The organism is Micromonospora sp. NPDC047074, assembly GCF_040643815.1.
In the GTDB taxonomy this organism is placed as follows: Bacteria; Actinomycetota; Actinomycetes; order Mycobacteriales; family Micromonosporaceae; genus Micromonospora.
The window spans coordinates 1-49,499 of record NZ_JBEYVB010000006.1 but is presented as its reverse complement, the minus strand read 5'-3'; the positions used below and the strand labels follow the sequence as shown (position 1 = coordinate 49,499).

General features: G+C 71.4%; 59 protein-coding genes, 2 pseudogenes and 1 riboswitch. Of the genes and pseudogenes, 54 read left to right on the top strand and 7 right to left on the bottom strand.

Features of this window, described 5'->3' with window-relative positions:
- Positions 1 to 70 precede the first annotated feature (70 nt).
- The 39 genes and pseudogenes from ABZ809_RS11660 to ABZ809_RS11470 all read left to right on the top strand — a co-directional run bounded on the left by ABZ809_RS11660 (position 71) and on the right by ABZ809_RS11470 (position 25,597).
- A complete protein-coding gene (locus tag ABZ809_RS11660) occupies positions 71 to 490 on the top strand; it encodes a hypothetical protein (protein WP_357562595.1) in 420 nt (139 codons plus the stop codon).
- Between the two features lie 493 nt (positions 491 to 983).
- Positions 984 to 1,358 carry a 30S ribosomal protein S12 gene (gene rpsL / locus ABZ809_RS11655; protein ID WP_014440718.1) on the top strand — a complete coding sequence of 125 codons (375 nt, stop codon included), beginning with the start codon at positions 984 to 986 and terminating at the stop codon, positions 1,356 to 1,358.
- 1 nt (position 1,359) lies between these two features.
- Complete coding sequence (rpsG, locus tag ABZ809_RS11650) at positions 1,360 to 1,830, top strand: 30S ribosomal protein S7 (RefSeq protein WP_013735957.1); 471 nt, start codon at positions 1,360 to 1,362, stop codon at positions 1,828 to 1,830.
- 75 nt (positions 1,831 to 1,905) lie between these two features.
- Positions 1,906 to 4,002: an elongation factor G gene (gene fusA, locus ABZ809_RS11645; protein ID WP_357562410.1), complete on the top strand. Its 2,097-nt coding sequence runs from the start codon at positions 1,906 to 1,908 to the stop codon at positions 4,000 to 4,002.
- A gap of 222 nt (positions 4,003 to 4,224) precedes the next feature.
- A complete protein-coding gene (gene tuf, locus ABZ809_RS11640) occupies positions 4,225 to 5,418 on the top strand; it encodes an elongation factor Tu (protein WP_357562409.1) in 1,194 nt (397 codons plus the stop codon).
- A gap of 350 nt (positions 5,419 to 5,768) precedes the next feature.
- Complete coding sequence (gene rpsJ, locus ABZ809_RS11635) at positions 5,769 to 6,077, top strand: 30S ribosomal protein S10 (protein ID WP_007073037.1); 309 nt, start codon at positions 5,769 to 5,771, stop codon at positions 6,075 to 6,077.
- Between the two features lie 11 nt (positions 6,078 to 6,088).
- Entirely contained in the window at positions 6,089 to 6,754 is a 666-nt protein-coding gene (gene rplC / locus ABZ809_RS11630; RefSeq protein ID WP_357562408.1) for a 50S ribosomal protein L3, read from the top strand.
- Positions 6,751 to 7,401 (top strand): 50S ribosomal protein L4, encoded by a 651-nt coding sequence (gene rplD / locus ABZ809_RS11625; protein ID WP_357562407.1) that lies wholly within the window; start codon positions 6,751 to 6,753, stop codon positions 7,399 to 7,401. The genes rplC and rplD overlap by 4 nt, the downstream gene beginning before the upstream one ends.
- The gene (rplW, locus tag ABZ809_RS11620; protein ID WP_357562406.1) at positions 7,398 to 7,700 is read left to right on the top strand and encodes a 50S ribosomal protein L23; all 303 of its coding nucleotides are present in this window, start codon (positions 7,398 to 7,400) and stop codon (positions 7,698 to 7,700) included. Before rplD ends, rplW begins: the two co-directional genes overlap by 4 nt.
- Before the next feature lie 12 nt (positions 7,701 to 7,712).
- Complete coding sequence (gene rplB, locus ABZ809_RS11615) at positions 7,713 to 8,552, top strand: 50S ribosomal protein L2 (RefSeq protein ID WP_357562405.1); 840 nt, start codon at positions 7,713 to 7,715, stop codon at positions 8,550 to 8,552.
- 12 nt (positions 8,553 to 8,564) lie between these two features.
- Positions 8,565 to 8,846: a 30S ribosomal protein S19 gene (rpsS, locus tag ABZ809_RS11610; RefSeq protein ID WP_088647003.1), complete on the top strand. Its 282-nt coding sequence runs from the start codon at positions 8,565 to 8,567 to the stop codon at positions 8,844 to 8,846.
- Between the two features lie 40 nt (positions 8,847 to 8,886).
- Positions 8,887 to 9,345, top strand: a complete 459-nt coding sequence (gene rplV, locus ABZ809_RS11605) for a 50S ribosomal protein L22 (protein ID WP_132230903.1) — start codon at positions 8,887 to 8,889, stop codon at positions 9,343 to 9,345.
- Positions 9,345 to 10,199, top strand: coding sequence for a 30S ribosomal protein S3 (rpsC, locus tag ABZ809_RS11600; RefSeq protein ID WP_357562404.1), 855 nt, complete (start codon positions 9,345 to 9,347; stop codon positions 10,197 to 10,199). Before rplV ends, rpsC begins: the two co-directional genes overlap by 1 nt.
- Positions 10,200 to 10,202: 3 nt before the next feature.
- Positions 10,203 to 10,628, top strand: a complete 426-nt coding sequence (rplP, locus tag ABZ809_RS11595; protein WP_007465292.1) for a 50S ribosomal protein L16 — start codon at positions 10,203 to 10,205, stop codon at positions 10,626 to 10,628.
- Entirely contained in the window at positions 10,628 to 10,864 is a 237-nt protein-coding gene (gene rpmC, locus ABZ809_RS11590) for a 50S ribosomal protein L29 (protein WP_347666557.1), read from the top strand. Before rplP ends, rpmC begins: the two co-directional genes overlap by 1 nt.
- A complete protein-coding gene (gene rpsQ / locus ABZ809_RS11585; RefSeq protein WP_357089646.1) occupies positions 10,861 to 11,136 on the top strand; it encodes a 30S ribosomal protein S17 in 276 nt (91 codons plus the stop codon). The genes rpmC and rpsQ overlap by 4 nt, the downstream gene beginning before the upstream one ends.
- A 97-nt stretch (positions 11,137 to 11,233) precedes the next feature.
- A complete protein-coding gene (gene rplN / locus ABZ809_RS11580; RefSeq protein ID WP_007465279.1) occupies positions 11,234 to 11,602 on the top strand; it encodes a 50S ribosomal protein L14 in 369 nt (122 codons plus the stop codon).
- A complete protein-coding gene (gene rplX, locus ABZ809_RS11575; protein ID WP_176731541.1) occupies positions 11,599 to 11,919 on the top strand; it encodes a 50S ribosomal protein L24 in 321 nt (106 codons plus the stop codon). Before rplN ends, rplX begins: the two co-directional genes overlap by 4 nt.
- Positions 11,919 to 12,488 carry a 50S ribosomal protein L5 gene (gene rplE, locus ABZ809_RS11570; protein WP_007073024.1) on the top strand — a complete coding sequence of 190 codons (570 nt, stop codon included), beginning with the start codon at positions 11,919 to 11,921 and terminating at the stop codon, positions 12,486 to 12,488. Before rplX ends, rplE begins: the two co-directional genes overlap by 1 nt.
- 1 nt (position 12,489) lies before the next feature.
- Positions 12,490 to 12,675 carry a type Z 30S ribosomal protein S14 gene (locus ABZ809_RS11565; RefSeq protein WP_007465272.1) on the top strand — a complete coding sequence of 62 codons (186 nt, stop codon included), beginning with the start codon at positions 12,490 to 12,492 and terminating at the stop codon, positions 12,673 to 12,675.
- A gap of 115 nt (positions 12,676 to 12,790) precedes the next feature.
- Positions 12,791 to 13,198: a 30S ribosomal protein S8 gene (gene rpsH / locus ABZ809_RS11560; RefSeq protein ID WP_007465270.1), complete on the top strand. Its 408-nt coding sequence runs from the start codon at positions 12,791 to 12,793 to the stop codon at positions 13,196 to 13,198.
- Between the two features lie 16 nt (positions 13,199 to 13,214).
- The gene (rplF, locus tag ABZ809_RS11555) at positions 13,215 to 13,757 is read left to right on the top strand and encodes a 50S ribosomal protein L6 (RefSeq protein ID WP_357562403.1); all 543 of its coding nucleotides are present in this window, start codon (positions 13,215 to 13,217) and stop codon (positions 13,755 to 13,757) included.
- An 8-nt stretch (positions 13,758 to 13,765) separates the two neighbouring features.
- Entirely contained in the window at positions 13,766 to 14,143 is a 378-nt protein-coding gene (gene rplR / locus ABZ809_RS11550; RefSeq protein WP_172892592.1) for a 50S ribosomal protein L18, read from the top strand.
- A 33-nt stretch (positions 14,144 to 14,176) separates the two neighbouring features.
- On the top strand, positions 14,177 to 14,791 hold the full coding sequence (gene rpsE, locus ABZ809_RS11545; protein ID WP_007073019.1) for a 30S ribosomal protein S5: 615 nt from the start codon (positions 14,177 to 14,179) through the stop codon (positions 14,789 to 14,791).
- A complete protein-coding gene (gene rpmD / locus ABZ809_RS11540; RefSeq protein ID WP_007073018.1) occupies positions 14,791 to 14,973 on the top strand; it encodes a 50S ribosomal protein L30 in 183 nt (60 codons plus the stop codon). The genes rpsE and rpmD overlap by 1 nt, the downstream gene beginning before the upstream one ends.
- On the top strand, positions 14,973 to 15,416 hold the full coding sequence (gene rplO, locus ABZ809_RS11535) for a 50S ribosomal protein L15 (protein WP_357562402.1): 444 nt from the start codon (positions 14,973 to 14,975) through the stop codon (positions 15,414 to 15,416). Before rpmD ends, rplO begins: the two co-directional genes overlap by 1 nt.
- Before the next feature lie 234 nt (positions 15,417 to 15,650).
- On the top strand, positions 15,651 to 16,979 hold the full coding sequence (gene secY, locus ABZ809_RS11530) for a preprotein translocase subunit SecY (RefSeq protein WP_357562401.1): 1,329 nt from the start codon (positions 15,651 to 15,653) through the stop codon (positions 16,977 to 16,979).
- Positions 16,980 to 17,633 (top strand): adenylate kinase, encoded by a 654-nt coding sequence (locus ABZ809_RS11525; RefSeq protein WP_357562400.1) that lies wholly within the window; start codon positions 16,980 to 16,982, stop codon positions 17,631 to 17,633.
- 96 nt (positions 17,634 to 17,729) lie between these two features.
- Positions 17,730 to 18,581: a type I methionyl aminopeptidase gene (map, locus tag ABZ809_RS11520; protein WP_357562399.1), complete on the top strand. Its 852-nt coding sequence runs from the start codon at positions 17,730 to 17,732 to the stop codon at positions 18,579 to 18,581.
- Positions 18,582 to 18,766: 185 nt separating this feature from the next.
- A pseudogene (locus ABZ809_RS11515) lies at positions 18,767 to 19,264 on the top strand (DUF1707 domain-containing protein); the annotation flags it as partial.
- A gap of 512 nt (positions 19,265 to 19,776) precedes the next feature.
- Positions 19,777 to 19,998 (top strand): translation initiation factor IF-1, encoded by a 222-nt coding sequence (gene infA, locus ABZ809_RS11510; RefSeq protein ID WP_007073013.1) that lies wholly within the window; start codon positions 19,777 to 19,779, stop codon positions 19,996 to 19,998.
- A gap of 93 nt (positions 19,999 to 20,091) precedes the next feature.
- Positions 20,092 to 20,205, top strand: a complete 114-nt coding sequence (gene rpmJ / locus ABZ809_RS11505; protein ID WP_012184307.1) for a 50S ribosomal protein L36 — start codon at positions 20,092 to 20,094, stop codon at positions 20,203 to 20,205.
- Between the two features lie 262 nt (positions 20,206 to 20,467).
- Complete coding sequence (gene rpsM / locus ABZ809_RS11500) at positions 20,468 to 20,848, top strand: 30S ribosomal protein S13 (RefSeq protein WP_111134434.1); 381 nt, start codon at positions 20,468 to 20,470, stop codon at positions 20,846 to 20,848.
- An 18-nt stretch (positions 20,849 to 20,866) separates the two neighbouring features.
- Positions 20,867 to 21,274, top strand: a complete 408-nt coding sequence (gene rpsK, locus ABZ809_RS11495) for a 30S ribosomal protein S11 (RefSeq protein WP_007073011.1) — start codon at positions 20,867 to 20,869, stop codon at positions 21,272 to 21,274.
- A gap of 14 nt (positions 21,275 to 21,288) precedes the next feature.
- Positions 21,289 to 21,915, top strand: coding sequence for a 30S ribosomal protein S4 (gene rpsD / locus ABZ809_RS11490; RefSeq protein ID WP_357562398.1), 627 nt, complete (start codon positions 21,289 to 21,291; stop codon positions 21,913 to 21,915).
- Between the two features lie 98 nt (positions 21,916 to 22,013).
- Positions 22,014 to 23,036, top strand: coding sequence for a DNA-directed RNA polymerase subunit alpha (locus ABZ809_RS11485; protein ID WP_013735931.1), 1,023 nt, complete (start codon positions 22,014 to 22,016; stop codon positions 23,034 to 23,036).
- Between the two features lie 34 nt (positions 23,037 to 23,070).
- On the top strand, positions 23,071 to 23,631 hold the full coding sequence (gene rplQ / locus ABZ809_RS11480; protein ID WP_357562397.1) for a 50S ribosomal protein L17: 561 nt from the start codon (positions 23,071 to 23,073) through the stop codon (positions 23,629 to 23,631).
- A 69-nt stretch (positions 23,632 to 23,700) separates the two neighbouring features.
- Positions 23,701 to 24,531, top strand: coding sequence for a tRNA pseudouridine(38-40) synthase TruA (truA, locus tag ABZ809_RS11475; protein WP_357562396.1), 831 nt, complete (start codon positions 23,701 to 23,703; stop codon positions 24,529 to 24,531).
- Positions 24,532 to 24,544: 13 nt separating this feature from the next.
- On the top strand, positions 24,545 to 25,597 hold the full coding sequence (locus ABZ809_RS11470) for a P1 family peptidase (RefSeq protein ID WP_357562395.1): 1,053 nt from the start codon (positions 24,545 to 24,547) through the stop codon (positions 25,595 to 25,597).
- 65 nt (positions 25,598 to 25,662) lie between these two features.
- On the opposite strand, the gene ABZ809_RS11465 is transcribed toward ABZ809_RS11470, so the two are convergent.
- Positions 25,663 to 26,907, bottom strand: coding sequence for a hypothetical protein (locus tag ABZ809_RS11465; RefSeq protein WP_357562394.1), 1,245 nt, complete (start codon positions 26,905 to 26,907; stop codon positions 25,663 to 25,665).
- A 201-nt stretch (positions 26,908 to 27,108) separates the two neighbouring features.
- Here ABZ809_RS11465 and ABZ809_RS11460 point away from each other — a divergent pair, with 201 nt between their 5' ends.
- The 5 genes from ABZ809_RS11460 (at position 27,109) to ABZ809_RS11440 (ending at position 31,227) form a co-directional block, all read left to right on the top strand.
- Entirely contained in the window at positions 27,109 to 27,714 is a 606-nt protein-coding gene (locus ABZ809_RS11460) for a methyltransferase (protein ID WP_357562393.1), read from the top strand.
- Between the two features lie 41 nt (positions 27,715 to 27,755).
- Entirely contained in the window at positions 27,756 to 29,435 is a 1,680-nt protein-coding gene (locus tag ABZ809_RS11455) for an ATP-binding cassette domain-containing protein (RefSeq protein ID WP_357562392.1), read from the top strand.
- Positions 29,432 to 29,653, top strand: coding sequence for a nucleotidyltransferase domain-containing protein (locus ABZ809_RS11450; RefSeq protein ID WP_357562391.1), 222 nt, complete (start codon positions 29,432 to 29,434; stop codon positions 29,651 to 29,653). The genes ABZ809_RS11455 and ABZ809_RS11450 overlap by 4 nt, the downstream gene beginning before the upstream one ends.
- 69 nt (positions 29,654 to 29,722) lie before the next feature.
- Complete coding sequence (locus ABZ809_RS11445; RefSeq protein ID WP_357562390.1) at positions 29,723 to 30,229, top strand: hypothetical protein; 507 nt, start codon at positions 29,723 to 29,725, stop codon at positions 30,227 to 30,229.
- 35 nt (positions 30,230 to 30,264) lie between these two features.
- Positions 30,265 to 31,227, top strand: coding sequence for an aldo/keto reductase (locus ABZ809_RS11440; protein WP_357562389.1), 963 nt, complete (start codon positions 30,265 to 30,267; stop codon positions 31,225 to 31,227).
- Between the two features lie 652 nt (positions 31,228 to 31,879).
- Here the strand turns inward: ABZ809_RS11440 and ABZ809_RS11435 are convergent.
- On the bottom strand, positions 31,880 to 32,479 hold the full coding sequence (locus tag ABZ809_RS11435; RefSeq protein ID WP_357562388.1) for a DUF559 domain-containing protein: 600 nt from the start codon (positions 32,477 to 32,479) through the stop codon (positions 31,880 to 31,882).
- Positions 32,480 to 32,907: 428 nt separating this feature from the next.
- Positions 32,908 to 33,016, top strand: a riboswitch (TPP riboswitch).
- Here ABZ809_RS11435 and thiE point away from each other — a divergent pair.
- The 7 genes and pseudogenes from thiE (at position 33,011) to thiC (ending at position 39,102) form a co-directional block, all read left to right on the top strand.
- Positions 33,011 to 33,637 (top strand): thiamine phosphate synthase, encoded by a 627-nt coding sequence (thiE, locus tag ABZ809_RS11430; protein WP_357562387.1) that lies wholly within the window; start codon positions 33,011 to 33,013, stop codon positions 33,635 to 33,637. Its footprint overlaps the riboswitch before it by 6 nt.
- Positions 33,631 to 34,821, top strand: coding sequence for a glycine oxidase ThiO (thiO, locus tag ABZ809_RS11425; RefSeq protein WP_357562386.1), 1,191 nt, complete (start codon positions 33,631 to 33,633; stop codon positions 34,819 to 34,821). Before thiE ends, thiO begins: the two co-directional genes overlap by 7 nt.
- Positions 34,812 to 35,012: a sulfur carrier protein ThiS gene (gene thiS, locus ABZ809_RS11420; protein WP_357562385.1), complete on the top strand. Its 201-nt coding sequence runs from the start codon at positions 34,812 to 34,814 to the stop codon at positions 35,010 to 35,012. The genes thiO and thiS overlap by 10 nt, the downstream gene beginning before the upstream one ends.
- 4 nt (positions 35,013 to 35,016) lie before the next feature.
- The gene (locus ABZ809_RS11415; protein WP_357562384.1) at positions 35,017 to 35,787 is read left to right on the top strand and encodes a thiazole synthase; all 771 of its coding nucleotides are present in this window, start codon (positions 35,017 to 35,019) and stop codon (positions 35,785 to 35,787) included.
- A 50-nt stretch (positions 35,788 to 35,837) separates the two neighbouring features.
- Positions 35,838 to 36,467: pseudogene (locus ABZ809_RS11410) on the top strand (thiamine phosphate synthase); the annotation flags it as partial.
- A gap of 236 nt (positions 36,468 to 36,703) precedes the next feature.
- Complete coding sequence (gene thiD / locus ABZ809_RS11405) at positions 36,704 to 37,492, top strand: bifunctional hydroxymethylpyrimidine kinase/phosphomethylpyrimidine kinase (RefSeq protein WP_357562383.1); 789 nt, start codon at positions 36,704 to 36,706, stop codon at positions 37,490 to 37,492.
- Positions 37,493 to 37,509: 17 nt separating this feature from the next.
- Positions 37,510 to 39,102, top strand: a complete 1,593-nt coding sequence (gene thiC / locus ABZ809_RS11400) for a phosphomethylpyrimidine synthase ThiC (RefSeq protein ID WP_357562382.1) — start codon at positions 37,510 to 37,512, stop codon at positions 39,100 to 39,102.
- Between the two features lie 134 nt (positions 39,103 to 39,236).
- On the opposite strand, the gene ABZ809_RS11395 is transcribed toward thiC, so the two are convergent.
- From ABZ809_RS11395 to ABZ809_RS11380, 4 genes are all read right to left on the bottom strand, one after another.
- A complete protein-coding gene (locus tag ABZ809_RS11395) occupies positions 39,237 to 41,549 on the bottom strand; it encodes a hypothetical protein (protein WP_357562381.1) in 2,313 nt (770 codons plus the stop codon).
- 74 nt (positions 41,550 to 41,623) lie between these two features.
- Complete coding sequence (locus ABZ809_RS11390; protein WP_357562380.1) at positions 41,624 to 41,926, bottom strand: cupin; 303 nt, start codon at positions 41,924 to 41,926, stop codon at positions 41,624 to 41,626.
- Entirely contained in the window at positions 41,923 to 42,873 is a 951-nt protein-coding gene (locus ABZ809_RS11385) for an LLM class F420-dependent oxidoreductase (protein ID WP_357562379.1), read from the bottom strand. Before ABZ809_RS11385 ends, ABZ809_RS11390 begins: the two co-directional genes overlap by 4 nt.
- 2 nt (positions 42,874 to 42,875) lie before the next feature.
- Entirely contained in the window at positions 42,876 to 43,661 is a 786-nt protein-coding gene (locus ABZ809_RS11380) for an ABC transporter ATP-binding protein (protein WP_357562378.1), read from the bottom strand.
- A 260-nt stretch (positions 43,662 to 43,921) separates the two neighbouring features.
- Between ABZ809_RS11380 and ABZ809_RS11375 the strand changes: the two genes are divergently transcribed.
- Positions 43,922 to 44,950 carry an ABC transporter substrate-binding protein gene (locus tag ABZ809_RS11375; RefSeq protein WP_357562377.1) on the top strand — a complete coding sequence of 343 codons (1,029 nt, stop codon included), beginning with the start codon at positions 43,922 to 43,924 and terminating at the stop codon, positions 44,948 to 44,950.
- 99 nt (positions 44,951 to 45,049) lie between these two features.
- On the top strand, positions 45,050 to 45,907 hold the full coding sequence (locus tag ABZ809_RS11370; protein WP_357562376.1) for an ABC transporter permease: 858 nt from the start codon (positions 45,050 to 45,052) through the stop codon (positions 45,905 to 45,907).
- A 60-nt stretch (positions 45,908 to 45,967) separates the two neighbouring features.
- Here ABZ809_RS11370 and ABZ809_RS11365 read toward each other — a convergent pair whose 3' ends face one another.
- Positions 45,968 to 47,149, bottom strand: coding sequence for an ABC transporter substrate-binding protein (locus tag ABZ809_RS11365; RefSeq protein WP_357562375.1), 1,182 nt, complete (start codon positions 47,147 to 47,149; stop codon positions 45,968 to 45,970).
- Between the two features lie 446 nt (positions 47,150 to 47,595).
- Between ABZ809_RS11365 and ABZ809_RS11360 the strand changes: the two genes are divergently transcribed.
- Positions 47,596 to 49,499, top strand: a 1,904-nt coding sequence (locus tag ABZ809_RS11360) for a nitrate- and nitrite sensing domain-containing protein (protein ID WP_357562374.1), incomplete at its 3' end; no start/stop codon positions are given.

Here is a 49,499-nt window from a genome sequence, read left to right as displayed (position 1 = left end):
CGCGTCGTCTCCGTGGGGCGCGTCGTCCGGCGGCCCGGCTCCGGGGTGGGGGCCGGCCGCTCCCGCCCCGATGCCTCCGCCGCCGCGGGAGGCCGCCCGGCCGCCGAAGCGGGTCGAGCCGGTCGCGGGCACGCCGTTCGCCGTGGTGCACCTCGACGTGCCGCCCGTCACCTCGGGCCTCGCCGTGGGTTCACTGGTGGCCGGGATCGTCTCGACCCTCGTCTCAGGCCTGGTGATCTGTCTCGGTGCGGCCGGCGGCGTGGGCGGTGCCTGGGCGGCCGGCGCGTTCACGGTGCTGGGTGTCCTGGCGGGTGCGGGCGCCGTCGTCGCGGGCCTGCTCGGGATGCGGCAGATCCGGCGGCCGGCACCGCCGCCCGCGGTCCGGTTCACCGGTCGGGGCCTCGCGGTGGCCGGGGTCGCCTGCGGCGGGGCGGGGCTACTGCTCAGCCTGCTCGGCCTGGGACTGGCGTTGCTGCTGGCGCTGGGGTGACGCCAGGGGCCGGCTGTGAGGCGTGACCCCGGCCGTGACGGGGTCGACGGGCCGGTCTCCAGGGAAGCCGTTACACTTGTGTCCGTAGTGCCCATCACGGACGGACTGGTGTGACGGGTTCGACAGGCGAGCGGTGGGACGCTCCGCCAGTCGCTCCGTTTTGACCTGTGCGGTTGTGGTAGGTACTCTTTCCCCTTGTGCCCGGGCAAGCCCGGGCAACTCGTGCGTGCGCTGGATCCGGTCAGCCGGAAATCGCGCGGGAGCACGACAAAGCCAAAGATCCGGCGCGCGGCCTGCCCGTGTGCCGGTGCGAGACCCGTCGGCACGCGCGAGCGTCGGCGCCGGGACCGTGGGCTGGGCGACACGCCCGACCGCGGGTGCCGGGACCTCCGTGAGGTGGCCCTGGTCGGAATGTAGGAGAGTCGGCCATCAGGGTCGGCTACGGCAGACGGTGCGGCCGCCACCAGGCGGTCGAAGGGAGCGGAGAAACCCGGTGCCCACGATTCAGCAGCTGGTCCGAAAGGGCCGTCAGGCGAAGACGAGTAAGACCAAGACCCCGGCGTTGAAGGGTTCCCCTCAGCGGCGCGGCGTGTGCACCCGCGTGTACACCACCACCCCGAAGAAGCCGAACTCGGCGCTGCGCAAGGTCGCTCGTGTCAAGCTCAGCAGCCAGATCGAGGTGACCGCCTACATCCCGGGCGTCGGCCACAACCTCCAGGAGCACTCGATCGTGCTCGTCCGCGGCGGCCGGGTGAAGGACCTCCCCGGCGTGCGTTACAAGATCGTTCGCGGTTCGCTCGACACCCAGGGTGTCCGCAACCGCAAGCAGGCGCGCAGCCGTTACGGCGCGAAGAAGGAGAAGAGCTGACATGCCGCGTAAGGGACCCGCTCCGCGGAAGCCGCTGGTCGCTGACCCGGTGTACAACTCGCCCCTGGTCACCCAGCTGGTGAACAAGATCCTGCTGCGCGGTAAGCGTCAGCTCGCCGAGCGCATCGTCTACGCCGCCCTGGAGGGCTGCCGGGAGAAGTCCGGCACCGACCCCGTGGTCACCCTCAAGCGGGCGATGGACAACGTCAAGCCGACCCTCGAGGTGCGCAGCCGCCGCGTCGGTGGCGCCACCTACCAGGTGCCGGTCGAGGTCCGCCCCGCCCGGGCGACCACCCTGGGCCTGCGCTGGCTGGTCACCTACTCCCGCGCCCGGCGCGAGAAGACCATGGTCGAGCGGCTGATGAACGAGCTGCTGGACGCGAGCAACGGCCTCGGTGCCGCCGTCAAGCGGCGCGAGGACACGCACAAGATGGCCGAGTCCAACAAGGCCTTCGCGCACTACCGCTGGTAACACCCTGGTTCCGGCGCCCTCGTGGCGCCGGAACCGCCGCCAGTTGTGTCGAGACGACGATAAGTAGGGATTGAAGTGGCCGCCGCAGACGCGCTCGCCAACGTACGCAACATCGGCATCATGGCGCACATCGATGCCGGTAAGACCACCACCACCGAGCGGATCCTGTTCTACACCGGTATCACGTACAAGATCGGTGAGGTCCACGAGGGCGCTGCCGTCATGGACTGGATGGAGCAGGAGCAGGAGCGTGGTATCACCATCACCTCCGCTGCCACCAAGTGTGAGTGGAAGGGCCACACGATCCAGATCATCGACACGCCCGGCCACGTCGACTTCACGGTCGAGGTGGAGCGGTCGTTGCGGGTGCTGGACGGTGCGGTCGCGGTCTACGACGGTGTCGCCGGCGTGGAGCCCCAGACGGAGAACGTCTGGCGCCAGGCCGACAAGTACGACGTCCCCCGGATGTGCTTCGTCAACAAGCTCGACCGGACCGGTGCCGACTTCTTCCGCTGCGTGCAGATGATGATCGACCGGCTCAACGCCACCCCGCTGGTGCTCCAGATCCCGATCGGCGCCGAGTCCGACTTCATCGGCGTGGTCGACCTGGTCGAGATGCGCGCCCTCACCTGGCGCGGGGAGACCCAGAAGGGTGAGGACTACGCGATCGAGGAGATCCCGGCCGACCTCGCCGACTCCGCCGCGGAGTGGCGCGAGAAGCTGATCGAGACCCTGGCCGACGTCGACGACGCGGTGATGGAGAAGTACCTGGAGGGCGAGGAGATCTCCGTCGAGGAGGTCAAGGCCGCCATCCGTCGGGCCACCATCGCCAGCAAGGCCAACCCGGTCCTCACCGGCACCGCCTTCAAGAACAAGGGCATCCAGCCGATGCTGGACGCGGTCGTCGCGTACCTGCCGTCGCCGCTGGACATCCCGGCGATCGAGGGTACGGCCACCGACGGCGAGACCCCGATGCTGCGCAAGCCGTCGGTCTCGGAGCCGTTCGCCGGCCTGGCCTTCAAGATCCAGACGGACAAGCACCTCGGCAAGCTCACCTACGTCCGGATCTACTCCGGGACGCTCGAGTCCGGCTCCCAGGTGGTCAACTCCACCAAGGACCGCAAGGAGCGGATCGGCAAGATCTACCAGATGCACGCCAACAAGCGGGAAGAGCGCAGCTCGGCCCAGGCTGGCGACATCATCGCGGTGCAGGGTCTGAAGCAGACCACCACCGGTGACACCCTGTGTGACCCGGCGAAGCCGGTCATCCTGGAGTCGATGACCTTCCCGGAGCCGGTCATCGAGGTCGCCATCGAGCCGAAGACCAAGGCCGACCAGGAGAAGCTCAGCACCGCCATCCAGCGGCTGGCCGAGGAGGACCCGACCTTCCGCGTCAAGCTGGACGACCAGACCGGCCAGACGGTCATCTCCGGCATGGGCGAGCTGCACCTGGACATCCTGGTCGACCGGATGCGCCGCGAGTTCAACGTCGAGGCCAACATCGGTAAGCCGCAGGTGGCGTACCGCGAGACGATCCGCCGCAAGGTGGAGAAGATCGAGTACACCCACAAGAAGCAGACCGGTGGTTCCGGCCAGTACGCCCGGGTGATCATCAGCCTGGAGCCGCTGCCGCTGGGCAACGACGCCCCGACCTACGAGTTCGCCAACGCGGTGACCGGTGGCCGCATCCCCCGGGAGTTCATCCCGTCGGTGGACGCGGGTGCGCAGGACGCCATGCAGTACGGCATCCTCGCCGGCTTCCCCCTGGTGGGCGTCAAGCTCACCCTGCTGGACGGCCAGTACCACGAGGTCGACTCGTCGGAAATGGCATTCAAGATCGCCGGCTCGATGGTGATGAAGGAGGCGGCCCGCAAGGCCGACCCCGCGCTGCTCGAGCCGATGATGGCTGTTGAGGTCACCACTCCTGAGGAGAACATGGGTGACGTCATCGGCGACCTCAACTCCCGCCGCGGCATCATCCAGGCGATGGAGGAGCGCAGCGGCGCCCGCGTCGTCAAGGCTCTGGTGCCGTTGTCGGAGATGTTCGGCTACGTCGGCGACCTGCGGTCGAAGACCCAGGGCCGGGCTAGCTACAGCATGCAGTTCGACTCCTACGCCGAGGTTCCGGCCTCGGTCGCCAAGGAGATCATCGCCAAGGCGACGGGTGAGTGACGCTCTCCCCGAGCTGATCGGATGATCCGGGGCGGTCGCGGGAGGGTTTCTCCCCGCCCGCGACCACCTCGGTCGGGTCGCGTGAGACCGGGCCTGTAGGCTTCATCGCCGCAGAACCCACCAAAGCTCTCCGGCCGTCAGGCCGGAAAGGCTGTCGACAGAGTCCTAAGCGCCGACCGGCGCGCCGGGCGTACGAACCAAGAAGTCCACAGGAGGACACCAGTGGCGAAGGCGAAGTTCGAGCGGACTAAGCCGCACGTCAACATCGGCACCATTGGTCACATCGACCACGGTAAGACGACGCTGACGGCGGCCATCACCAAGGTCCTGCACGACCAGTTCCCGGACCTGAACCCGTACACGCCGTTCGACGAGATCGACAAGGCGCCGGAGGAGAAGGCCCGCGGCATCACGATCTCCATCGCGCACGTCGAGTACCAGACCGAGGCGCGGCACTACGCGCACGTCGACTGCCCCGGGCACGCCGACTACATCAAGAACATGATCACCGGTGCCGCGCAGATGGACGGCGCGATCCTGGTGGTCGCGGCGACCGACGGCCCGATGCCGCAGACCCGCGAGCACGTGCTGCTGGCCCGCCAGGTCGGTGTGCCGTACATCGTCGTGGCGCTCAACAAGAGCGACATGGTCGACGACGAGGAGCTCCTGGAGCTCGTCGAGCTCGAGGTCCGCGAGCTGCTGTCGAACCAGGAGTACCCGGGTGACGACCTGCCGGTCGTCCGGGTCTCGGCGCTGAAGGCCCTCGAGGGTGACCCCGAGTGGACCGGCAAGCTGCTGGACCTGATGACCGCGGTCGACACCGCGATCCCGCAGCCGGAGCGCGAGACCGAGAAGCCGTTCCTGATGCCGATCGAGGACGTCTTCACGATCACCGGTCGTGGCACCGTCGTCACCGGTCGCGCGGAGCGCGGCGTGCTCAAGCCGAACGAGGAGGTGGAGATCGTCGGCATCCGCGAGAAGTCGATGAAGACCACCTGCACCGGCATCGAGATGTTCCGCAAGCTGCTCGACGAGGCCCGCGCGGGTGAGAACGTCGGTCTGCTGCTGCGTGGCATCAAGCGCGAGGACGTCGAGCGCGGCATGGTCGTCATCAAGCCGGGCACCACGACCCCGCACACGGAGTTCGAGGCGACGGTCTACATCCTCTCCAAGGAGGAGGGCGGCCGGCACACCCCGTTCTTCCAGAACTACCGTCCGCAGTTCTACTTCCGGACCACGGACGTCACCGGTGTCGTCACGCTCCCCGAGGGCACCGAGATGGTCATGCCGGGTGACAACACCACCATGACGGTGAAGCTGATCCAGCCCATCGCCATGGAGGAGAACCTCAAGTTCGCGATCCGCGAGGGTGGCCGCACCGTCGGCGCCGGGTTCGTCACCAAGATCATCAAGTGAGCTGGGTAACCCCGATTAGACCCGCCGCCGGTCGTGCGGCATACTAGTCAGGTTGCGTAACGACAGTTCGCTGCCCGTGTTCGGCTCACGCTGAACCTCCGGGTGGCAGGACAGTCGAGCGTGGGGTGGCTGGCGGCCAGTCCGTCAGCCACCCTCGCACGGCGTTCAGGTCGCGGTAGTGCGATCGGCGCCTTGACCCACCGTGCGGTCAGAATCGCTCCGGAGTCCCGGGGCGGAGCCTGGCCCGAGGGCGCGACACGCCCGACCGCGGGGGTCGGCGAAGTGGGCCTGTGCCAGCCGGTACAGGCGCCCGCAACACAGCGGCATCGAGAGAAGGAACAGAAGCCACCATGGCGGGACAGAAGATCCGCATCCGGCTCAAGGCCTATGACCACGAGGTCGTCGACTCCTCGGCTCGGAAGATCGTCGAGACGGTGACGCGTACCGGGGCGCAGGTCGCGGGCCCGGTGCCGCTGCCCACGGAGATCAACCGTTTCTGCGTTATCCGCTCGCCGCACAAGTACAAGGACTCGCGCGAGCACTTCGAGATGCGCACGCACAAGCGGCTGATCGACATCATCGACCCGACCCCGAAGACGGTCGACTCGCTCATGCGCCTCGACCTGCCGGCTGGCGTCGACATCGAGATCAAGCTGTAGGGACCGGACAAATGGACAGGCAAGTCAAGGGGATCCTGGGCGCAAAGCTCGGCATGACCCAGGTCTGGGACAACAACCGTGTTGTCCCGGTGACCGTGGTCGAGGCCGGCCCGTGCGTCATCAGCCAGGTTCGCAGCGCCGAGAAGGACGGTTACTCCGCGGTCCAGCTGGCGTTCGGCAAGATCGACCCGCGTAAGGTCAAGAAGCCGATCAGCGGGCACTACGCGAAGGCGGACGTCGCGCCGCGCCGGCACATCGTCGAGCTGCGCACCGTCGACGCCGCCGACTACTCGCTCGGTCAGGAGATCACGGTCGAGGAGTTCCCTGCCGGGATCTCGATCGACGTGACCGGCAAGACCAAGGGCAAGGGCTACGCCGGCCCGATGAAGCGGCACGGCTTCCACGGTCTGCGCGCCAGTCACGGTGTCGAGCGCAAGCACCGCTCGCCGGGCTCCATCGGCGCCTGCGCGACCCCGGGTCGCGTCTTCAAGGGCACCCGGATGGCCGGCCGGATGGGTGGCGTGCGCTACACCGTCCAGAACCTGACCGTCCAGGCGGTCGACACCGAGAACAACCTCCTGCTCGTCCGCGGCGCCATTCCCGGCCCGAAGGGCGCGCTGGTCCTGGTCCGCACCGCGGCCAAGACCAAGGTGAAGAAGGGCGGTGTGGCCAAGTGACCACCGTTGACGTCCTCACCGTCGAAGGCACCAAGAGCGGCTCCGTCGAGCTGCCCGGCGACATCTTCGACGTGCAGGCCAACGTCGCGCTGATGCACCAGGTCGTGGTGGCGCAGCTCGCGGCGGCCCGGCAGGGCACGCACAAGGTCAAGACCCGGGGCGAGGTCGCCGGCGGCGGCAAGAAGCCCTACAAGCAGAAGGGCACCGGTCGTGCCCGGCAGGGCTCGATCCGCGCGCCGCAGTTCGCCGGCGGTGGCGTCGTGCACGGCCCCGTGCCGCGCGACTACAGCCAGCGGACCCCGAAGAAGATGAAGGCCGCCGCCCTGCGTGGCGCCCTCTCCGACCGGGCCCGCGCCGGGCAGGTGCACGTCGTCGAGGCGTTCCTCTCGGCCGAGAAGCCGTCGACCAAGGCCGCCCTGGCCACGCTGGCGAAGGTGACCGGGGCCCGGCGGGTCCTGGTCGTGCTGAGCAGCACCGACGAGTTGAACTGGGTGTCGCTGCGCAACGAGCCGCGGGTGCACCTGATCGAGGCCGGCCAGCTCAACACGTACGACGTGCTGGTGGCCGACGACGTGGTCTTCACCAAGGAGGCCCTGGACGAGTTCCTGGGCGTTCCCGCCGAGACCACCGAGGAGGGTGGCAAGTGAGCACGATCGCCGACCCGCGCGACATCATCGTGGCGCCGGTCGTCTCGGAGAAGAGCTACAGCGAGCTGAACCGCAACTGGTACACCTTCCTGGTGCACCCGGACGCGAACAAGACCGAGATCAAGATCGCTATCCAGCAGATCTTCGGTGTCCGCGTCCTGACGGTCAACACGCTCAACCGCCAGGGCAAGCGCAAGCGGACCAAGACCGGTTTCGGTCAGCGCAAGGCCACCAAGCGGGCGATCGTGAAGCTGGCTGACGGTGACCGCATCGAGGCCTTCGGCGGCCCGGTCAGCTGAGGGGTGTAGACAATGGCTATCCGTAAGTACAAGCCGACGACGCCGGGCCGGCGTGGCTCCAGCGTCGCCGACTTCGCTGAGATCACCCGGTCGACGCCCGAGAAGTCGCTGCTGGTTCCGCTGCCGAAGAAGGGCGGGCGTAACGCCCACGGCCGGATCACCGCGCGGCACCAGGGTGGCGGTCACAAGCGCCAGTACCGTCTGATCGACTTCAAGCGGGTCGACAAGGACGGCGTGCCGGCGAAGGTCGCCCACATCGAGTACGACCCGAACCGCACCGCGCGTATCGCGCTGCTGCACTACGCCGACGGCGAGAAGCGCTACATCCTCGCGCCGAAGGACCTGAAGCAGGGCGACGCCGTCGAGTCGGGTCCGGGCGCGGACATCAAGCCGGGCAACAACCTGCCGCTGCGCAACATCCCGGTCGGTACCACGATCCACAACGTGGAGCTGCGTCCGGGCGGCGGCGCCAAGCTGGCCCGCTCGGCCGGCGTCGGCATCCAGCTGCTCGGCCGTGAGGGCGTCTACGCGACCCTGCGCATGCCGTCCGGCGAGATCCGGCGGGTCGACGTCCGCTGCCGCGCCAGCGTCGGCGAGATCGGCAACGCCGACCAGTCGAACATCAACTGGGGTAAGGCCGGTCGCATGCGGTGGAAGGGCAAGCGCCCGACCGTCCGTGGTGTCGCGATGAACCCGGTCGACCACCCGCACGGTGGTGGTGAGGGTAAGACCTCCGGTGGTCGCCACCCGGTGAACCCGCAGGGTAAGCCCGAGGGCCGCACCCGTCGTAAGGGCCAGCCGAGTGACCGGCTGATCGTCCGCCGCCGCTACGCCACGCGTAAGCGCGGCTGAGGGAGATAAGACATGCCTCGCAGCCTGAAGAAGGGCCCGTTCATCGACGACCACCTGCTCAAGAAGGTGGAGACGCAGAACGACAAGGGCTCGAAGAACGTCATCAAGACCTGGTCGCGGCGCTCGACGATCATCCCGGAGATGCTGGGTCACACGATCGCCGTGCACGACGGACGCAAGCACGTCCCGGTGTTCGTGACCGAGGCGATGGTCGGGCACAAGCTCGGCGAGTTCGCGCTGACCCGCACGTTCAAGGGTCACGAGAAGGACGACCGGAAGAGCCGTCGGCGCTGACGCCGCGGGCATACGGATAGAGGAACAAGGGGTTACAGCGATGCCAGGAAAGGGCGACGCTCCGGTGCTTCCGGGCGCGCGGGCGGTTGCGCGGCACGTGCGCATCTCGCCGATGAAGGCGCGCCGGGTGGTAAACCTCGTCCGCGGCCTGCCCGCGAAGGAGGCGCTCACGGTGCTGCAGTTCGCGCCGCAGGCTGCGAGCGAGCAGGTGTACAAGGTGCTCGCGAGCGCGATCGCCAACGCGGAGAACAACGAGCGGCTGGACCCCGACGCGCTGCTCGTCAGCGAGGCGTTTGTCGACGAGGGCCCGACCATGAAGCGGTTCCAGCCGCGGGCGCAGGGCCGGGCCTACCGGATCCGCAAGCGCACCTGCCACATCACCGTCGCGGTCGAGGCGGTGGCGCCGGCCGCTCCGAAGAAGGCCGCCGCGAAGAAGGCGGCCCCGGCGAAGCAGGCGGAGCCGGCCGAGACGCAGAGCAAGACGGAGGGCGCCGAGTAATGGGTCAGAAGGTTCACCCGCACGGGTTCCGGCTCGGCATCTCGACCGACTGGAAGTCCCGCTGGTTCGCGGACAAGCTCTACAAGGACTACATCGGCGAGGACGTCAAGATCCGCCGGATGATGTCCAAGGGCCTCGAGCGTGCCGGCATCTCCAAGGTCGACATCGAGCGCACCCGGGACCGGGTCCGCGTTGACATCCACACCGCCCGGCCGGGCATCGTCATCGGCCGTAAGGGCGCGGAGGCCGACCGGATCCGCGGCGAGCTCGAGAAGCTGACCGGCAAGCAGGTCCAGCTGAACATCATCGAGGTGAAGAACCCCGAGTCGGACGCGCAGCTCGTCGCCCAAGGTGTGGCCGAGCAGCTCTCCAGCCGGGTCAGCTTCCGTCGGGCGATGCGCAAGGCCATGCAGTCCGCGATGAAGAACCCGGTCTGCAAGGGCATCCGGGTCCAGGTCTCGGGCCGTCTCGGCGGCGCCGAGATGAGCCGGACCGAGTTCTACCGCGAGGGCCGGGTTCCGCTGCACACGCTGCGGGCCAACATCGAGTACGGCTTCTTCGAGGCCCGTACGAGCTTCGGCCGGATCGGCGTGAAGGTCTGGATCTACAAGGGCGACGCGGTGCCGGGTCGGGAGACCCCGGCCGAGGCTCCGTCGCGCCCGCGCCGCGAGCGCGGCGACCGTCCCGAGCGGCCGCGCCGTGGTCGGTCCGGCTCGTCCGGCACGACCGCCGGCGGCACCGAGGCCGGCAGGGCCGCCGCGACGACGATCGCGCAGCAGGCCGAGACGCCGAGCGGTGACGCGGTGGACCCCGCCGCCGTCACCGCCGCGGCAGAAACGCAGCAGGAGGGCTGACAGATGCTGATGCCGCGCAAGCCCCCGAAGGGCTTCCGCAAGCCGCACCACCCGGACCGCAGTGGCGCGTCCAAGGGTGGTAACCGGGTGGTGTTCGGCGAGTTCGGGATCCAGGCTCTCGAGCCGGCGTACGTGACCAACCGCCAGATCGAGTCGGCGCGTATCGCGATGACCCGCCACATCAAGCGTGGTGGCAAGGTCTGGATCACGATCTTCCCGGACCAGGCCCTCACCAAGAAGCCGGCCGAGACCCGGATGGGTTCCGGTAAGGGTTCACCCGAGTGGTGGGTCGCCAACGTCAAGCCGGGGCGGGTTCTCTTCGAGATGTCCTTCCCCAACGAGCAGATCGCGCGAGAGGCGATGCGTCGCGCGATCCACAAGCTCCCGATGAAGTGCCGCATTGTTACGCGCGAAGTGGGTGAATCCTGATGGCAGCGGGCGTTAAGGCCTCCGAGCTGCGTGAGCACTCCGACGAGGAGCTGGTCACCAAGCTGCGCGAGGCCAAGGCGGAGCTGTTCAACCTCCGCGTGCAGGCCGCGACCGGCCAGCTGGACAACAACCGGCGGCTGCAGGTCATCCGTCGGGAGATCGCCCGGATCTACACGATCATGCGTGAGCGCGAGCTGGGTCTCTCGGCCGCGCCGACTGAGGTGACTGCATCATGAGCGAGAACACCACCGCCACCGCGCGGGCCCGCCGTAAGGTGCGTGAGGGCCTCGTGGTCAGCGACAAGATGGAAAAGACCGTCGTCGTCGAGGTCGAGGACCGGGTCAAGCACGCGCTGTACGGCAAGATCATGCGTCGTACCAGCAAGCTGAAGGTGCACGACGAGCAGAACACCGCCGGTATCGGCGACCGGGTTCTGATCATGGAGACCCGGCCGCTGTCCGCCACCAAGCGGTGGCGGCTCGTGGAAATCCTGGAAAAGGCCAAGTAGCGAAGGCTCAAGCTCGCCCGGCGTCAGTCGGGCGCGGGTTCCGCCAGGCTCCGGCCGCCACGCGCGGCCGGAGAACCGGCAGACATAGGAGATAGACGTGATTCAGCAGGAGTCGCGACTGCGCGTCGCCGACAACACGGGTGCCCGGGAGATCCTGTGCATCCGCGTTCTCGGTGGCTCCGGTCGGCGCTACGCGAGCATCGGCGACGTCATCGTGGCCACCGTCAAGGACGCGATCCCGGGTGCCGGTGTGAAGAAGGGCGACGTCGTCAAGGCGGTCGTCGTTCGCACCGCCAAGGAGCGGCGGCGGCCGGACGGCTCGTACATCCGCTTCGACGAGAACGCCGCCGTCATCATCAAGGACGGTGGGGACCCGCGCGGTACCCGTATCTTCGGCCCGGTGGGCCGGGAGCTGCGGGACAAGCGGTTCATGAAGATCATCTCTCTCGCGCCGGAGGTGTTGTGACCGTGAAGGTCAAGAAGGGCGACACGGTCGTCGTCATCGCCGGCAAGGACAAGGGTGCCAAGGGTAAGGTCATCGCGGCCTACCCGCGGCAGGACAAGGTCCTGGTCGAGGGCGTGAACCGGGTCAAGAAGCACACCCGCATCAGCACCACCCAGCGTGGCGCCAAGACCGGTGGCATCGTCACCCAGGAGGCCCCGATCCACGTCTCGAACGTGCAGGTCTTGGACTCCGACGGCAAGCCGACCCGCGTCGGCTACCGGGTCGACGAGAATGGCCAGAAGGTCCGCATCGCGCGTAGCACCGGTAAGGACCTGTGATGACCACGGCTACCGAAACCAAGACCATGCCGCGCCTCAAGGAGCGGTACCGCAACGAGATCGTGGCCAAGCTGCAGGAGCAGCACAGCTACGGCAACCCCATGCAGGTGCCGCGGCTGGTCAAGATCGTCGTCAACATGGGTGTCGGCGAGGCCGCCCGGGACGCCAAGCTGATCGACGGCGCCGTCCGGGACCTGGCCACCATCACCGGCCAGAAGCCGCAGGTGCGGCGGGCGACCAAGTCCATCGCGCAGTTCAAGCTCCGTGAGGGCATGCCGATCGGCGCGAAGGTGACCCTCCGCGGCGACCGGATGTGGGAGTTCCTGGACCGGCTGCTGTCGATCGCGCTGCCGCGTATCCGCGACTTCCGCGGTCTCGACGGGCGCAAGCTCGACGGGCACGGCAACTACACGTTCGGTCTGACCGAGCAGTCGGTGTTCCACGAGATCGACCAGGACAAGATCGATCGGCAGCGGGGCATGGACATCACGGTGGTCACGACCGCCACGACCGACGACGAGGGCCGGGCGCTGCTCAAGCTCCTGGGCTTCCCGTTCAAGGAGAACTGAGATGGCCAAGAAGGCGCTGATCATCAAGGCGGCCGCGAAGCCGAAGTTCTCGGTTCGCGCGTACACCCGCTGCCAGCGGTGCGGGCGTCCCAAGGCGGTCTACCGCAAGTTCGGTCTCTGCCGGGTCTGCATCCGGGAGATGGCCCACCGCGGTGAGCTGCCGGGCGTGTCCAAGGCTTCCTGGTAAGGGCGACCGCGTCCCGGCTCCGGCCGGGACCCTTGCACCGATCATGTATTGCTCTTCGCCGTAGGCCCGGGGCGTGTCGCCCCGGGAACCCCGGCGAGAAAGGCTGACGAAATCCATGACGATGACCGACCCGATCGCAGACATGCTCACGCGTCTGCGTAACGCCAACCAGGCGTACCACGACCAGGTGAAGATGCCCTACTCGAAGATCAAGGCGAACATCGCCGAGGTCCTCAAGGCCGAGGGCTACATCGCCACCTGGTCGGTCGAGGAGCCCGAGGAGGGCGCCGTCGGCAAGCGACTGGTCGTCGAGCTGAAGTACGGCCAGAACCGGGAGCGGAGCCTGGCCGGCATCAAGCGCGTGTCCAAGCCCGGTCTGCGGGTTTACGCCAAGTCGGACGGGCTCCCGCGGGTGCTCGGCGGGCTCGGCGTGGCGATCATTTCGACGTCCCAGGGGCTGCTCACCGACCGGCAGGCCCGCAAGCGGAGCGTTGGCGGGGAAGTCCTCGCCTTCGTCTGGTAACGGGAGACAGGTAGAAATGTCGCGTATTGGACGTAAGTCGATCCCGGTGCCAGCCGGCGTCGACATCACCATCGACGGGCAGACCGTCAAGGTCAAGGGCCCGAAGGGCGAGCTCTCGCACACCCTGGCCGAGCCGATCACGATCGACCGGGCCGAGGACGGGCAGCTGAACGTCGTCCGCCCGAACGACGAGCGCAAGGCCAAGGAACTGCACGGCCTGAGCCGTACCCTGGTCGCCAACATGATCGTCGGCGTCACCGAGGGCTACCGCAAGAGCCTGGAGATCGCCGGCACCGGTTACCGCGTGACCGCCAAGGGCAAGGACCTGGAGTTCGCGCTCGGGTTCTCGCACCCGGTGCTGGTTCCGGCGCCGGACGGCATCACCTTCACGGTGGAGAAGCCCACGGTCTTCCACGTGGCCGGCATCGACAAGCAGCTCGTCGGCGAGGTTGCCGCCAACATCCGGAAGATCCGCCCGCCGGAGCCCTACAAGGGCAAGGGCGTCAAGTACCAGGGCGAGGTCATCCGCCGCAAGGCTGGAAAGGCAGGTAAGAAGTGAGCGCCACGCTGCTCAAGCGCCGCCGCGGCGTCGCCGCCAAGCGTGCCGTCGGGCGTGCGCGCCGGCACTTCCGGGTCCGCAAGAACATCAGCGGCACCGCCGAGCGTCCCCGCCTCGTGGTCACCCGCTCCCTGCGGCACATCGTCGCCCAGATCGTGGACGACACCAAGGGTCACACCCTGGCGTCGGCCTCGACCCTGGACGCCTCGCTGCGCGGCACGGAGGGCGACAAGAGCGCCCTGGCCGGCAAGGTCGGCGCCCTGCTCGCCGAGCGGGCCAAGGCCGCCGGTGTGTCCAAGGTCGTCTTCGACCGCGGTGGCAACCGGTACGCGGGGCGGGTCGCCGCGCTTGCCGACGCCGCCCGCGAAGCCGGGCTCGAGTTCTAGAAACCCCGTCACGAGAGAGAAGGAAGGCTGCTGATGCCAGGTCAACAGCGCCGTGGCGGCGGGTCCGGTGGCAACGAGGGTGGTCGCCGCGACAACCGCCGTGAGGGCGGCCGCGGAAACGCGCCCGTCGAGAAGACCCCGCACCTCGAGCGGGTCGTCGCGATCAACCGCGTCGCCAAGGTCGTGAAGGGTGGTCGTCGCTTCAGCTTCACCGCCCTGGTGATCGTGGGCGACGGCGACGGCACCGTCGGTGTGGGCTACGGAAAGGCCAAGGAGGTGCCCGCGGCGATCGCCAAGGGCGTCGAGGAGGCCAAGAAGCACTTCTTCAAGGTGCCGCGGATCGCCTCTTCGATCCCGCACCCGGTGACGGGTGAGGCCGCCGCCGGTGTGGTGCTGCTCAAGCCGGCCTCGGCCGGTACGGGCGTCATCGCCGGTGGCCCGGTGCGCGCCGTGCTGGAGTGCGCGGGTATCCACGACGTGCTCTCCAAGAGCCTCGGTTCGTCGAACCCGATCAACATCGTGCACGCCACCGTGGCGGCGCTGAAGGGGCTGGAGTCCCCCGAGGCCGTCGCTGCCCGTCGTGGCCTGCCGGTCGAGGACGTCGCGCCGGCCGCCATGCTGGCGTCGCGGGCGGGGGTGGCTTCCTGATGGCTCGCCTGAAGGTCACCCAGGTCCGGTCCGAGATCGGGACCAAGCAGAACCAGCGTGACTCGCTGCGTTCGCTCGGTCTCAAGCGGATCAACGACGTGGTGGTCAAGGAGGACCGTCCGGAGATCCGCGGCATGATCTTCGCGGTCAACCACCTCGTGAAGGTCGAGGAGGTCGAGTAATGACGATCAAGGTCCACCACCTGCGCCCGGCGCCCGGTGCCAAGACCGCGAAGACCCGAGTGGGTCGCGGTGAGGGTTCCAAGGGCAAGACCGCCGGTCGCGGTACCAAGGGTTCCAAGGCCCGTAAGAACATCTCGGCGGCGTTCGAGGGTGGGCAGATGCCCATCCACATGCGCCTGCCGAAGATGAAGGGCTTCAAGAACAAGTTCAAGGTGGTCTTCCAGGTGGTCAACCTGGACCGGCTCGCCGAGCTGTTCCCGAACGGCGGCGAGGTCGGCCCGCTGGAGCTGGTCGAGGCCGGCGCGGTCCGCAAGGGCCACCCGGTCAAGGTGCTCGGCACCGGGGACCTCGGCGGGATCGCCCTCCAGGTGTCGGCGCACGCGTTCAGCGCGTCGGCCAAGGAGAAGATCGCCGCCGCCGGTGGCTCCGTCACCGAGCTGTAAGGGCTGTACGACCCGTGGCGCCCGCTCAGTTGTCGTAACTGGGCGGGCGCCACGGTCTACCTGGCACGTTCGCGCCAGGTAATATCGGATTCGGTTTATGTAGCCGGGCACATCTGCCCGGACAGGGATCGGGCTGTTAGAGTCCCTTCCCAGCCATGGATATCGGGCACTCGCCCGGCACCCACCCCGACCGCCAGGGATCACCGGCGGCCCGCCTCGCGCAGGAGGAAGAAGTTGCTGTCCGCCTTTCTCAGTGCGTTCCGTACGCCTGACCTGCGCAAGAAGCTGCTGTTCACAGTAGGCATCATTGCGGTCTACCGGCTCGGGGCGACGCTGCCCAGCCCGGGCGTCTCGTACGGCAACGTCAAGAAGTGCCTCGACACCCTGCAGGACGGCTCCACCGGGGTGTTGAACCTGCTCAACCTCTTCTCCGGCGGCGCGCTGCTGCAGCTCTCGGTCTTCGCGCTGGGCATCATGCCCTACATCACAGCGTCGATCATCCTGCAGCTGCTGACGGTGGTCATCCCCCGGCTCGAGCAACTCCGCAAGGAGGGCCAGGCCGGGCAGGCGAAGATCACCCAGTACACCCGCTACCTGACGCTGGGCCTCGGTGTCCTCCAGGCGTCGGCGTTCGTGGCGCTGGCCCGCTCCGGGCAGCTGTTCAACAACCAGTGCGACCAGTTCCCGATCATCCCCGAGGGGACCGGGATCCCGGACTGGCTGACCCTGAGCCTGCTGGTCATGACGATGACCGCCGGCACCGGCGTGGTGATGTGGCTCGGCGAGCTGATCACCGACCGGGGCGTCGGCAACGGCATGTCCGTCCTGATCTTCACCTCGATCGCCGCCCGGCTCCCCAGTGAGGGCTGGCAGATCAAGCAGACCGGCGGTTGGGGCAAGTTCCTGCTCGTCATCGCCCTGGTCCTGGTGGTCATCACCGCGGTCACCTTCATCGAGCAGGCGCAGCGCCGCATCCCGGTGCAGTACGCCAAGCGGATGATCGGCCGGCGGATGTACGGCGGCACCTCGACCTACATCCCCCTGAAGGTCAACCAGGCGGGTGTCATCCCGGTCATCTTCGGCTCGTCGCTGCTCTACCTGCCCCAGCTGGCGCTGCAGTTCTTCGACCAGAACAACCCGGGCAAGACCCAGGCGTGGATCCAGAACAACCTGGTCGACCCGACCAGCCCGATCTACATCGCGGTCTACTTCCTGCTGATCATCTTCTTCACGTACTTCTACGTCTCGATCACGTTCAACCCGACCGAGGTCGCGGACAACATGAAGAAGTACGGCGGCTTCGTGCCGGGCATCCGCCCCGGCAAGCCGACCGCCGACTACCTCGACTTCATCCTCAGCCGGATCACCCTGCCGGGCGCCCTCTACCTGGGCATCATCTCGATCCTGCCGAACTTCTTCTTCATCTGGCTGGACAAGCAGCAGTACCTGAACTTCCCGTTCGGCGGCACCGCTGTGCTGATCATGGTTGGCGTGGGTCTGGAGACCACCAAGCAGATCGAGAGCCAACTGATGCAGCGGAACTACGAAGGGTTCCTGCGGTAGATGAGACTCGTTCTGGTTGGTCCGCCTGGCGCGGGCAAGGGCACGCAGGCCGAGTTCATCGCCGCGCACCTCTCGGTCCCGAAGATCTCGACCGGCGACATCTTCCGGTCGAACGTCTCCCAGGGCACCCCGCTCGGGGTCGAGGCCAAGCGCTACATGGACGCCGGCGAGCTGGTGCCCGACGAGGTCACGATCAACATGGTCCGGGACCGGCTCGCCGAGCCGGACGCCGCCGAGGGCTTTCTGCTCGACGGCTTCCCGCGCACCACGCCGCAGGCCGCCGCGCTGGACAAGCTCCTCGCTGACCTGGGCACCGCACTCGACCTGGTGCTGGAGCTCGTGGTCGACGACGACGAGGTGATCCGGCGGCTCTCCGGCCGGCGCACCTGCCGGGGCTGCGGCAAGATCTGGCACGTCGAGTTCGACGCCACCAGCCGTGAGGGCATCTGCGACCGGTGCGGCGCCGAGCTGTTCCAGCGCGACGACGACAAGCCGGAGACCATCGCCACCCGCCTGCGGGAGTACGCGGACAAGACCGCGCCCCTGGTCGACTACTACGGCGCCCAGGGCAAGCTGGTGGGCATCGATGCCACCGGCCCGGTGGAGGACGTCACTGTCCGCGCCATCGACGCCCTGCGGTCCTACGGCGGCTGACGTCCCGCCGGGCTCCGGCGGATAGAGTGCGAGGAGCGGGGTACGTCCGTCCGACGTGCCCCGCTCTTCGGCTTCGGCAAGAAAGGTAACGGCTCCATGCGTCGTCCCCAGCTGGACATCCAGCTGAAGACCCCTGACCAGATCGAGAAGATGCGTGCCGCCGGGCTGGTGGTCGCCGAGGCGCTGCGTCGGATGCGGGAGGCGGTCGCCCCCGGGGTCAGCACCGCCGACCTGGACGCCATCGCCGAGTCGACCATCCGCGAGGCCGGCGCCACTCCCTCGTTCAAGGGCTACCACGGCTTTCCCGCGTCGATCTGCTCCTCCGTGAACGAGCAGGTCGTGCACGCGATCCCGACGCCTAAGCAGGTGCTCCGCGACGGTGATCTGATCTCCATCGACTGCGGCGCGGTGCTCGACGGCTGGCACGGCGACGCCGCGATCACCGTCGGCGTGGGCGAGGTCGACCCGGCGCTGCTGAAGATGGCCGCCGTCGCCGAGGACGCCATGTGGGCGGGCATCGCCGCCGCCGCCCGTGGCTCCGCCAGCGGCAAGGGCCGGCTGACCGACATCTCGCACGCCGTGGAGGACGCGGTCCGCAAGGGTGGCCGCTACGGCATCGTCGACGGTTACGGCGGGCACGGCATCGGCACGGAGATGCACCAGGACCCGCACGTGCTCAACCACGGGCGGCCGGGCAAGGGGCCGCGCCTGGTGCCCGGCATGGCGCTGGCGATCGAGCCGATGATCACGATGGGCTCGCCCCGTACGGTCGAACTCTCCGACGGGTGGACGGTGGTCACCCGGGACCGGTCGATGGCGGTGCACGTCGAGCACACGATGGCACTGCTCCCGGACGGCGTCTGGGTGCTGACCGCGCCGGACGGCGGACGCGCCCGCCTGGGCGAGCTGGTCACCTCCCGCCAGCCCGCCGACTCGCCCACGCACTGAGCCGCCGGGAGCGCGTGCCGCTGCTCCGGCGGCACAGGCGGGTCCCGTCGGTGTGTTCGGCGGTGCCGACGAGGTAGGGGCGCTCGCGTCCGGGCCACCGGTCCGCCGAGTTCCGTGCCGCGTCGGGCCCGCTGGACCGCTCCGCGGCGGGCTCGCGGTGGTGGGACGGTGGCATGCTTGCGGGCATGGACGGGCGTGACGGGATGCGGGCCGCCGACGCGGATCGCCAGGCGGTGGCGGATCGGCTGCGGGTGGCCCTCGACGAGGGCCGGCTGGATCTGCACGAGTACGACGAGCGGTTGCAGCGGGCGTACGCCGCGCGGACGTACGGCGACCTGGGCGCGCTGCTGACCGACCTGCCGGCGCCGGCCGCCCCGGGTGCGTCGGAGGTCGCCACGACGTCGGAGGCCGTCGCGCCGCGGGCGGAACGTGCCCCGTCGTCGGCAACCGTCCGCTGGCTGGCCGATGTCTGGTCTCCGTACCTCCGGGTGGTCGCGATCGTGGTGACCATCTGGGCGGCGACCTCGCTCTTCGCCACGGACCTGCGCTACTTCTGGCCCGTCTGGGTGGCCGGGCCGTGGGGAGCGGTTCTCCTGGTGCGGACGGTGGGCGGTCTCGCCGGTGGCGAGCCGCGACGGTGGGCGGCCGAACAGGAGCGCCGGCGCGAGCGCCGGCGGGCGAAGCGGGCCCGGAAACGGGAGCGGAAGCGGGCGCTGGCCGACGCCGAGCAGGGGACCTCCCCACGGGAACTGCCGGCCGCCAGGGCGGAACACCGGGAACCGGAAAACGACCTGCCGGCGGCCCGGGACGACCACCGGGAACCGGAGGAGGGCCTGCCGGGGCTCCGGGACGACCAGGAAGCGGAGGAGGGCCTGTCGGGGCTCCGGGACGACCGCCGGGAAGCGGCCGGCGAGCGGGAACGGCGGCACGGCGCGGCCGACGCCGGGGTCTGACTGGGGGATTCTGTCCGGTTCGGCGCACCGATTCCCGGCCGGTTTGGCGACGGCCCGCAGGCGGGCGTACACTTTCTGATCGGCGCACAGCGTCCACTCCGGCATGCCCACCCTGCGCTTCGGTGGGAGTCGGAGCCGCGGCTGGCGCGGGCAATCTGATCTTGATCGGCATGATCCTGGTCGGTGCCCGTGTAAGACGTTGTGGGCCGTCCGGAGTAACCGACGTCAGGACAGCGGAGGACATGCCGAAAAAAGACGGAGCCATCGAGATCGAGGGTCGGGTCATCGAGCCCCTGCCGAACGCCATGTTCCGGGTGGAGCTCGCGAACGGCCACAAGGTGCTGGCTCACATCAGCGGCAAGATGCGGCAGCACTACATCCGTATCCTGCCGGAGGACCGGGTCGTCGTCGAACTCTCGCCGTACGACCTGACCCGCGGGCGCATCGTCTACCGCTACAAGTAAGCCTGACGGCGGCCGGGACGTCCCGTGTCCGTCTTCGACGTCCGGTGTCGCGCCTCGGCGCGTCGTCGGGCCCAGATGGGAAGTAAGGCAACCGTGAAGGTCAAGCCGAGCGTCAAGAGGATCTGCAACAAGTGCCGGGTCATCCGCCGGCACGGCCGGGTCATGGTCATCTGCACCGACCCGCGCCACAAGCAGCGCCAGGGCTGAACCAGTTCCGACCGGCCGTGTGACCACGGTCGGTCGTAATCGGTCCGGGCCGCGGATCCAGACAACGAATCACATGCTCGTTCCAGCCGCGAGCGGTGCGCGTCGCGTACCTCTGCGTGGTTGACCCCCGGTCGGAGGCCGGGGCCCGCTCGGGCAGCGACCGTTTCCGGTCGCCGGCGCACGTCGCCGGAGACGGAACGGTCGGTAGCGGGGTGGGACGGGTCCACACCTCCGCCAGAAACCACGAGGAGCACGCCCGCACATGGCACGTCTAGCCGGCGTCGACCTCCCCCGCGAAAAGCGGATGGAGATCGCGCTCACCTACATCTTCGGCGTGGGTCGGACCCGCGCCCTGGAGACGCTCGCCGCCACCGGCATCTCGCCGGACAAGCGCGCCCGGGACCTCACGGACGAGGAGCTGGTCCAGCTCCGCGACCACATCGAGGCCAACTACAAGGTTGAAGGTGACCTGCGCCGCGAGGTCGCCGCTGACATCCGCCGCAAGGTCGAGATCGGCTGCTACGCCGGCATCCGGCACCGCCGGGGCCTGCCCGTGCGTGGCCAGCGGACCCGGACCAACGCGCGGACCCGCAAGGGCCCGAAGCGGACCGTGGCCGGCAAGAAGAAGCCCGGCAAGAAGTAAATAGGAGCGCACAGACTTATGCCACCGAAGGCTCGTGCCGGAGCCGCCGTCAAGAAGGTCCGGCGCAAGGAACGCAAGAACGTCGCCCACGGGCAGGCGCACATCAAGAGCACCTTCAACAACACCATCGTGTCCATCACGGACCCGACCGGTGCGGTCATCTCCTGGGCCTCCGCGGGCCAGGTGGGCTTCAAGGGCTCCCGCAAGTCGACCCCGTTCGCCGCGCAGCTGGCCGCCGAGGCCGCCGCGCGCCGGGCGATGGAGCACGGCATGCGCAAGGTCGACGTGTTCGTCAAGGGTCCCGGCTCCGGCCGGGAGACCGCCATCCGTTCGTTGCAGGCCGTGGGCCTGGAGGTCGGTCAGATCTCCGACGTGACCCCGCAGCCGCACAACGGATGCCGTCCGCCGAAGCGTCGCCGGGTCTGAGAGGTTAGAGAGAGATGGCTCGTTACACCGGTGCTGACTGCCGCCGTTGCCGGCGGGAGAAGATGAAGCTGTTCCTCAAGGGCAGCAAGTGCGATGGCCCGAAGTGCCCGTTCGAGTCCCGGCCGTTCCCGCCCGGGCAGCACGGCCGCGGCCGCACGAAGGAGACGGAGTACCTGCTCCAGCTCCGTGAGAAGCAGAAGGCCCGCCGCGTGTACGGCGTGCTGGAGAAGCAGTTCCGCGGTTACTACGAGGAGGCCGTGGCCAAGCAGGCCAAGACCGGTGAGGTCCTCCTGCAGATCCTCGAGTCGCGGCTGGACAACGTGGTCTACCGGGCTGGCTACGCCAAGTCCCGGGACATGGCCCGTCAGCTGGTCAAGCACGGTCACTTCACGGTGAACGGCAAGAAGGTCGACATCCCGTCGTACCGCGTCAAGGAGCACGACATCATCGAGGTCCGGGGCAAGAGCAAGGAGCTCACCCCGTTCATCGTGGCGCAGGCCGAGGCCGGCTCGAAGTCGGTTCCGGCGTGGCTGGAGGCGATCCCCAGCCAGATGAAGGTGCTCGTGCACTCGCTCCCGGCCCGCCAGGTCATCGACACGCAGGTCCAGGAGCAGCTGATCGTCGAGCTCTACTCCAAGTAGTCGGAGCTCGTTGCGGTGGCCCGCCCTTCCTGGGCGGGCCACCGGAACACTTTGTCGTGGGCGTCATATGGCGGGCGCCCCGGAAGAGAAGAGAAGACATGCTCATCAGCCAGCGACCGACCCTCTCCGAGGAGTCGATCAACGAGACCCGGTCCCGGTTCACGATCGAGCCGCTGGAGCCGGGCTTCGGCTACACCCTGGGCAACTCGCTGCGGCGCACGCTGCTGTCGTCGATCCCGGGTGCTGCGGTCACCTCGATCAAGATCGACGGCGTGCTGCACGAGTTCACCACGATCCCCGGTGTCAAGGAGGACGTGGTCGAGCTCGTCATGAACATCAAGGAGCTCTGCGTCAGCTCCGAGCACGACGAGCCGGTCAGCATGTACCTGCGTAAGCAGGGCCCGGGCGACGTGACGGCGGGCGACATCCAGCCGCCGGCCGGCGTCTCGGTGCACAACCCGGACCTGAAGCTCGCCACCCTCAACGGCAAGGGCCGGCTCGACATGGAGCTGACCGTCGAGCGGGGTCGTGGCTACGTCACGGCGGCGCAGAACAAGCAGGCCGGCGCCGAGATCGGCCGGATCCCGGTCGACTCGATCTACTCGCCGGTGCTGAAGGTGACCTACCGCGTCGAGGCGACCCGTGTCGAGCAGCGGACCGACTTCGACCGGCTGATCATCGACGTCGAGACCAAGCCGTCGATGGGCCCGCGCACCGCGCTGGCCTCCGCCGGCTCGACCCTGGTGGAGCTGTTCGGCCTGGCTCGGGAGCTGGACGAGACCGCCGAGGGCATCGACATCGGGCCGTCCCCGCAGGACGCCCAGCTCGCGGCGGACCTGGCGCTGCCGATCGAGGAGCTGGACCTGACCGTCCGCTCCTACAACTGCCTCAAGCGCGAGGGCATCAACTCCGTTGGTGAGCTCATCGGACGTACCGAGGCCGACCTCCTCGACATCCGCAACTTCGGGCAGAAGTCGATCGACGAGGTCAAGATGAAGCTCGCCGGGATGGGTCTGGGGCTGAAGGACTCGGCCCCGAACTTCGACCCGGCGCACGTCGTGGACGCCTTCGGCGAGGCCGACTACGACACCGACGACTACCGCGAGACCGAGCAGCTCTAGTCCGCGCTGCCGCCACACCTGAGGAGCACCAAGCATGCCCACGCCCACCAAGGGCCCCCGCCTCGGCGGCAGCCCCGCGCACGAGCGGCTGATGCTGGCCAACCTGGCCACCGCGCTGTTCCAGCACGGCAAGATCAAGACCACCGAGACGAAGGCCCGGCGGCTGCGTCCGCTGGCCGAGCAGCTCATCACCAAGGCCAAGCGCGGCGACCTGGCGTCCCGCCGGCGGGTGCTGGGCGTCGTCAAGGACAAGGACGTGGTCTACTCCCTGTTCGACCAGATCGCGCCCCGGTACGCCAACCGCAACGGTGGCTACACCCGGATCGTGAAGACCGGTCCGCGCAAGGGTGACGCCGCTCCGATGGCGATCATCGAGCTGGTCGAGGAGCTTCAGGTCGCCGAGCCGAAGGCGAACAAGAAGACCGCCGCCCGCAAGGCCGCCCAGCAGGACAAGGTCGAGGCGCTCGCCCCGGCCGACGAGGCCCCGAAGGCGACCTCGGGCGACCAGGACGCCGAGGCGCCCGTGTCGGCGTCCGGCGACACCGCCGCCGCCCGCGAGGACAGCGACGAGGCCGGCGAGAACGACAAGGCCTGATCCAGGCCACCGTCGGGCCCGGCACCCCTCGTGGGGTGCCGGGCCCGACCCGTGAGACGGGAGGTACGAGTGGACGAGCGCACCCGGCTGCGGCTGGACGTCGCGTACGACGGGTCGGGCTTCTCCGGCTGGGCCGCCCAGCCGACCCGGCGCACGGTCGCCGGCGTCCTCTCCGAGACCCTCGACCTGGTGCTCGGCGCGGGGACGGCGTCCGGGCTGACCGTGGCGGGCCGCACCGACGCCGGCGTGCACGCCACCGGCCAGGTCTGCCACGTCGACCTGCCGGCCGCCGTGTGGGGGGAACACGAGGGGCGGCTGCTGCGCCGGCTGGCCCGGCTGCTCCCGACCGACGTCCGGGTACGCGCGATGGCCGAGGTGCCGGCGGACTTCGACGCCCGTTTCTCGGCCACCTTCCGCCGCTACGAGTACCGGGTGACCGACGAACCGTGGGGCGCCGAGCCGCTGCGCCGGCACGAGATCCTGGCCTGGCCGAAGCCGCTGGACCTGGCCGCGTTGAACGCCGCCGCGGCGGGGCTGGTGGGGGAGCACGACTTCGCCGCGTACTGCCGGCGCAAGGAGCACGCCACCACGCTGCGCGAGGTGACCCGGCTGGACTGGCGGCGGGACCCGGACGGCGTCCTCGTCGCCACCGTGCAGGCCGACGCGTTCTGCCAGGCCATGGTGCGCAGCCTGGTCGGCGCGATGCTGGTCGCCGGGGACGGGCGCCGGCCGGTCGAGTGGCCGGGCAGCCTGCTGACCCGCCGGGAACGGTCCAGCGAGGTGACGGTGGCGCCGGCGCACGGGCTCACCCTGGTCGCGGTCGGCTACCCCGAGGACCCGGCCGAGTACGCCAGCCGTGCCGAGGCGACCCGGCAACTGCGTGTACCGGTGGAGGGCTGAGGGAGTGGAAGCCGTGCAGGAACCCCGCCGTTGCCGGGAACTCGGCATCGTCGTCGGAACGATGCCGACGGGACCGCTGAACGCCGTGACCGACGTGCCCGGCGTCCGGGTCGGCCACACCACGCTGGTCGAGGGCGACAGCATCCGGACCGGGGTGACGGCGATCGTGCCGGATCAGCTGACGGACCGTCGGTCGCTGCCGGCGGGCCTCTTCGTGGGCAACGGGCACGGGAAGATGGTCGGCTCGACCCAGGTGGCCGAGCTGGGGGAGATCGAGACCCCCGTCGTGCTGACCGCGACACTGTCGACGTTCCGGGCCGCAGACGGGCTGCTCACGTACATGCTCGGGCAGCCGGGGCGGGAGGCGGCCGAGTCGCTGAACCCGGTGGTGGCGGAGACCAACGACGGGTTCCTGTCCGACATCCGGGCGCGGCCGGTGCGGGAGGAACACGTGCTCGGTGCGCTGGCGGAGGCCAGTGGTGGCCTGCCCGCGGAGGGTGCCGTGGGCGCCGGTACGGGCACGACGGCGCTCGGCTTCAAGGCCGGCATCGGGACGTCCTCGCGGCTCGCCACGACGTCCCGCGGCACGGTCACCGTCGGTGTGCTGGTGCAGGCCAACTTTTCCGGTGTGCTCCAGGTGTCGGGGGTGCCGGTCCGGCCCGAGCAGGTGGGAGTGCCCGTCCCGCCGCCACCCAGCCGGCCCGAGCCACCGGGGAACTCCTGCGTGATCGTGGTCGCCACGGACGGCCGGCTCGACGCGCGGCAACTGGGCCGCGTCGCCCGCCGGGCCGTCTTCGCGATGGGGCGGGTCGGCTCGGACTTCGCGGGCGGCAGCGGCGACTACGGCCTGGCCTTCTCCACGGCCGGGGTGGAAACGCCGAACGTGCCCGAGTCCGACCTGGAGCCGATCTTCGCGGTGGTGCTGGAGGCCGTGGAGGAGGCTCTGCTCAACTCGCTGTTCATGGCGCGCACCACGGCCGGTTTCAAAGGGCGGGTCAAGTACGCCGTCCCGCACGACCGGATGCTCGACCTGCTGCGGACGCACCGGGTGGACCTCCAGGCGTGACCCGGCCACCCACGCGGAACGGGTGCGCGGCGTGGCCGGCGCACCCGTTCCCCGTCGCGGTTCGGTCACTCGCCGGGTAGGTCGCCGCCGTCCTGGGTGCTGGTCCTGTCCGCGCTCTCGTCGGTCGGCTGCGACGCCGTCCCACCGGCCGCCCGGCGGTCCAGCACACCCTGGTTGAGGTGCAGCTCGATCATGTCGAAGAGGATCTCCCGGGCCGTGGTGTCGCCGGACCTGATCGTCTCGCCGTCGCTGCGGGCGACCACCGCGTACGCGAGGTAGTGCCCCCGGACCTGCCAGCCCACGCGCGCCGGCGCGGTGGCGATCGTCTCGCTGTCCTCGCCGGCCGCCATGCCCCGGAACCGGCCCTCCCGCTCGTCGAGCAACTGCCGGACCTGGTCCCGGGCGCGTTCGGCGTTGGCGCGGTCGGTCAGGTTGAACAATCCGGCGGTGACCAGATGGTCGCCGTCGGAGGTCCGCAGCGTGGCCCGGACCACCTGGTTGCAGCCGAGGCGGACCAGCAGGTCGGCGACCTCCCCGGTGGCGGCCACCGCACAGCTGGCGCTGGAGTGCGTCCTCAGCACCCGGTAGGCGGGCTCTCCGTCGGCGACAGCGAGCTGCTTGCCGGGGAAGAGTTCCTTGGCGGTCAGCGGCGCCTGGTCGGTGTCCCGGGAGTCGAGGTCGTGGGCGTCGGCCCCGGCCGAGTCACTTACCCCGGGCTGCGCGGTGGACGCGGTCTGCGGGTTCTGGCCGCGCTCGTCGAGCAGGGCGGCGGCACCGAGGCCGCAGAGCGCGAGCAGCACGAGCACGGCCGCGCCGCCCACCACCACCTGCCACAGCCGACCGCCGCCCTGCCGGGGGGCGGGAGGCCCGGCCGACGGGGGCGGCTCGGCTGGCGCCGGGGGCTCGACCGGCGACTCCACCCGCGCGAGCGGCGGCTGCGCCTGCTCGTACGGCTGGTTCTGCGTGGGCGGCTGCCGCGCCTGCTCGTGCGGGTGCACCTGCGCGGCCGGCTGTGGCTGCGGGTGCGGTGGCGCCTGCCCGTGCGACTCCGCCTGCCCGTGCGACTCCGCCCGCGCGTGCGGCGGCGCCTGCTCGTGCGGTTGGGCCTGCGGCTGCGGCAGCGTCTGGTGGGGTGATGGCGGCGGCACCTGGGCCCTGGCGCGGCTCGGCTCGACGTGGACCGGGGGCTGCGCGGGCCGGCTGCGCCGGGGCAACGACGGCGTCGGGAAGCGGGAGGGGGAGGGCCCGGCCGGGGGCGGCGGACCGGCAGCGAGCCCCGGCCGGTCGGACCCGGGCGCCGGGTGCTCCATGAATGCGTCCTCATCGGACTCGTACCGATACACCATACTGCCCAGAGTAGGATGCATTATCCCTTTAGGTGTGAATAATGGGAAACTGTGTGCGCGGATGTCGCGGGTCGTGCTGCGCCTCCACGCTCGCCACCCCACCGGCCGGGTCCACCGTGCCGGGCCCACGCCGCCGTGCCGGGTGGCGGTGCGAGAATTGCCGGCGTGACCGGCGACCACTACTTCACCGCTGAGCCCACGACCGCCGCCCAGCCACGCGAGGTCGAGTTCTCCGTCGCCGGCCGCGACTACACCCTGGCCTCCTCCGCCGGCGTCTTCTCCGCCACCCGCCTCGACCCGGGCACGGCGGTGCTGCTGCGCAAGGCCGACCTGCCGGCCGCCGGGACAACCGGCGCCCTGCTCGACCTCGGCTGCGGCTTCGGGCCGATCACCTGCGTACTCGCCAGCTCGGCGCCCTCGGCGACCGTGTGGGCCGTCGACGTCAACGAACGGGCCCGGGCGCTCACCGCCGCCAACGCGGCGCGGATCGGCGCGGCTGACCGGGTGCGCGTCGCCGCGCCGGACGACGTACCGGCCGACCTGACCCTCGCCGAGATCTGGTCCAACCCGCCGATCCACGTCGGCAAGGACGAACTGCACAGGCTCCTGCTGCGCTGGCTGCCCCGGCTCGCCCCGGACGGTGTCGCCTGGCTGGTGGTGGCCCGCTACCTGGGCGGGGACTCGTTGCAGCGCTGGCTCGTCGAGCAGGGCTGGCAGGTAAAGCGGCACGCCAGCCAGAAGGGCTACCGGGTGCTGCGGGTCACCCGGTAATTGGTTGGGCCGCCCGGCCGGTGCTCGGGCAGGATGCCGACGTGGGATACGTGGACGTGGCGGCGGTCGGGCACATTCTCCCCGACGGCCGGGAGCTCTTCTCCGACGTGTCGTTCCGGGTCGGTGAGGGCGCCAAGGTGGCCCTGGTCGGGCCGAACGGCGCCGGCAAGACGACGCTGCTGCGGATGGTCGCCGGTGACCTGCCGGTGAAGACCGGCGCGATCGCCCGGGCCGGCGGGCTGGGCGTGATGCGCCAGTTCATCGGGATGATCGGTGACGAGTCCACGCTCGCCGACCTGGCGCTGTCGCTGGCCCCGCCGGCCCTGCGCGACGCCGGCCGCCGGCTGGTCGAGACCGAGGAGGCCATGCGCGCGGCCGAGGTCCGCGGCAAGTACAGCACCGCCGCCGGCAAGGCCCAGCTCGCGTACGCGGACGCGCTCGCGGCCTGGGGCGAGGTCGGCGGGTACGACGCCGAGGTGCTCTTCGACACGGTCGCCACCATCGTGCTCGACCTGCCCTGGGACCGTGCCCGGGAACGAGGAGTCCGGACCCTCTCCGGCGGCCAGCAGAAGCGTTTCGCCCTCGAACTGCTGCTGCGTGGCCCCGACGAGGTGCTGCTCCTCGACGAGCCGGACAACTTCCTCGACGTGCCGGGCAAACGGTGGCTGGAGGGGCGGCTGCGGGAGTCCGGCAAGTCGGTGCTCTACGTCTCGCACGACCGGGAGTTGCTGGCCCACACGGCCGACCGGGTGGTCGCCGTGGAGGGCGGCAGCGCCTGGGTGCACCCGGGCGGCTTCGCGAGCTGGCACGACGCGCGGGTGGCCCGGCACGAACGCCTCGACGAGCTGCGCCGACGCTGGGACGAGGAACACCAGAAGCTGCGCGAGCTGATGCTGATGTACAAGCAGAAGGCCGCGTACAACGACGGGCTGGCGTCGCGCTACCAGGCCGCGCAGACCCGGCTGCGCAAGTTCGAGGAGGCCGGGCCGCCGCCCGTACCGCCGAAGGACCAGGACATCCGGATGCGGCTGACCGGCGGGCGGACCGGCAAACGTGCGGTGGTCTGCGAGCAGCTCGAACTCGACGGCCTGACCTACCCGTTCGACCTGGAGATCTGGTACGGCGACCGGGTCGCGGTGCTCGGTGCCAACGGCACCGGCAAGTCGCACTTCCTGCGGCTGCTGGCCCGGGGCGGCACCGATCCCGACCCGGCCAACGGCCCGGTGGACGGGGCCGCCGCGCTCGCGCCGGTGGTGCACGACGGGACGGCCCGGCTCGGCGCGCGGGTACGCCCCGGGCACTTCTCGCAGACCCACGACCGGCCGGAGCTGACGGCGAAGACCCTCGTCGAGATCCTCTGGCGGGGCGACGAGCACCGGGCCGGCATGGACCGGCACGCCGCGATGGCGGCGCTCAGCCGGTACGAGCTGGCGGGGCAGGGCGACCAGCGGTTCGGCACCCTCTCCGGCGGGCAGCAGGCGCGCTTCCTGGTGCTGCTGCTGGAGCTGTCCGGCGCGACGCTGCTGCTGCTCGACGAGCCCACCGACAACCTCGACCTGGCCTCGGCGGAGGCGCTGGAGGCCGGGCTGACCGCGTTCGAGGGGACCGTGGTGGCAGTGACCCACGACCGCTGGTTCACCCGCTCCTTCGACCGGTTCGTGCTGTTCGGGGGCGACAACGAGGTGGTGGAGACCCCCGAGCCGGTCTGGGACGTGGCGTGATCCCCGCCGACCTGGCCGACCGACTCTGCGCGGTCGGCGGAGTCGTCGCCGTCGCACTCGGTGGCAGCCGGGCCCGGGGCGAGCACCGGCCCGACTCCGACTGGGACGTCGGCCTCTACTACCGGGGCGAACTGGACGTGCCGGGGCTGCTGGCCGTCGCCGCCTCGGTGGCCGACGAGCAGGTCGAGCTGACCCGGCCCGGCGGTTGGGGGCCCTGAGTCGACGGCGGCGGATGGCTGCGGATCGGCGGGGCGGCGGTCGACTGGATCTACCGCGACCTCGACCGGGTGCACCGGATCTGGGCCGACTGCCGGGCCGGCCGCTACGAGGTCGGTGTGCAGGCCGGGCACCCGCTCGGGTTCTACTCGCCCGGCTACGTCGGCGAGGTGGCGCTCTGCCGTGTGCTCGGTGACCCGACCGGCGAGCTGACCGCGCTGCGGGAGGAGACCCTCGCGTACCCGCCCGCCCTGGCCGACGCCCTGACCGCCAGCGGCTGGGAGGCCCGGTTCCTGGTGGCCGGAGCCGCCAAGGCGGCCGTGGCCGGCGACAGCGGGTACGTTGCCGGCTGCCTGTTCCGGGGGGTCGGCGTACTGGCCCAGGTGCTGCACGCCCGCGCCGGGCGGTGGCTGGTCAACGAGAAGGGCATGATCGCGTCCGCCGGGCGCTTGCCGGGCGCGCCGCCCGACTTCACCAGACGGGCGCAGGCGCTGCTGGGCGGGGTCGGGCACACTCCGGACGAGCTGGCCGCCACGCTCACCCTCGCCCGTCGCCTCGTCGACGACGTGCTCGACTGACAGTCCGCCGCGTACGCCGGACCGGGCGGCCTAGGGTGGGTCCCGTGGATGAGATGACGTACCGCCGGTTGGGCGACTCCGGGCTCGTGGTGTCCGTGGTCGGCATCGGCTGCAACAACTTCGGCCGCAAGCTCGACTTCGAGGGCACCCGGGCGGTGGTCGACGCCGCGCTGGACGCCGGGATCAACTTCTTCGACACCGCCGACATCTACGGCGAGCCGCAGGGCGGCTCCGAGGAACTGCTGGGCCGGGCGCTCAAGGGCCGGCGCGACGACGTGGTGGTGGCCACCAAGTTCGGCATGGACATGCACGGCCTGAACGGCCCCGACCACGGCGCCCGGGGCGCGCGGCGCTACGTGGCCCGGGCGGTCGAGGCGTCGCTGCGCCGGCTCGGCACCGACCACATCGACCTCTACCAGCTGCACGAGCCCGACCCGGGCACCCCGATCGACGAGACGCTCGCCGCGCTCGACGACCTTGTCCGGGCCGGCAAGGTCCGCTACCTGGGCAACTCCAACTTCGCCGGCTGGCAGATCGCCGACGCGGACTGGGTCGCCTCCTCCGCCGGCCGGACCCGCTTCGTCAGCGCGCAGAACCACTACAGCCTGCTGGAACGCGGCGTCGAGGCCGAGGTGGTGCCGGCCTGCGAGCGGTTCGGCCTGGGGCTGCTGCCGTTCTTCCCGCTGGCCAACGGGCTGCTCACCGGCAAGTACAAGCGGGACCAGGCACCGCCGGCCGGCAGCCGCCTCGCCGGTGGCGGCCGGTACGCCGAGCGTCTCGCCGCCGCCGACTGGGACACCATCGAGGCGATCGAGGCGTACGCCGCCGAGCGAGGGCTGTCGATGCTCCAGGTGGCCATCGGTGGGCTGGCCGCCCAGCCGGCGGTGACCTCGGTGATCGCCGGTGCCACCACGCCCGAGCAGGTGCGGTCCAACGCGCAGGCCGGCACGTGGCAGCCGACCGAAGCGGACTTCGACGCCCTGCGCGCCATCCTCTGACCCACGCCGACACCGGGTGCGCATGTTGTCTGCGCGCCACGTGGTGTGCGCGCCAGCTTCGGTGTGCGTGCCGGCTTCGGTGTGCGTGCCGGCTTCGGTGTGCGTGCCGGCTTCGGTGTGCGTGCCGCGTGGGTGTGCGCGCCACGTGGGGTGTGCGGTGGTGTCGAGCGTGACGACGAGGGCCCGCGTCGCGGCGGGGCGTCTCCGCGCATGGGGCGCTGCCGCCGTGCACGGGTCCGGATCGCCGGGTGTGTGCGATCTTCGGTGGAACGCCATGGGTGTCACCCGGCACCGGAGACACCCATGGCGTTCCACCCAGGTCGAGTCGCGTCGGCACTGCGCTGCCTCAGTCGACGGCCGGCCGGGCTGCGGTCGGCCGGGCTGCGGTCGGCGGACCGCTACGTGCGCGGACGGCAGCGAGGCCGGTGCGCTCGCTCAGTGGAACGTCATGGGTGTCACGGGAGGGCGGAGACACCCCTGAGGTTCCACTGAGCCGGCAACGCCGCTGGTTCCTCGGTCATGTGGCAGGGCGGTGACGGGTTAGACGTCTGTCAGGGCTGAGGGGCAGGCGCGCGTGTAGGCAGGGCGGTGACGGGGAGTGGCGTGGGTGGGTGGCGTCGGGAAGCCCCGGGCCGGGACGGGAGTGAGAGGGTCAGTGGGCGGGGCGGCGCTCGCGGAGCGCCTGGGTGACCAGGGCGACGGTGCGGCCGGGGTGGCGGAGAACGTCGTCGGCCGTGAAGCGGAGCACGACCCAGCCCGCCGCGCGCAGGGCGTTGAGCCGGGCGACACCCTGGCGGAAGTGGGCGCGCTCGCGGTGGTGGTCTCCGTCGTACTCGACGGCGACGCGCAGCGCGGGCCAGGCCAGGTCGACCCGGCCGACGAACATGCCCCGGGCGTTCCGCACATCGTGCTGGGCGGTCGGTGGGGGCAGCCCCGCGTCGAGCAGGAGCAGCCGGAGGCGGGTCTCCATCGGCGACTCGGTCAGGGGCTCCGTCAGCGCCAGGACCTCCCGTAGCAGGGGCATCCCGGGCCAGCCGGTCCTCGCGTCAGCGTATGCGCGAAGCGCGGGGAGTTTTACCACCCTGCGGTACAGCAACGCGTCGACGGCGACGAGAGCATCGGTGCGCGGCCCCTGCCGGCCCAGGTCGAAGGCGGTGCGCAGCGGGGTGGTGACCGGCAGCCCGGCGAACCTGGTGCGGTCGCCGTCCGGCAGGGTGGACCGGGCGACGGCCACCCGGGGGTGCGGCCGCATCTGGGCAGCCGGGGCAGCAGCACGGTCACCGGCGCGGCCCGGTCGAGCAGGTCGACGCCCCACAGGTACGCGGCGCTGCGACCCGCGATCGCCGCGCCGACCGGCAGCGAAAGCGCGACCGCGTCGCACCACATCCGGTGGTCGTCCACCTGGTAGCCGTCGCGGTGCACGTGGATGTCGGGCAGCAGCCGGCGCCAGGACCGTCCACGCAACATCGTCCAGGTGACCAGCCCTTCGGCGACGGCGGTGCTGGCCCGGAACGACTGGAACGCCAGGCGTGGCGGAACCCGGGCGGCGGAGGGCATCCGGCCAGCATCACGTGATCGGCCGGTCACCCGCAGCCCCGGTCGTCGGCTTCGGGCGGCCAATGTGAAATCCGCTGCTCACCCTTGGCGGAGTCGGGGAATCCGTCGTACGGTGACACCCGCAAGTGACCCACGGGAGCCCGGTACACCGGGCTGAGAGGGGGGCTGTGAGCCCCCGACCGTCGAACCTGATCCGGGTAATGCCGGCGCAGGGAGGAGTGTTGCCGTGCCGTCCCTCGGGCGACTGCATCTGATCACCGACACCCGACCCGGGCGGGATCCGCTGACCGTGCTGCGGGCCGCCCTTCCGGTGGCCCGCGCCGAGCTGGTCGTGCAGGTCCGGGTGGCGGACGACGCCACCGACCGGGAGGCGTACGACCTGGCTCGCCGGGCGGTCGCGCTCTGCGCCCGGTACGGCGCCACCTGCCTCGTGAACGACCGGCTGCACGTGGCGCTGGCGGTGGGTGCCGCCGGTGGGCACGTCGGCGCGGCGGACCTGCCGGTCGGGGCGGCCCGCCGGGTGCTCGGTGCCGCCGCCGTGCTCGGTGCCACCGCCCGTGATCCGGGGACGGCCGCCGAGGCGGTCGCCGGTGGGGCCAGCTACCTGGGCGTGGGCCCGTGCCACGTCACCAGCACCAAGACGGGACTGCCGGCGCCGATCGGCCCGGCCGGCGTACGTGCCGTCGCCGACGCCGTGGACGTGCCGGTCGTCGCGATCGGCGGGGTGACCGCCGCGAGGGTGCCCGCGCTGGTGGCCGCCGGGGCGTACGGGGTGGCGGTGGTGGGGGCGATCTCCGGGGCGGCCGATCCGGCCCGGGCGACGGCGGAGCTGCTGGGGGCGCTGGGGTGCTGAGCCGACCGGACGTCGCCGTGGTGGGGGCGGGGCCGGTCGGGCTGGCGATCGCCTGGCGCCTGGCGGCGCGCGGGTTCCGGGTCGCCGTGCACGATCCCGCCCCGGGCAGCGGCGCGTCACACGTCGCCGCCGGGATGCTCGCGCCGGTCGCCGAGGCGTACTTCGGCGAGCACGAGCTGACCGGGCTGCTGACCGCCTCCGCCGCCCGCTGGCCGGCCTTCGCCGCCGAGCTGACCACCGTCACCGGCGTGGACATCGGCTACCGGACCGAGGGCACGCTGATGGTCGGGCTCACCGCCGACGACCTGGCCGAGGCGCGCCGGCTGTGGGCGTACCAGCAGGGGATCGGGTTGCCCGTGACGCCGCTGCGACCCTCGGCGCTGCGGGACCGCGAGCCGGCGTTGGCGCCCCGGGTGCGCGGTGGTGCGTTCGCCGCCACCGACCACCAGGTCGACCCGCGCCGGCTGGTGCCGGCGCTGCGTGAGGCGGCCGAACGGGCCGGCGCCACGCTGGTGCCCACCGCCGTGCGTTCGCTTTCCGACGTGGACGCCGGGGTCACCGTGGTGGCGGCCGGCTGCGGCGCGGCGGCCCTGACCGGGCTGCCCGTGCGGCCGGTGAAGGGGCAACTGCTCCGGCTCCGCGCGCCCGACGGCGTCGCGCCGGGCTTCCGGCACGTCATCCGGGGGTACGCCGACGGCGAGCACGTCTACCTCGTCCCCCGGCCCGACGGGGAGGTGGTGGTGGGCGCGACCGTCGAGGAGCGCGCCGACACCCGCGTCGGCGCCGGGGCGGTGCTGCGCCTGCTCCGCGCCGCCGTCGACCTGCTGCCGGAGCTGGCCGAGTACGACCTGGTGGAGACCCTCGCCGGCCTGCGCCCCGGCACTCCCGACAACGCCCCGATCCTCGGCCCACTGCCCGGCCGGCCCGGCGTGCTCGCCGCGACCGGGCACCACCGGCACGGCATCGTGCTCACCCCGGTCACCGCCGACCTGATCGCCGACCTGGTCAGCACGGGTACGGCGGACCCGATGCTCGCCCCCTTCGCCCCGGCCCGGTTCCCGGCGGCCGGCACGACGGAACCGGCCAGCAGGACGAAGCCGGCCGGCACGACGGAACCGGCCGGTACGGCCGTCGACGGACGGCGCGGTCGCTCGGCATCCGAGGAGGAGCACACGTGGAACTGACGGTGAACGGCGCCGGGCGCAGCCTGCCCGGCGGCTCGACCGTGGCGGACCTGGTCCGCGCGGTCACCGACCAGCGGCGCGGCCTCGCGGTCGCGGTCAACGGGGAGGTCGTGCCGCGTACGGGCTGGCCGTCGACCGTGCTGGTCGACGGCGACCGGGTCGAGGTCCTCAGCGCCGCCCAGGGCGGGTGACGCGGTGAGCCTGGAACTCGGCGGCGTGCGCCTGGCGTCCCGGCTGATCCTGGGGACCGGCGGCGCGGCCAACCTGCGCGTGCTGGAGGAGGCGATCCGCGCGTCCGGCACGGGACTGGTGACCCTGGCCCTGCGCCGGGTCGACACCGCCCCCGGCACGGCCGGCGGGCTGCTGGACCTGCTCGACAGGTGCGGCGTGCGGCTGCTGCCGAACACCGCCGGCTGCTACACGGCGGGCGAGGCGGTCAAGGTGGCCCACCTGGCGCGGGAGGCGTTCGGCACCGACTGGGTGAAGCTGGAGGTGATCGGCGACGAGCGCACGCTGCTGCCCGACGGGGTGGAGTTGCTGCGGGCCGCCGAGGAACTCGTGGCGGACGGCTTCGTCGTACTGCCGTACACGTCGGACGACCCGATCCTGGCGCGGCGGCTGGCCGACGTCGGCTGCGCCGCGGTGATGCCGGCGGGCGCGCCGATCGGCTCCGGCCTGGGCGTGTCGAACCCGCACCACATCCGGCTGATCAGGCAGAGCGTCGACGTGCCGGTGATCCTGGACGCCGGCATCGGCACCGCGTCGGACGCCGCGCTGGCCATGGAGCTGGGCTGCGACGGGGTGCTGCTCGCCAGCGCGGTCACCCGCGCCGCCGACCCGGTGGCGATGGCCACGGCCATGCGGTACGCGGTCGAGGCGGGTCGGCTCGCGTACCGGGCGGGACGGATCGCGCGGCGCTTCCACGCCCTCGCCTCCACACCCGACGACGGACGGCCCGACCTGTGACCGCCGGCCCCGGGCCCGCCGCCGCCACCCCGCCTCCGGCCGATCTTGGTATGAAAGGGCCCCTGGAGGGGCCGTTTCCTACCAAGATCTCGGGCGGGCCGGCTGGCGTCGTGCTGTTGACCGACCGGTGGCAGGCGCGGCGGCCGTTGGCCGAGGTCGTCGCCGGGGCGGTGGCCGGGGGAGTGCGGTGGGTGGTGCTGCGGGAGAAGGACCTGCCCCCGGCCGAGCGCGCCGCCCTCGCCGCCGCCCTGCGCGCGATCCTCGCCGAGGCGGGCGGCACGCTGATCGTCGCCGGCCCCGACCCGCTCAGTGGGGACGCCGTGCACCTGCCGTCGGCGGGGCCGTACCCGCCGCCGCGCCTCGGCCTGGTGGGCCGCTCCTGCCACGACCGGGCGGAGTTGGCGCGACTGACCACGGAGCACTACGCCACCCTCTCGCCCGTCTACCCGACCAGCACCAAGCCCGGCTACGGCCCACCCCTGCGACCGGAAGGGCTCGGCGCGCTGATCGCGACCAGCACCGTGCCGGTCCTGGCGCTTGGCGGAGTGCAGAGCCCTGACCAGGTGGCCGCCTGCGTCGAGGTGGGAGCCGTGGGGGTGGCGGTGCTGGGTGCCGTCATGCGTGCCGACGACCCCGAGGCGGCAGCAGCCGCCCTCACGGCAGCCGCCGACGCGGCGAGCCGGACCCGGCAGGGCTGCGCCGACACCCGCGCCGAAAACGGGTTACCCCGGCATCCTGCGGTGACGACGCGCAGCCGGCGGGACCGCACGGAGGTCTCCGGGACGGGGCCGCGGCCGACCGTGCCCGCGGAGGGATCGAGCCTGACCGCCCGGATCGGGCACGGTCGGCCGCAGCCCTCAAGCGCGACGACGCGCGGCCTGCCCAAGCTCCCGTCCGCCACCACGGAAGAGGAACGATGACCCCGACGACAGTGCTCACCGTCGCCGGCTCGGACTCCGGCGCGGGCGCCGGCATCCAGGCCGACCTCAAGGTCTTCGCGGCCCTCGGCGCGTACGGCACCAGCGTGCTCACCGCCGTCACCGCGCAGAACACGAGGGGTGTCGACGCCGTCCTGCCCCTGCCGCCCCGCACGGTCACCGAGCAGCTCGACAGCGTGCTCGGCGACTTCACCGTGCGCGCCGTCAAGACCGGCATGCTCGGCACCCCGGCGGTCGCCGACGCGGTGGCCGCCGCCGCCCGGGACGGCCGCCTGCCGCACCTCGTGGTCGATCCGGTGCTCGCCGCCACCAGCGGGCACCGGCTGGGCGTGGTCGCCGCCGTCGAGCGGCTGCTGCCGTACGCCCGGGTGGCGACGCCGAACTGCGCGGAGGCCGCGGCCATCACCGGCCGCCCGGTGACCACTGTCGAGGAGATGGTGGCCGCCGCCGAGGCCCTGGCGGCCGGCGGGCCGGAGCACGTGGTGGTGACCGGCGGCGACGTGGACGCCGACGGCGAGGCGGTCGACGTGCTGCGCGGTGGCGGCGTCACCACCCTGCTCCGCGCGCCCCGGGTCGACACCCGGCACAACCACGGCACCGGGTGCTCGTTCTCGGCGGCGATCGCGGTCCGGCTGGCGTTCGGCGACGAGGTGCCGACGGCGGTCGCCACCGCCAAGGAGTACGTCCTCCGCGGGCTGACCGGCGCGCGGGACTGGGAGCTGGGCGCGGGACGCGGCCCGCTGGACCACTTCGGATGGTCCGCTTGATCACCAGGGAGGCTGGCATGCAGGCACGTCGCAAGGTCTACGTGGAGGGATCGCGGCCGGACGTCCGGGTGCCGTTCGCCGAGGTGGAACTGACCGGCGACAACCCGCCGGTCCGGCTCTACGACACCTCCGGGCCGGGCTCCGACCCCGAGGTCGGGCTGCCGCCGCTGCGCGGGCCGTGGATCGCCGAGCGCGGCGACGTCGCCCCGGCGCGGGGCGCGGGCACCCCGCTCGCGGGCGCCGACGGCCGACGCCCCACCCAACTCGCGTACGCGCGGGCGGGGGTCGTCACGCCGGAGATGGAGTTCGTGGCGGTCCGGGAGGGGATGGCGGCGGAGTTCGTCCGGGACGAGATCGCGGCCGGGCGGGCGGTGCTGCCGCTCAACGTCAACCATCCCGAGTGCGAGCCGGCGATCATCGGCAAGGCGTTCCTGGTGAAGGTGAACGCCAACATCGGCACCTCGGCGGTCACCTCCTCGGTGGCGGAGGAGGTGGAGAAACTGACCTGGGCCACCCGGTGGGGCGCGGACACCGTGATGGACCTGTCGACGGGCAAGCGGATCCACGAGACCCGCGAGGCGATCGTGCGGAACTCGCCGGTGCCGATCGGGACCGTGCCGATCTACCAGGCGTTGGAGAAGGTCGGCGGCGATCCGGTGAAGCTGAGCTGGGAGGTGTTCCGGGAGACCGTCGTCGAGCAGGCCGAGCAGGGCGTCGACTACATGACGGTGCACGCGGGGGTGCTGCTGCCGTACGTGCCGCTGGCGGTGGACCGGGTGACCGGCATCGTGTCCCGGGGCGGCTCGATCATGGCGGCCTGGTGCCTGGCGCACCACGAGGAGAACTTCCTCTACACGAACTTCGCGGAGCTGTGCGAGATCCTGGCCCGGTACGACGTGACGTTCTCGCTCGGCGACGGGCTGCGCCCCGGCTCGATCGCGGACGCCAACGACGAGGCGCAGTTCGCGGAGCTGCGTACCCTCGGCGAGCTGACGAGCCTCGCCTGGGAGCACGACGTGCAGGTCATGATCGAGGGCCCGGGCCACGTGCCCATGCACAAGATCAAGGAGAACGTGGACCTCCAGCAGGAGTGGTGCCACGAGGCGCCCTTCTACACCCTCGGCCCGCTGACCACGGACATCGCCCCCGCGTACGACCACATCACGTCGGCGATCGGCGCCGCGATGATCGGCATGTTCGGCACCGCGATGCTCTGCTACGTGACGCCGAAGGAGCACCTGGGGCTGCCGGACCGCGACGACGTGAAGGCCGGCGTGATCGCGTACAAGATCGCGGCGCACGCGGCCGACCTGGCCAAGGGACACCCGGGCGCGCAGGCGTGGGACGACGCGCTGTCCAGGGCACGGTTCGAGTTCCGCTGGGAGGATCAGTTCAACCTCTCGCTGGACCCGGAGACCGCCCGGTCGTACCACGACGCGACGCTGCCGGCCGAGCCGGCGAAGACCGCGCACTTCTGCTCGATGTGCGGGCCGAAGTTCTGCTCCATGAAGATCACCCAGGAGCTGAAGGAGTACGCGGCGCGCGGCATGAGGGACAAGTCGGAGGAGTTCGTCACCTCGGGCGGCCGGGTCTACCTGCCGCTGGCCTGACCGGGGCGGTGGGCGCCGGTGCCGGGGCTTCCGGTCGCGGACGTCCGGTCCCGTGTCTCCGGTCGCGGACGTCCGGTCCCGTGTCTCCGGTCGCGGGCGGGGACCAGTGCGCCCCGACCGGAGACGGTGCCGGCTCAGTCGCGGTGGTGGCGGCCGGTGGACCGCAACGATCGCCGGCCGTTCTCCTGCTCGGGCTCGTTGTCCGGCACGGGCCGGCTCAGGCCGGTGACCCAGTCCACGTACTCCTCGTCCTGTTCCGGCAGCGACTCGGCTTCCCGCTCGGCCGGGCCGTCCCCGGCCTGGGGCCGGTTGCGGCGGAACAGGCCCAGCCGGCCCCGGACCCGTCCGGCGTGCTGCTCGGCCCCGGCGGGAGTCGCCGTGCCGTCCGGGGGCGTCGCGGCCGTTTCGGGGGCCGCCGTGCCGGGGCGCTGCGGGGTGTCGGTCGGTGCCGGGACGGGACCGGCGCGCCGCGCGGTGGCGAGGGCTTCCCAGCTCGCGGCCCGGGCCAGGTCGGGCATCGGGGCCCGGTGCCGGGGCCGGGGGGCCGGCGCGGGAGCGGGATCCGTGGCCGACGACGCCGCCTCGGCGGCGTCGTCGGGCTGCACCTGGGGCGTGCCGGGCTCGGTGCGGGCCGGAGTGGCGTCGTCCGCCGCAGCCGGACCGGTGGGGGAGGGTGCCGCGGCCGGACCGGTGGGGGAGGGTGCCGCCGGGGCGCCGGCCGGGGCGTCCTCGACCGCCGACGTCATCCCAGCCGAACCCGGCGCGGTCGGCTCGGCCGAGGTCACCTGAGCCGAGCCCGACGTGGTCGGCAGAGCCGAGGTCACCTGAGCCGCACTCGGCGCGGTCGGCTCAGCCGAGGACGAGTCGGCGGGGGCGGGCACCGGGGCTGCTTCCTCCGGCGGCACCGTGGAGGTGGGCTGGCGCGTCGACCGGGGCTTGCGGGTACGGCGGGGTTTGGGCGTGGTCGGTGCCGCCTGCTGCCCGGGTGCCGTCGTGCCTTCGACGGTCGTGTCCTCGGCCGTCGGGCCTCCGACGGTTGTGGCCTCCTCGGTCGTCGTGCCTTCGGCGGTCGCGTCCTTGGTCGTGGTCTCCCTGGTCCGTACCTTTCCGGCGGTCGCGTCGCCGGCCGTGGCCTCCTTGGTCGTGGCCTTCTTGGCCCGCACCCCGCGGGTCGCCGTGCCCTTGGTGGCTGCGTCCTCGACCGTCGCGTCCTCGACCGAAGCGTCCTCGACCGTGGCCTCCCTGGCCTTGGCCGTGCTCTTCTCGGCGGGGGTGCCGGGCTCGACCGTCTTTTGCGTGTCCGCCACCGGCCGGGTGTCGGCGGCCGGCGCGGGACCGGTGCCGCCGGTGCCCGGCCAGTCCCAGTGCGGCGGGACGGCCCGGGGCGGCGGGACGTCGGCGGTGCTGGCGGTGGTCGTCCCACCCACGCCCGTGCTTCCGGACCGGTCGGCGGCGGCCAGCGCGGTGCCGGCGGGCGGCTGCGGCGGCGACTCGTCGCCGTTGCCGGCGGGCGCCGGGGCCGGTGGCAGGGCGGGACCGGTGGGCAGCGGACGCAGGATGTCGGTCGGCTCGATGGCCTCGGTGGGGGCGGTGCGTGCAAGGAGTGGCCAACGCAGCAGCGTGGCGGCGGCCGACCCGAGCGTGCCGGCGGCCACCGCGAGCAGCGCCGCGTAGTACGGCATGAGCTGGTAGCGGTCGGTTGCGTCGCCCGGGCCGGCGGCCAGGTAGGCGAACGCGACCAGCACCGGGCCCGCCACTCCTGTCGCGCCACTGACCAGCGGCGGGTGGCCACGCCACCGGGCCAGCCCGCCGGTCGCCGCGCCGGCCAGCAGTGCCAGCAGCGGCAGGACCGGGAGGGCCAGCCGCTGTGCCGCGACGTCGTCGAGCCACGCCGGCTCCAGCACCCCGAGTCGTACGCTGGACAGCGGCCCGGTCGAGGCCAGCGACGGCGCCACCGACACCACGGCGAGCAACCAGATCGCACCGGCGAACGCCGCCATGTTCCAGCCCACCGGCGGCTGGAACAGGATCGCGAGCGCGGCGCCCGCGCCGGCAAGCGCGCCGAGCACCGCGCAGATGCCCACGGCCCAGACGGGGTCCGCCGAGACGAGGTCGGCGGCCCGGGCGGGCTGCATGCAGAGCGGCGCGACGACGGTGGCGCCCAGCGCGGCGGCAGCGGCGACGGCGAGCAGGCGGCCGGTGCCGGCCAATCCGCCGTCCCGCCGGGCCAGGCGCTCGGTGAGCACCGCGCCGACCACGGCGGCGTTCGCCGCGAACCAGCCCACCCAGACGAGCTGGGCCGGCCACTGGTTGATGGTGGCGCCGGTGAAGGCGCCGGTGAGCCGGACGATGCCGAAGCCGAAGGCGACGCCGAGCTGACCGGCACCGGCCAGCAGGCTCACCCCGAGCGCCGTGAGCACCAGTCTGCCCCAGGTCCGAAAGGCCATGTCCGGCACGTTACGCACCTGTTGACCAGGTCGCCACCGGCGCGCCGCGAGCGGGGTCGCCCCGCCGGGGGCGGCTACTTCAGCTCGACCAGCCGCGCCAGGTACGTCGTGTCGCCCACGTTGGTGAGCATGTGCACCGCGCCCGGGTCCCGGTAGACCACCCCGCCGGTCGGCTCGTCGGCGTCGATCAGGGTGCCGTCGATCGTCTGCACGACGTTCTTCGCCCCCTGGATCGCCACCACCAGGTACGGGTGGTCGTGCCGGTGCAGCGGCTGCCGCTCGCCCGGCTCCAGGCGGATGTGCCAGGCCCGTACCCGGTCGTTCTCGAACACGATCTCCTGGCCCACCGGGCCGAGTTCCAGCTCTGTGCCGGTCATCGGATTCCGTCCAGTTGGGGGAGCACCTCGGCGGCGACGAGCTCCACGTGGTCGAGGTCGGCGAGGTCGATCAACCGCAGGTGCACCCGGGTGGCACCGATCGCGGCGAACTCGCCGATCCGGTCGACGAGCTGCGCGGGCGAGCCGACCACCGGGTCCTCCGGCGGCAGGGCGCTCTTGACGTGCAGCGGGGCGGCCCGGTGCTGTGCCTCGGCGTCGGTGCGGCCGATCGCCACCAGGATCCCGGCGGAGAGCGTCAGCGGGGCGCGTCCCGACTCCGCCCGGCCGGCCCGGTCGCAGGCCTCCCGCACCCGCTCGTACGCGGCGGCGGTCTGGGCGACGGTCTTGAACGGCATGTTGAACTCGTCGGCGTACCGGGCGGCGAGTTCCGGGGTGCGCTTCGGGCCGCGTCCGCCGACGATGATCGGCGGGCCGGGCACCTGCACCGGCTTCGGCAGCGCGGGGGCGTCCACCAGCCGGTAGTGGTCACCGGTGAAGCTGTAGGACCCGCCCGGCGGGGTCTGCCACAACCCGGTGATGATCTCCAGTTGCTCCGCCAGTCGGTCGAAGCGCTCGCCGACCGCCGGGAACGGGATGCCGTAGGAGGTGTGCTCGCGCTCGTACCAGCCGGCGCCGATGCCCAGCTCGACCCGGCCGCCGCTCATCTGGTCGACCTGGGCCACCATCATCGCCAGCGGGCCGGGCAGCCGGAAGGTGGCCGAGGTGACCAGGGTGCCGAGCCGGATCCGGTTGGTCTCCCGGGCCAGCGCGGCGAGCGTCAGCCAGGCGTCGGTCGGGCCGGGCAGCGCCGGCTCGTCGCCCATCGCCTGGTAGTGGTCGGCGCGGAGGAAGCCCTCGAAGCCGCCGGCCTCGACCAGCCGGGCGAAGCGGAGCTGGTCGTCGTAGCTGGCGCCCCGGTGCGGCTCCGTGAAGACCGATACCCGCATGCTCATCGTCCCTCTGCGCCGGCAGCCGCCGGCAGGTCGCGCTCCATGAGGAGTTCGTGCAGGTCGGCGCTGACCCGGGCGACGTCCGCCAGGTGCGCGTTGCGGCCGAGGGTGCGTGGCCGGGGAATGTTCACGTCGACGATCTTGCGGATCCGGCCGGGCCGGGGGCTGAGCACGACCACCCGGTCGGCCAGCAGCACCGCCTCGTCGATCGAGTGGGTGACGAAGACGACCGTGGCCCCGGACGTCATGTGGACGCGTTGCAGCTCGCCGGAGAGCTCCTCGCGGGTGAGCGCGTCGAGCGCGGAGAACGGCTCGTCCATCAGCATCACCCGGGGGTTGCCGATCAGCGACCGGCACAGCGAGACCCGCTGCTGCATCCCGCCGGAGAGCTCGTGCGGCAGCCGCTTCTCGAAGCCGCCCAGCCCGGCGAGTTCCAGCAGCTGCCGGGCCCGCTCGCGGTGCTTCGCCCGCTTCCAGCCGAACATCTCCACGGGGAGCAGGACGTTGTCCAGCACCGTACGCCAGGGCAGCAGGGCCGGCCGCTGGAAGAGCATCGCGATGTCGGGGCGGGGCCGGGTGATCGGCGTACCGGCCACGGTGATCTGACCCGCGGTCACCGGGAGGAGGCCGGCGATCAGCCGTAGCAGAGTGGACTTGCCGCATCCCGACCGACCGAGTATGGCGACGAACTCTCCCGCCGCGACGTCGAGATCGATTCCGCGCAGCGCCTCGACCCGACCGCTGCGGCCGTCGAAGGTGCGGGACACCCCGGAAAGCTGGATCATCTCCGGCGACCTCCCTGAATCGGTGATCAGTCGCGGCCCAGGGTAACCCCCCTGTGGAGCGATCGGTGTCCGGGGTGGACGCGAGGATTTTTCCGTAACGAAACCCATACACCGGGCATTGCGAAGGTCACTTTCTCGTACGCTGTGCCGGCGAAAGGTCCCCTCAAGACGGCGGTGCCGGCTCAACCCCTCCGGCCGGCCCGCCAGACAACCCCTCCGGTGCGGCGTGCCGCGCTGGTCGGAAAGGACATGGTGCACTGATGAGAAGGCTGACCCGTACGGTCGCTGCCGCTGCGCTGGCCACCGCCCTCGCCCTCGTCTCCGCCTGCAGCGGCGACGCGGACTCCGGTGACGGCAGCAGCGGCGGTGGCGGCGCGTTGGAGAAGGTGACCTACCTCACCTCGTTCGGCAACTTTGGCCGTGACTCCTACGCCTGGGTCGCAAAGGAGAAGGGCTTCTTCAAGGAAGCCGGGTTCGACGTCGAGATCAAGGCGGGCCAGGGCACGAACGCCGTGATCGGGACAATCGTCGGCGGCCAGGCCCAGTTCGGCCCGATCGACCTCACCGGCGGTCTGCTCCAGGTCGGCAACGGCCAGGCCAAGGACTTCGTCGCGGTCGCCGCGATCCAGCAGCGCACCATGGCCGGCATCGCGACCGTCGAGGGCAAGGGCATCGCGTCGCCGAAGGACCTGGAGGGCAAGAAGCTCGCCGACACCCAGGGCTCCGTCGTCCGCAACCTCTTCCCGACGTACGCCCGGATGGCCGGTGTGGACGCGAGCAAGGTGACCTGGGTGAACGGCCAGGCGCAGGACCTGATGGGCATGCTCGGCACCGGCACGGTGGACGGCATCGGCCAGTTCGTCGTCGGCCAGCCCACCATCGAGACGGTGACCAGGCAGAAGGCCGTCATGCTGCCGTACAGCGAAGTGATGCAGGACCTCTACGGCAACGTGCTGATCACCTCGGCCAAGATCGCCAAGGAGAAGCCGGAGATGGTCAAGCGGTTCACCGCGGCCCTGATGAAGGGCTTGGACTACGCGCTGACCAACCCGCAGGAGGCGGGCAACCTGCTGAAGAAGAACGTCGACGCCGCGATCCCCGCCGCGGCCGCCGCCGAGCTCCAGCTGATGACCGGCTACGTGCGGTCCAGCAACTCCGGCACCCAGCTCGGCACGCTGGACAGCGGCCGGGTCGCCAAGAGCATCGCCATCCTGCAGGGCGCCGGCGCGCTCAAGCAGAACATCACCCCCGACCAGATCATCGACTTCAGCCTCGTGCCGAAGGCCTGACCGACGTCGACCGTGCCACGGGGGTGCGGTCCACCGGGTGCGAACCCGGGGGCCGCACCCTCGTCGTGTGCCGGCCCGGCCGGCAGGAGAGGAGGAGCTGTGACGGAGACGACCGGTACCCGGTCCGGCCATACCGGAACTCAGCGGGCGGCCACCGGCGCGCCCCGGCCGGCGCCCGCGCGCCGGTCCGCCGTACGCCCGGGGGCCGTCGGCCTGCCGCTGCTCGGCGCGGCGATCACGCTGGCCGCCTGGTGGCTGGTCACGTCGGGCCTGGAACTGGTGCACCCGGTGTCCCTGCCGCCGCCGCAGGTGGTGTGGAAGGCGCTGACCGCCGGGAGCGACGTGCTGGTGCCGGCGCTGGGGGTGACCGCCATGCTGACGGTGGTCGGCTTCCTGCTGTCGACGGCTGCCGGGGTGCTGATCGGCATGGCGCTCGCCGCGTCCCGCCGCGTCGAGCGGATGTTCGCGCCGCTGCTGGTGGCGGTCAACGCGGTGCCGAAGATCGCCCTCGGCCCGCTGCTGGTGGTCTCGGTCGGCTGGGGTTCGAAGCCGGTCCTGACGATGGTGTTCCTGCTGTGTTTCTTCCCGATCGTGCTCTCCACGGCGACCGGTCTCACCACCACCCCGGCCGACCTGGCCGACCTGGCCCGGTCGCTGAACGCCTCGTGGTGGCAGGCGTTCCGCAAGGTACGCCTCCCGGCCGCGCTGCCGCAGATCTTCGTGGGGCTGAAGGTGGCGATGCCGCTGGCCGCGATCGGTGCGGTGATCGGTGAGTTCTACTCCGACCAGGAGGGGCTGGGCTACCAGATCCTCCAGTACAACGGCATCGGGGACACCGCGACGGCCTGGGCGGCGATCGTGCTGATCGCGGCGATGAGCATCCTGCTCTACAGCGCGCTCTCCGCGGTCGAGCGGTTCGCCCTGCCGTGGGTCCGCGCCACCACGTCGGCCCGCTGACGGCAAGCTGGACCAGCCCGGGGTGTGGCCCGCCGGACGGCGGGCCACACCCCTTCGCGGTCAGCCTGCGAGCCGCCAGCGCCCGTTGCGCGCGACGAGCGTGGTGAGGGCCTGCGGCATCAGGCCGGAGTGGTTGTCCGGGGTCATCCGGATCGGCCCGGAGAGACCGTCCATCTGGATCGTCTCCAGCCCGTCCCGGATGCCGTCGCGGTCGACCCGGCCGGGCTCGCCGCCGGCCCGCAACTCGGCGTCGGCGATGAGCTGCACCGCGTCGGCCGCGAACGAGGACGAACCGTTGTAGCCGCCGAAGCGGGCGGTGTAGTCCTGGAACCACTGGCGACGGGCCGCCTTCGCCGGGGTGGTGGCGATGACGTCGTCGATCACCATCGTCTGGGTGAAGACCAGCGTGGCGCGCTCGGTCGCCCCCGTCGCGGCGCCCAGGAAGAGGTCGCCGGCCGCCGCCGCGTCGAAGAAGAGCTGCCCGCCGAACTTGGCCTGCTGGGCCGCCCTCGCGGTGAGCGTGGCCTGCTCCGCCGAGGTCCAGACGACCAGCGCCTTCGGCTTCCGCTCGAGCAGATCCCGGACCTTCTGGTCGACCTCGGTGTCGGTGGTGCGTACGGACTCGTCGCTGACCAGGTCGATGCCGGCCTTCGTGAGCTCACCGGTCAGCGCAACCAGTCCCTCGCGGCCGTAGGTGTCGGCGGTGTGCAGCAGGGCCGCCTTGCGGATGCCCTGGCGCTTCATCTCCAGGGCGAGGGCGGCGGCGCTGTCGGCCGCGTTCGGGGCGAGCTTGAACATGTACCGCCGCTCGGCGACGGGGGTGGACACGGCGCTGGACGGCGCGAGCGCGACGGTGGGGATCCGCTTGTCGGCGACGACGGGCGCGGCACCGACGGCGCACTCGTTGCAGCCGCCCATGATGATCGCGCTGACCTGGGAGTCGCCGCTGAAGTCGCCGATGTTGCGCAGCGACTCGGCCGGGTCGGACCGGTTGTCCTTCACCCTCAGGTCGATCCGCCGGCCGTTCAGCGCGCCCGAGGCGTTCAACTGCTCGACCTTCAGCTCCAGCGCCCGCTGGTACGCCTTGCCGGCGGACGCCGCCGCGCCGGAGAGTTCGAGGTCCGCGGCGATGACGATGGGACTGGTGTCCTGCTCGTCCGCGCCGAACTGGCAGCCGGTGAGCGTGGTGGCCAGCACGGCCGATGCGAGCGCCGCGGCGGTCGCGGAGCGGATGGTGCTCAACTCAGTCCTCCAGATATGGCCCGGGTGACGCCCGGTCACCGCCGGGTTGTCCGTCCTCAGTAGAGGAACGGGATCGGTCTGCCGTACGGTGTGCGCGAAGCCTGCAAAACCTTGCCAACGCCGGGCCCTGTGGTCAAGCCGGGGCGTTGGAAGCGTTTCGGGACGTGCATCCCACATGGTGGGGCAACCATGAGTTTGTAAACGCTTACTAATCCGACACGGATGACCACTCTGGAGTCACATGCCCTGGTCACGGGCGTGAAGAATTGAAGGTATTAGTTGACCGGAACACGGGATGAGTGCCGTCCAACCGTTTTCTGCGCCACTGTGGCTTCCCAAACAGGATCACTTCTGATGAAATCGCGGCCGTGCCGCGTGTGGCGCAGTCCGCTGCACCGGGCGCTAGTCGGCGGGGCAGGCATGGAAGAAACGACGGAGGCGATGTCGTGAGCACCGGACCGACGACCCTGCCCGCGAGTGGCGACACGGAACAGGTGAAGCGCCGCCGGTTGTTCCGGCTCCGCGACGCCCGGATCCGCTCCAAGCTCGCGCTGATCCTGGTCGTACCCGTCGCCGCGGTGCTCGCGTTGGCCACGGTTCGGCTCGTCTCCGTCGGCGAGGGCGCCTACGAGGCCAACCAGGCCCGGGCGCTGACCGCGCTCTCCATCGACATCTCCGCCCTGACACAGGACCTGCACGCCGAGCGGATGGCGGCTGCGACCTTCCTGTCCACGCCGCAGGAGCAGGCCGACCCGTACAACCAGCGGGCGCGCAGCACCGACCAGCGGATCGAGGCGTACCGGGCGGAGCGCGCGCGGGTCGGCGAGCCGCCGGCGGCCGTGCGGGACCGGCTGGCGACCATCGACGAGCACCTGGAGACGCTCGCCACCACCCGGCAGGAGGTGCTGGACCGCCGGCAGATGGCGGTGGCCGAGGCGGTGCTGCGCTACGGGGTCGTCATCACCGACCTGGTCGCGTACGGCGACGGCCTGGCCCAGTTGCCCGGCGACGAGGGGCTCGCGGACGCCCGGCGCGCGGTCGCCGCGTTCGCCCGGGCCAAGGAAGCCGTCGCCGAGGAACAGTCGGTCGTCTTCACCGCGCTCGTCGCCGGCCGGCTCGACGAGGAGCAGTTCTCCTCCTTCGTCGCCACGCTGACCAGCCAGCAGGAGGCGCTGATCGCCTTCTCCCTGGCCGCCGACCCGACCCAGCGCGCCCTGGTCGACAGCACCGTCTCCGGTGACGCGGTCACCCTCGCCGACCGGGTGGCCACCGACATCACCCGCTCGGTCGGGCAGACGCCGCTGGTGACCGCCAAGGACGCCACCGCCGCCATCGGCGCGGTCAACGACCTGATGCGCTGGGCCGAGATCCGGCTCCAGGACCGGCTGCTCAGCCAGGCCGACGAGGCCCGTTCGGACGTCATCCAGCAGGCCGTCGTCGAATCGCTGCTGGTGCTGCTCACCCTCGTCGTCGCGGTGACGCTCGCCGTGGTGCTGGCCCGCTCGCTCAACCACTCGCTGCGCCGGCTGCGTGAGGGTGCCCTCTCGGTGGCCAACCACGACCTGCCGGACGCGGTGCAGCGGCTGCAGAACGTCGGCAACGTCGGCGACGGCGGCGTCGAGGAGATCGTGCGGCAGGTCCGCGATCCGATCAAGCTCAACAACCGCGACGAGATCGGCCAGGTGGCGCTCGCCTTCAACGTCGTACACCGCGAGGCGGTCCGTGTGGCGGCCGAGCAGGCCGCGCTGCGTACCAGCGTCTCGGCGATGTTCCTCAACCTGGCCCGGCGCAGTCAGACCCTGGTCGACCGCATGATCGGCGAGCTGGACGCGATCGAGCGGGGCGAGGAGGACCCGAAGCGGTTGGCGCAGCTGTTCGAGCTGGACCACCTGGCCACCCGGATGCGCCGCAACGACGAGAACCTGCTCGTCCTCGCGGGCGCCGACTCTGCCGTGCCGCGCCGTGACGACGCCCTGCTGGTGGACGTGCTGCGGGCCTCGCAGTCCGAGGTGGAGCTCTACAACCGTATCGAGTTCGGCACGGTGGACACCGACATCTCGGTGGCCGCGCACGCGGTCAACGACGTGGTCCGGCTCGTCGCCGAGCTGCTCGACAACGCCACCCGCTTCTCGCCGCCGAACACCACTGTGGTCGCCGACGGCCGGCGGATCCGTGACTACGTCCTGATCCAGATCGAGGACCGGGGCCTGGGCCTGACCGACGACCAGCTCGACTCGCTCAACCGCCGGCTGGCGGCCCCGCCGAGCGTCGACGTCGCGGCGTTCCGGCTGATGGGTCTGGCCGTGGTCAGCCGCCTGGCCTCCCGCTACGCCATCCGGGTGGAGCTGCG

Coding starts and splice junctions, on each gene's coding strand:
- rpsS (WP_088647003.1), top strand. CDS start 8,565: ATGCCTCGCAGCCTGAAGAAGGGCCCGTTCATCGACGACCACCTGCTC.
- rplB (WP_357562405.1), top strand. CDS start 7,713: ATGGCTATCCGTAAGTACAAGCCGACGACGCCGGGCCGGCGTGGCTCC.
- rpsD (WP_357562398.1), top strand. CDS start 21,289: ATGGCTCGTTACACCGGTGCTGACTGCCGCCGTTGCCGGCGGGAGAAG.
- ABZ809_RS11380 (WP_357562378.1), bottom strand. CDS start 43,661: ATGATCCAGCTTTCCGGGGTGTCCCGCACCTTCGACGGCCGCAGCGGT.
- rplQ (WP_357562397.1), top strand. CDS start 23,071: ATGCCCACGCCCACCAAGGGCCCCCGCCTCGGCGGCAGCCCCGCGCAC.
- ABZ809_RS11465 (WP_357562394.1), bottom strand. CDS start 26,907: ATGGAGCACCCGGCGCCCGGGTCCGACCGGCCGGGGCTCGCTGCCGGT.
- rpsK (WP_007073011.1), top strand. CDS start 20,867: ATGCCACCGAAGGCTCGTGCCGGAGCCGCCGTCAAGAAGGTCCGGCGC.
- rpmD (WP_007073018.1), top strand. CDS start 14,791: ATGGCTCGCCTGAAGGTCACCCAGGTCCGGTCCGAGATCGGGACCAAG.
- rpsC (WP_357562404.1), top strand. CDS start 9,345: ATGGGTCAGAAGGTTCACCCGCACGGGTTCCGGCTCGGCATCTCGACC.
- ABZ809_RS11375 (WP_357562377.1), top strand. CDS start 43,922: ATGAGAAGGCTGACCCGTACGGTCGCTGCCGCTGCGCTGGCCACCGCC.
- rplV (WP_132230903.1), top strand. CDS start 8,887: ATGCCAGGAAAGGGCGACGCTCCGGTGCTTCCGGGCGCGCGGGCGGTT.
- ABZ809_RS11660 (WP_357562595.1), top strand. CDS start 71: ATGCCTCCGCCGCCGCGGGAGGCCGCCCGGCCGCCGAAGCGGGTCGAG.
- ABZ809_RS11385 (WP_357562379.1), bottom strand. CDS start 42,873: ATGCGGGTATCGGTCTTCACGGAGCCGCACCGGGGCGCCAGCTACGAC.
- ABZ809_RS11395 (WP_357562381.1), bottom strand. CDS start 41,549: ATGGCCTTTCGGACCTGGGGCAGACTGGTGCTCACGGCGCTCGGGGTG.
- ABZ809_RS11485 (WP_013735931.1), top strand. CDS start 22,014: ATGCTCATCAGCCAGCGACCGACCCTCTCCGAGGAGTCGATCAACGAG.
- rplF (WP_357562403.1), top strand. CDS start 13,215: ATGTCGCGTATTGGACGTAAGTCGATCCCGGTGCCAGCCGGCGTCGAC.
- rplP (WP_007465292.1), top strand. CDS start 10,203: ATGCTGATGCCGCGCAAGCCCCCGAAGGGCTTCCGCAAGCCGCACCAC.
- ABZ809_RS11390 (WP_357562380.1), bottom strand. CDS start 41,926: ATGACCGGCACAGAGCTGGAACTCGGCCCGGTGGGCCAGGAGATCGTG.
- ABZ809_RS11525 (WP_357562400.1), top strand. CDS start 16,980: ATGAGACTCGTTCTGGTTGGTCCGCCTGGCGCGGGCAAGGGCACGCAG.
- rpsM (WP_111134434.1), top strand. CDS start 20,468: ATGGCACGTCTAGCCGGCGTCGACCTCCCCCGCGAAAAGCGGATGGAG.
- thiD (WP_357562383.1), top strand. CDS start 36,704: ATGACCCCGACGACAGTGCTCACCGTCGCCGGCTCGGACTCCGGCGCG.
- rpsJ (WP_007073037.1), top strand. CDS start 5,769: ATGGCGGGACAGAAGATCCGCATCCGGCTCAAGGCCTATGACCACGAG.
- rpsG (WP_013735957.1), top strand. CDS start 1,360: ATGCCGCGTAAGGGACCCGCTCCGCGGAAGCCGCTGGTCGCTGACCCG.
- thiC (WP_357562382.1), top strand. CDS start 37,510: ATGCAGGCACGTCGCAAGGTCTACGTGGAGGGATCGCGGCCGGACGTC.
- rpsE (WP_007073019.1), top strand. CDS start 14,177: ATGCCAGGTCAACAGCGCCGTGGCGGCGGGTCCGGTGGCAACGAGGGT.
- rpsQ (WP_357089646.1), top strand. CDS start 10,861: ATGAGCGAGAACACCACCGCCACCGCGCGGGCCCGCCGTAAGGTGCGT.
- rplO (WP_357562402.1), top strand. CDS start 14,973: ATGACGATCAAGGTCCACCACCTGCGCCCGGCGCCCGGTGCCAAGACC.
- infA (WP_007073013.1), top strand. CDS start 19,777: ATGCCGAAAAAAGACGGAGCCATCGAGATCGAGGGTCGGGTCATCGAG.
- ABZ809_RS11565 (WP_007465272.1), top strand. CDS start 12,490: ATGGCCAAGAAGGCGCTGATCATCAAGGCGGCCGCGAAGCCGAAGTTC.
- ABZ809_RS11435 (WP_357562388.1), bottom strand. CDS start 32,479: ATGCGGCCGCACCCCCGGGTGGCCGTCGCCCGGTCCACCCTGCCGGAC.
- rplC (WP_357562408.1), top strand. CDS start 6,089: ATGGACAGGCAAGTCAAGGGGATCCTGGGCGCAAAGCTCGGCATGACC.
- rplE (WP_007073024.1), top strand. CDS start 11,919: ATGACCACGGCTACCGAAACCAAGACCATGCCGCGCCTCAAGGAGCGG.
- map (WP_357562399.1), top strand. CDS start 17,730: ATGCGTCGTCCCCAGCTGGACATCCAGCTGAAGACCCCTGACCAGATC.
- rpmC (WP_347666557.1), top strand. CDS start 10,628: ATGGCAGCGGGCGTTAAGGCCTCCGAGCTGCGTGAGCACTCCGACGAG.
- rpsH (WP_007465270.1), top strand. CDS start 12,791: ATGACGATGACCGACCCGATCGCAGACATGCTCACGCGTCTGCGTAAC.